The sequence below is a fragment of the Paracoccus sp. (in: a-proteobacteria) genome, assembly GCF_046289755.1.
Taxonomy (GTDB): domain Bacteria; phylum Pseudomonadota; class Alphaproteobacteria; order Rhodobacterales; family Rhodobacteraceae; genus Paracoccus.
On sequence record NZ_JBKBVD010000002.1, the window covers coordinates 1 to 57671 of the forward strand.

47 protein-coding genes and 1 pseudogene (1 of these 48 running past the window's edge) are annotated in these 57671 nt (G+C 65.2%); 18 read left to right on the forward strand and 30 right to left on the reverse strand.

All coding sequences use genetic code 11. The features are described 5' to 3' along the window. Nucleotides 1–73: 73 nt before the first annotated feature. A pseudogene (locus tag ACK41U_RS00835) lies at nucleotides 74–831 on the forward strand (IS5 family transposase). 13 nt (nucleotides 832–844) lie between these two features. Here ACK41U_RS00835 and ACK41U_RS00840 read toward each other — a convergent pair. From ACK41U_RS00840 to ACK41U_RS00865, 6 genes are all read right to left on the reverse strand, one after another. Then, nucleotides 845–1837, reverse strand: coding sequence for a TRAP transporter large permease subunit (locus ACK41U_RS00840; RefSeq protein WP_409674516.1), 993 nt, complete (start codon nucleotides 1835–1837; stop codon nucleotides 845–847). Next, nucleotides 1834–2307 (reverse strand): TRAP transporter small permease, encoded by a 474-nt coding sequence (locus ACK41U_RS00845; RefSeq protein ID WP_409674518.1) that lies wholly within the window; start codon nucleotides 2305–2307, stop codon nucleotides 1834–1836. Before ACK41U_RS00845 ends, ACK41U_RS00840 begins: the two co-directional genes overlap by 4 nt. 85 nt (nucleotides 2308–2392) lie before the next feature. Then, nucleotides 2393–3412, reverse strand: coding sequence for a 3-dehydro-L-gulonate 2-dehydrogenase (yiaK, locus tag ACK41U_RS00850; protein ID WP_409674520.1), 1020 nt, complete (start codon nucleotides 3410–3412; stop codon nucleotides 2393–2395). A gap of 167 nt (nucleotides 3413–3579) precedes the next feature. Then, nucleotides 3580–5355 (reverse strand): chloride channel protein, encoded by a 1776-nt coding sequence (locus ACK41U_RS00855; RefSeq protein ID WP_409674522.1) that lies wholly within the window; start codon nucleotides 5353–5355, stop codon nucleotides 3580–3582. Nucleotides 5356–5805: 450 nt separating this feature from the next. Further along, nucleotides 5806–6150 carry an L-rhamnose mutarotase gene (locus ACK41U_RS00860; RefSeq protein WP_409674524.1) on the reverse strand — a complete coding sequence of 115 codons (345 nt, stop codon included), beginning with the start codon at nucleotides 6148–6150 and terminating at the stop codon, nucleotides 5806–5808. A gap of 11 nt (nucleotides 6151–6161) precedes the next feature. Next, nucleotides 6162–7001 (reverse strand): amidohydrolase family protein, encoded by an 840-nt coding sequence (locus ACK41U_RS00865; RefSeq protein ID WP_409674526.1) that lies wholly within the window; start codon nucleotides 6999–7001, stop codon nucleotides 6162–6164. 110 nt (nucleotides 7002–7111) lie between these two features. On the opposite strand from ACK41U_RS00865, the gene ACK41U_RS00870 reads away from it, so the two are divergent. Beyond that, nucleotides 7112–8041 (forward strand): aldo/keto reductase, encoded by a 930-nt coding sequence (locus tag ACK41U_RS00870; RefSeq protein WP_409674528.1) that lies wholly within the window; start codon nucleotides 7112–7114, stop codon nucleotides 8039–8041. Here ACK41U_RS00870 and ACK41U_RS00875 read toward each other — a convergent pair. Continuing rightward, nucleotides 8038–8940, reverse strand: coding sequence for an FCD domain-containing protein (locus ACK41U_RS00875; protein WP_409674530.1), 903 nt, complete (start codon nucleotides 8938–8940; stop codon nucleotides 8038–8040). The two genes, ACK41U_RS00870 and ACK41U_RS00875, sit on opposite strands and share 4 nt — an antisense overlap. Before the next feature lie 108 nt (nucleotides 8941–9048). Here ACK41U_RS00875 and ACK41U_RS00880 point away from each other — a divergent pair, with 108 nt between their 5' ends. From ACK41U_RS00880 to ACK41U_RS00910, 7 genes are read left to right on the forward strand one after another with little or no spacing between them, the layout of a single operon-like run. Beyond that, nucleotides 9049–10074 carry an ABC transporter permease gene (locus tag ACK41U_RS00880; protein ID WP_409674532.1) on the forward strand — a complete coding sequence of 342 codons (1026 nt, stop codon included), beginning with the start codon at nucleotides 9049–9051 and terminating at the stop codon, nucleotides 10072–10074. 27 nt (nucleotides 10075–10101) lie between these two features. Next, complete coding sequence (locus ACK41U_RS00885; RefSeq protein ID WP_409674534.1) at nucleotides 10102–11034, forward strand: ABC transporter substrate-binding protein; 933 nt, start codon at nucleotides 10102–10104, stop codon at nucleotides 11032–11034. Between the two features lie 54 nt (nucleotides 11035–11088). After that, nucleotides 11089–11862: an ATP-binding cassette domain-containing protein gene (locus ACK41U_RS00890; protein WP_409674536.1), complete on the forward strand. Its 774-nt coding sequence runs from the start codon at nucleotides 11089–11091 to the stop codon at nucleotides 11860–11862. Beyond that, nucleotides 11859–12848, forward strand: a complete 990-nt coding sequence (locus ACK41U_RS00895) for a zinc-binding alcohol dehydrogenase family protein (protein WP_409674538.1) — start codon at nucleotides 11859–11861, stop codon at nucleotides 12846–12848. Before ACK41U_RS00890 ends, ACK41U_RS00895 begins: the two co-directional genes overlap by 4 nt. 41 nt (nucleotides 12849–12889) lie before the next feature. Continuing rightward, nucleotides 12890–14368, forward strand: a complete 1479-nt coding sequence (locus ACK41U_RS00900) for a UxaA family hydrolase (RefSeq protein WP_409674858.1) — start codon at nucleotides 12890–12892, stop codon at nucleotides 14366–14368. A gap of 15 nt (nucleotides 14369–14383) precedes the next feature. Continuing rightward, on the forward strand, nucleotides 14384–15112 hold the full coding sequence (locus ACK41U_RS00905; protein ID WP_409674540.1) for an SDR family oxidoreductase: 729 nt from the start codon (nucleotides 14384–14386) through the stop codon (nucleotides 15110–15112). A gap of 16 nt (nucleotides 15113–15128) precedes the next feature. Continuing rightward, nucleotides 15129–15971, forward strand: a complete 843-nt coding sequence (locus tag ACK41U_RS00910) for a fumarylacetoacetate hydrolase family protein (protein ID WP_409674542.1) — start codon at nucleotides 15129–15131, stop codon at nucleotides 15969–15971. Between the two features lie 75 nt (nucleotides 15972–16046). Here ACK41U_RS00910 and ACK41U_RS00915 read toward each other — a convergent pair whose 3' ends face one another. Then, nucleotides 16047–17228 carry a replication initiation protein gene (locus tag ACK41U_RS00915; RefSeq protein ID WP_409674544.1) on the reverse strand — a complete coding sequence of 394 codons (1182 nt, stop codon included), beginning with the start codon at nucleotides 17226–17228 and terminating at the stop codon, nucleotides 16047–16049. Between the two features lie 517 nt (nucleotides 17229–17745). On the opposite strand from ACK41U_RS00915, the gene ACK41U_RS00920 reads away from it, so the two are divergent. Next, nucleotides 17746–19140 (forward strand): AAA family ATPase, encoded by a 1395-nt coding sequence (locus ACK41U_RS00920; RefSeq protein ID WP_409674546.1) that lies wholly within the window; start codon nucleotides 17746–17748, stop codon nucleotides 19138–19140. After that, nucleotides 19133–20245, forward strand: a complete 1113-nt coding sequence (locus ACK41U_RS00925; RefSeq protein ID WP_409674548.1) for a ParB/RepB/Spo0J family partition protein — start codon at nucleotides 19133–19135, stop codon at nucleotides 20243–20245. Before ACK41U_RS00920 ends, ACK41U_RS00925 begins: the two co-directional genes overlap by 8 nt. A gap of 179 nt (nucleotides 20246–20424) precedes the next feature. Here the strand turns inward: ACK41U_RS00925 and ACK41U_RS00930 are convergent, their stop codons facing one another. Beyond that, nucleotides 20425–21309 carry a recombinase family protein gene (locus ACK41U_RS00930; RefSeq protein ID WP_409674550.1) on the reverse strand — a complete coding sequence of 295 codons (885 nt, stop codon included), beginning with the start codon at nucleotides 21307–21309 and terminating at the stop codon, nucleotides 20425–20427. A gap of 319 nt (nucleotides 21310–21628) precedes the next feature. After that, a complete protein-coding gene (locus ACK41U_RS00935; RefSeq protein ID WP_409674552.1) occupies nucleotides 21629–21796 on the reverse strand; it encodes a hypothetical protein in 168 nt (55 codons plus the stop codon). A gap of 226 nt (nucleotides 21797–22022) precedes the next feature. Between ACK41U_RS00935 and ACK41U_RS00940 the strand changes: the two genes are divergently transcribed. After that, nucleotides 22023–22271 (forward strand): hypothetical protein, encoded by a 249-nt coding sequence (locus ACK41U_RS00940; protein WP_409674554.1) that lies wholly within the window; start codon nucleotides 22023–22025, stop codon nucleotides 22269–22271. A gap of 140 nt (nucleotides 22272–22411) precedes the next feature. Beyond that, nucleotides 22412–22582, forward strand: coding sequence for a hypothetical protein (locus ACK41U_RS00945; protein WP_409674556.1), 171 nt, complete (start codon nucleotides 22412–22414; stop codon nucleotides 22580–22582). Nucleotides 22583–22681: 99 nt separating this feature from the next. Here the strand turns inward: ACK41U_RS00945 and ACK41U_RS00950 are convergent, their stop codons facing one another. The 7 genes from ACK41U_RS00950 to ACK41U_RS00980 all read right to left on the reverse strand — a co-directional run bounded on the left by ACK41U_RS00950 (nucleotide 22682) and on the right by ACK41U_RS00980 (nucleotide 30057). Continuing rightward, a complete protein-coding gene (locus ACK41U_RS00950; RefSeq protein ID WP_409674558.1) occupies nucleotides 22682–23770 on the reverse strand; it encodes an Acg family FMN-binding oxidoreductase in 1089 nt (362 codons plus the stop codon). 254 nt (nucleotides 23771–24024) lie between these two features. Next, nucleotides 24025–24828 carry an HAD-IIA family hydrolase gene (locus ACK41U_RS00955; protein WP_409674560.1) on the reverse strand — a complete coding sequence of 268 codons (804 nt, stop codon included), beginning with the start codon at nucleotides 24826–24828 and terminating at the stop codon, nucleotides 24025–24027. Continuing rightward, a complete protein-coding gene (locus ACK41U_RS00960) occupies nucleotides 24828–25682 on the reverse strand; it encodes a phosphodiesterase (RefSeq protein ID WP_409674562.1) in 855 nt (284 codons plus the stop codon). The genes ACK41U_RS00955 and ACK41U_RS00960 overlap by 1 nt, the downstream gene beginning before the upstream one ends. 78 nt (nucleotides 25683–25760) lie before the next feature. After that, entirely contained in the window at nucleotides 25761–27008 is a 1248-nt protein-coding gene (locus ACK41U_RS00965) for an ABC transporter substrate-binding protein (protein ID WP_409674564.1), read from the reverse strand. A 43-nt stretch (nucleotides 27009–27051) separates the two neighbouring features. After that, nucleotides 27052–27945, reverse strand: a complete 894-nt coding sequence (locus ACK41U_RS00970) for a carbohydrate ABC transporter permease (protein WP_409674567.1) — start codon at nucleotides 27943–27945, stop codon at nucleotides 27052–27054. Further along, the gene (locus ACK41U_RS00975; protein ID WP_409674861.1) at nucleotides 27942–28835 is read right to left on the reverse strand and encodes a carbohydrate ABC transporter permease; all 894 of its coding nucleotides are present in this window, start codon (nucleotides 28833–28835) and stop codon (nucleotides 27942–27944) included. The genes ACK41U_RS00970 and ACK41U_RS00975 overlap by 4 nt, the downstream gene beginning before the upstream one ends. Nucleotides 28836–28911: 76 nt before the next feature. After that, nucleotides 28912–30057, reverse strand: coding sequence for an ABC transporter ATP-binding protein (locus ACK41U_RS00980; protein ID WP_409674570.1), 1146 nt, complete (start codon nucleotides 30055–30057; stop codon nucleotides 28912–28914). Between the two features lie 89 nt (nucleotides 30058–30146). On the opposite strand from ACK41U_RS00980, the gene ACK41U_RS00985 reads away from it, so the two are divergent. After that, nucleotides 30147–31043 carry a LysR family transcriptional regulator gene (locus ACK41U_RS00985; RefSeq protein WP_409674573.1) on the forward strand — a complete coding sequence of 299 codons (897 nt, stop codon included), beginning with the start codon at nucleotides 30147–30149 and terminating at the stop codon, nucleotides 31041–31043. Between the two features lie 196 nt (nucleotides 31044–31239). Here the strand turns inward: ACK41U_RS00985 and ACK41U_RS00990 are convergent, their stop codons facing one another. Then, nucleotides 31240–31575, reverse strand: coding sequence for a DUF1992 domain-containing protein (locus tag ACK41U_RS00990; RefSeq protein WP_409674576.1), 336 nt, complete (start codon nucleotides 31573–31575; stop codon nucleotides 31240–31242). Nucleotides 31576–32222: 647 nt separating this feature from the next. On the opposite strand from ACK41U_RS00990, the gene ACK41U_RS00995 reads away from it, so the two are divergent. Further along, nucleotides 32223–40658, forward strand: a complete 8436-nt coding sequence (locus ACK41U_RS00995; protein WP_409674578.1) for a GH36-type glycosyl hydrolase domain-containing protein — start codon at nucleotides 32223–32225, stop codon at nucleotides 40656–40658. 54 nt (nucleotides 40659–40712) lie between these two features. Beyond that, nucleotides 40713–41747, forward strand: coding sequence for a zinc-dependent alcohol dehydrogenase (locus ACK41U_RS01000; protein WP_409674581.1), 1035 nt, complete (start codon nucleotides 40713–40715; stop codon nucleotides 41745–41747). Between the two features lie 148 nt (nucleotides 41748–41895). Here ACK41U_RS01000 and ACK41U_RS01005 read toward each other — a convergent pair whose 3' ends face one another. The 3 genes from ACK41U_RS01005 to ACK41U_RS01015 all read right to left on the reverse strand — a co-directional run bounded on the left by ACK41U_RS01005 (nucleotide 41896) and on the right by ACK41U_RS01015 (nucleotide 44145). After that, the gene (locus ACK41U_RS01005; protein WP_409674584.1) at nucleotides 41896–42645 is read right to left on the reverse strand and encodes a YoaK family protein; all 750 of its coding nucleotides are present in this window, start codon (nucleotides 42643–42645) and stop codon (nucleotides 41896–41898) included. A gap of 301 nt (nucleotides 42646–42946) precedes the next feature. Further along, nucleotides 42947–43348 (reverse strand): cupin domain-containing protein, encoded by a 402-nt coding sequence (locus ACK41U_RS01010; protein WP_409674587.1) that lies wholly within the window; start codon nucleotides 43346–43348, stop codon nucleotides 42947–42949. A 110-nt stretch (nucleotides 43349–43458) separates the two neighbouring features. Then, the gene (locus ACK41U_RS01015; protein ID WP_409674590.1) at nucleotides 43459–44145 is read right to left on the reverse strand and encodes a Crp/Fnr family transcriptional regulator; all 687 of its coding nucleotides are present in this window, start codon (nucleotides 44143–44145) and stop codon (nucleotides 43459–43461) included. A 242-nt stretch (nucleotides 44146–44387) separates the two neighbouring features. On the opposite strand from ACK41U_RS01015, the gene ACK41U_RS01020 reads away from it, so the two are divergent. Further along, a complete protein-coding gene (locus ACK41U_RS01020) occupies nucleotides 44388–44636 on the forward strand; it encodes a hypothetical protein (protein WP_409674593.1) in 249 nt (82 codons plus the stop codon). A gap of 267 nt (nucleotides 44637–44903) precedes the next feature. On the opposite strand, the gene ACK41U_RS01025 is transcribed toward ACK41U_RS01020, so the two are convergent. The 7 genes from ACK41U_RS01025 to ACK41U_RS01055 form a co-directional block, all read right to left on the reverse strand. Then, complete coding sequence (locus ACK41U_RS01025) at nucleotides 44904–45419, reverse strand: DUF2478 domain-containing protein (RefSeq protein WP_409674596.1); 516 nt, start codon at nucleotides 45417–45419, stop codon at nucleotides 44904–44906. A gap of 98 nt (nucleotides 45420–45517) precedes the next feature. Next, nucleotides 45518–46315, reverse strand: coding sequence for a peptidylprolyl isomerase (locus ACK41U_RS01030; RefSeq protein ID WP_409674599.1), 798 nt, complete (start codon nucleotides 46313–46315; stop codon nucleotides 45518–45520). A gap of 5 nt (nucleotides 46316–46320) precedes the next feature. After that, nucleotides 46321–47097, reverse strand: coding sequence for a respiratory nitrate reductase subunit gamma (gene narI, locus ACK41U_RS01035; protein ID WP_409674602.1), 777 nt, complete (start codon nucleotides 47095–47097; stop codon nucleotides 46321–46323). Continuing rightward, the gene (gene narJ / locus ACK41U_RS01040) at nucleotides 47097–47822 is read right to left on the reverse strand and encodes a nitrate reductase molybdenum cofactor assembly chaperone (RefSeq protein WP_409674605.1); all 726 of its coding nucleotides are present in this window, start codon (nucleotides 47820–47822) and stop codon (nucleotides 47097–47099) included. Before narJ ends, narI begins: the two co-directional genes overlap by 1 nt. Further along, entirely contained in the window at nucleotides 47822–49351 is a 1530-nt protein-coding gene (narH, locus tag ACK41U_RS01045) for a nitrate reductase subunit beta (RefSeq protein WP_409674608.1), read from the reverse strand. The genes narJ and narH overlap by 1 nt, the downstream gene beginning before the upstream one ends. Beyond that, nucleotides 49348–53094: a nitrate reductase subunit alpha gene (locus tag ACK41U_RS01050; RefSeq protein WP_409674611.1), complete on the reverse strand. Its 3747-nt coding sequence runs from the start codon at nucleotides 53092–53094 to the stop codon at nucleotides 49348–49350. Before ACK41U_RS01050 ends, narH begins: the two co-directional genes overlap by 4 nt. Before the next feature lie 18 nt (nucleotides 53095–53112). Further along, the gene (locus ACK41U_RS01055; RefSeq protein ID WP_409674614.1) at nucleotides 53113–55848 is read right to left on the reverse strand and encodes a nitrate/nitrite transporter; all 2736 of its coding nucleotides are present in this window, start codon (nucleotides 55846–55848) and stop codon (nucleotides 53113–53115) included. 223 nt (nucleotides 55849–56071) lie between these two features. Between ACK41U_RS01055 and ACK41U_RS01060 the strand changes: the two genes are divergently transcribed. Continuing rightward, nucleotides 56072–56797, forward strand: a complete 726-nt coding sequence (locus tag ACK41U_RS01060; protein ID WP_409674617.1) for a helix-turn-helix domain-containing protein — start codon at nucleotides 56072–56074, stop codon at nucleotides 56795–56797. A 42-nt stretch (nucleotides 56798–56839) separates the two neighbouring features. Here ACK41U_RS01060 and ACK41U_RS01065 read toward each other — a convergent pair whose 3' ends face one another. Beyond that, nucleotides 56840–57175 carry an NnrS family protein gene (locus ACK41U_RS01065; protein ID WP_409674620.1) on the reverse strand — a complete coding sequence of 112 codons (336 nt, stop codon included), beginning with the start codon at nucleotides 57173–57175 and terminating at the stop codon, nucleotides 56840–56842. Nucleotides 57176–57190: 15 nt separating this feature from the next. Continuing rightward, a protein-coding gene (gene hmpA / locus ACK41U_RS01070) for an NO-inducible flavohemoprotein (protein ID WP_409674623.1) crosses the window boundary here: on the reverse strand, nucleotides 57191–57671 show its final stretch. The gene runs 710 nt beyond the window's last position; the window shows 481 of its 1191 coding nt (coding positions 711–1191); the start codon falls outside the window, past its right edge; its stop codon occupies nucleotides 57191–57193.

Consider the following 57671-nt stretch of genomic DNA (forward strand, 5'->3'; position numbering starts at 1 on the left):
CTAGGGCTTGTTGAGTATCAGGATTCCCAAGTGTTCTGATTTCTGATTCAAACTTCCCAAATAGGAGGTTTGGATGCCGGTTGACCGCTACATCATCACGGATCGCCAGTGGGCGAAGATCGAGCCGCATTGTCTTGGCAAGAAGTCCGATCCTGGCCGGACGGGTGGGGACGCCCGGCTGTTTCTGGAGGGTGTTTTCTGGATTGCACGGACCGGGGCGCAGTGGCGCGACCTTCCGGCCGAGTTCGGCAAGTGGAACTCGGTCTACCGCCGCTTCCGGGACTGGGGCATCGCGGGTGTCTTCGAGCGCCTTTTCAATGCCTTGTCTGACGAGCCGGACATGGAGATGGCCATGATCGACGGCACCATCGTCAAAGTTCACCGCCACGGACAGGGCGCAAAAGGGGGACTCAAAGTCAGGCGATAGGCAAGTCGAAGGGCGGTTGGACGACCAAGATTCTTGCGCTGACGGATGCGCTTGGCAATCTCGTCCGCTTCACGCTGCTGCCCGGACATCGCTTCGACACGGTCGGCGTGGCCCCGCTGATCGAGGGCATCAGCTTTGATGCGATGCTGGCCGACAAGGCATTCGACAGCAACTGGATCATCGCCGACATGAACGCGCGCGGTGCGATCATCTGCATCTCGCAGCGGCCACAACGCCTCGTGCCCCTCCCCATCGACCCGGAAATCTACAAGTGCCGCCACCTGATCGAAAACTTCTTCATGAAACTCAAAGAGTTCAAGCGCATCCCCATGCGAGCAGACAAGACAGACACCTCGTTCAAGGCCATGATCTATGCCGTCGCCGCCCTCATCAACTCGCGCTGAATCTCAACAGACCCTAGAACAGCCATTCAAGCGGCGTGATGATCAGACCCGGAAAGACAACAAACAGCGCCAGCAAAGCCAGCATGGCGGCCAGATAGGGCAGCACCCCCACCGCGCAGCGGTCAAAGGGCAGCCGCGACACCCCGGCGATGACGTTCAGCACATTGCCCACCGGAGGCGTGATCAGCCCGATCGAGCAGTTGAGGATGAACATCACCCCGAAATAGACCGGGTTGATGTCGGCGGCGATCACCACCGGCATCAGCACCGGATCCAGGATCAGCACCGTCGGCGTCAGGTCCATGACCATGCCGACAGCCATCACCACCAGCATGATCATTGCCATCAGCAGGATCGGATTGCCGATCAGCGGCTCCAGCAGGCTCACGATCTGGGCGGGGAAATCGGTAATCGTGATCAGCCAGGCCGACACGGCGGCGGCCGCCACCAGCAGCATCACGATGGCTGTCGTTTCGGCGGCGTTATAGAACACGTCATACAGCTGCTTGAACGACAGCTCGCGATAGACCACCGTGCCGATAAAGATGGCGTAGGCGGCCGCGACCACCCCCGCCTCGGTCGGCGTGAAGATCCCCGAGCGGAAGCCGCCGATGATGATCACGGGCAGCATCAGCGCCCAGAGGCCCGAGCGGACCGAGACCAGAACCTCGCGCCGGGTGGCCTTGGGCATCGGCGTCAGGTCCAGCGTCTGGCACTGCCACCACCACACCATCGCCAGCGCCACGCCCATCATCACCCCCGGCGCGATCCCCGCCAGAAACAGCTGCGAGATCGACACGCCGGTCGTCGCGCCAAAGATGATGAACGGGATCGCCAGCAGCGTATAGCTGTCGGCCCCGTTCATCAGGTTCTGCGCCATGATCTGCGGATCGAACAGATCCAGATGCATCATCAGCCCGACGGCGGCGACCAGCAGGGTCAGCGCGATGGGAATGCCCATGACGATGGCCAGAAACAGCCCCGCCAGAAAGATTGCAATGCTCATGCGCCCTGCCCCTCATCCTTGCCGGTCAGGCGCCGCAGCATCTGGCGCAGCACCAGCCCCGCCACCGCGATGCCAAAGGGGATGCCTGCGGCATAGAGCCAGGCGACCGACATGCCGGTGCCCGGCAGGCGGTTGATCATGTTCAGCGAGGCCAGCTCATAGCAGCCGCGCACGATCAGATAGCAGCAGACCAGAATGATGATGTCGCCCGCCAGAAACACCGCCATCCGCGGGCGCCCGGGCAGCATGTTCACGAACAGGTCCATGCGGACATGGTGGTTGCGCGCGAAGGCCAGAATGCCGCCCAGAAAGGTCAGCCAGACAAAGGCATAGCGCGCAATCTCTTCGGTCGCGATCAGGCTGGAGTTGAAGCCATAGCGCAGCACGACATTGGTTAGGACCAGCACGCTCATGGTCAGGATGCACAGCACCATGAGAAGTTTCAGCGCCTGCTCTGCCAGACGCGCCATCAGGCCGGGGCCTGATCCGTCACGGGGTGCCTCCTCCCTTGGCGATCATGAACCTGCCCATGCCTTGCGGTCCGGGCAGGCAGGGTCAGGTCCGGGCCAGCGCCTGCACCTCTTGCCAGATGCCGTCATCGACGATGACGCCGTTTTCACGGTGATCGCGCCGCGTGCGCGCCGTGTTCTGGCCCGGATAGGTGACGCGGCCCCCGGCCTCGGCCGGGGTCGAGCCGTTCACATAACCGGCCATGCCATCGACAATCTCCTGCACATGCGCCGCCGAGCCCAGCCGGTCGGGATCGAAGGCGATGAAGATCTGCGAACAGCCGGTGCAGCTGCCCTGATCCAGCGCGTCGATCTGATGCGTGGCCCGGCCCTCGGACAGGGCGGCGGCCAGCACGTCCAGCAGGATCGTCAGCCCCGAGCCTTTCCAGAACCCGGTGGGCAGGATGCGCCGCGACGCCTCGATCGCGCCGGGGTCCGAGGTCAGGTTGCCCTCGCTGTCAAACCCGCCGGGATAGGGCAGTTGCGCCCCTTTCAGCCGCGTGGTCTGCAGCTTGCCATAGGAATATTGCGACATCGCCATGTCCAGCACCACATGCCCGTCAGCACGCGGCACCGCCATGACCAGCGGGTTGTTGCCCAGACGCGTGTCGCTGGCGCCCCAGGCGGGCATGCAGGATTCGGTGTTGGTCCAGGCGATCAGGATCTTGCCGCGATCCGCCGCGTGCCAGCCAAAGGCGCCGCCGCGCATCCAGTGCGTGGTGTTGCGCAGCGCCACGATGCCGACGCCATGCCCGGCGGCCAGCTCCATCGCCCGGTCGGTGGCCTGCAGCGCGTTCAGGATGCCCGGCCCGCGCTGGCCGTCCAGCACCTCGATCGGGCCAAGCTGGCGCACCATGACCGGCTCTGCATCCGCATCCACCAGCCCCTTGGTCAGATATTCGACGAATCGCGGCACGCGGTTCAGCCCGTGCGAATAGACGCCATCGGTGCTGGCCTCGGCGTGAAAGCGGGCGCTGATCCGGGCCTTCTGCGCGCTCATGCCTGCATTCACAAAGGCCTGCGCGATTGTGTCCTCAAGCTGCTGATAGGGAACCCTGCTGGTCATTTTTCCTCCGTCCGTCCGGGAACCGCCTCCACGCGGATTACCGTTCACTCAGCTTGGGTATACTACCATACTTGTCAACAGTAGCCTCTCGGGAAGAAGTCCACAGCCGGCTTCGGCTGTAAAGACCGGGCGCCAAAGACGCGGTCACGATCTTGTCTGGAGACACATCACTCGGCAGCCCCGGTCATGTCACGGCGCTGTTTGTCCAGTTCCTCGCTATAGCGCCGCAGGGTGTGGGCCTCGGTCAGAAGCCCCAGAACGCGACGCTCGACCCGGTCGCTGACGACGGCCAGCGCCTCGGTCTGGCTGCTCTCGAACAGGGCGGTGGCCTGACGGGCGTTCATGGCCGGCAGCAGGATATCGGTCTGCTGGCGAAAGAAATCGCTCAGCTCGCGGCGCGGCCCGGCTGCATCGGCATCGGCATGGATCTCGGCCACCAGAACCATCGCGGCATAGCTGTTGTCCTGATCCGCAACGATCACCCGCTGCGTGGAGCCAAGCGGAAACGCCTGACGAAACTCGTCCGGGGTCATGTCCGACCGCGCCGTCACCACGTCGCGCCGCATCAGCCGGTCGACGGTCAGGTTCCTGATCCAGCCCACATCATGCGCGCTGCGGATGGATTCGCCGCGCAGATGAAAGCGCCATGTGCTGAACGAATAGCCAAAGGTCTGGCGTACGACCAGCGACGAGGTGATCGACGCGGCCAGCACCAGCGCCGCGATGGGAAATTCACCCGTCACCTCCAGCGCCAGAAAGGTCATCGCCAGCGGGCCGCCGATCACGGCCACGCCAAAGGCGCTCATCCCGATCACAGCCAGCGCCGAGGACGACAGCATTCCCGGCAGCAGCCACTCCATGGGCACCGCAAAAGCCTTGCCGATCAGTGCCCCCAGCAGCAGCGAGGCAAAGAACAGCCCGCCCCGGAACCCCCAGCCGATGGTCAGCGCCGAACTGGCCGCCTTGAGGAAGAACAGCGCCAGAAGGGCCGTCCACGCCACGTCATGCTCCAGATTAAAGTGCATGGCCCCGTGCCCAGCCGACAGAACCTGCGGCGTGATCAGCGCGATGCACCCGACCAGCGCGCCGCCGACCGCCGGGCGCAGCCAGGCCGGGATGCGGCTGGCCGTCGCAAGACGCTCGATCCGCACGACGCAGATCATCACCAGAATGCCAAGGACCGCGCAGACCCCGCCCAAAAGCAGCGCAGGCATGAAATCGACGGCTGTGATCAGACCGATCTGGCCCACCTCGATCGTGAACGGGTCGCCCCAGAGGGCGCGCGACACCAGCATGGCGGTAATCGCCGCCGCGATCACCGGCGCCAGCGACACGGTGCTGTAGGTCCCGATGATCAGCTCGAACGCATAGAACGCGCCCGTCAGGGGCGCGCCGAACGCGGCGGCGATGGCGCCTGCGGCCGCGCAGCCGACCAGCACGCGCATATCCTCGCGCCGCAGTTTCAGCTGCAGACCCAGCTTGGATGCCAGCCCTGACGACAGCTGCGTATAGGCCGCCTCCAGCCCCGCCGAGAGGCCGAACCCGTTGGAGGCCAGGTTCTGCGCGCTGACCCACATGCTGTCGGTCAGCGACATCCGCCCGCCATATAGTGCGTTGGCCTCAATGGGATCGACGATGCTGCCCGTGCGGCGGCGCAGGCGCAGAAACAGCGTCGTCAGCAGCCCGCCCGCCACCGGGATCGCGACCAGATGCCAATGCGCCGCCAGCCGCGCGCCACTCAGCCCGGCCCCGTAGGACACACCAAACAGCAGGCTGTGCAGCAGATGTGCGGCGGCGCTGATCAGGCTGACCACGCCCCCCGCCATCCCGCCGACCAGAATGGCCAGCGCGAGAAAGCCGATCTGGCTGCCGCGGGCAAACATCCGGCGACGCAGCCATTTGGAACGCGCGACGACGGCAAAGCCGTGAGGTTTCCGGGGCACGGCACTTTCTCCGATGCAGAACTGAACGCGCCCACGCGCTGGGGCGTGGGCACGGATGCGGGACACCCGCGTGATGAGCGGCACGTGCGTCACCCGCCCGGACAGCGGATGAGACCCTGCCGGCAACCATCGGGCCAGAGGTGGGATTTGTAGTCGGTCGTAGGGGTCATGACGATCGGCTGCGCGATTGTCCAGATCACCTCGCCCTCGGCAGTCACAAGGGCGTACAATTCCAGCGGCGATCAGCCGATCCTGCGGGCGCGGCCCCTGGCGAAAGGACCGGGTTCAGGCCGGTCATCGGGTCCTGAAAGATCATCGCCACGCGGTTGCCGCGCAGACCCTCCATCAGCGATGTGCTGTGGCCTGCCTGATCCTGCCCGCTGGTGCACAACCTCTGTCAGGTTCCGGTCAGCCCGCGCACCGGCGCCCCCTGGCCATCCTGATGGCGGCTCAGGTCCCGTCGCTGGCGCCCAGATGGAAGACCTCGGCCATGGGCGCCCACCACTCGCCTTCGGCGCGGCTTGGCAGCGGCGCCTGCATCGGACCGCACAGCGCCCACCAGTCCCGTGTCACCGGATCTGCCGCGATGGCGGCGCTGTCGGCGGCAAAGTCGCGCCCGACATACTCCCAGTAACTGAACATCAGGTTCTCGGGCTGGCGCAGAAAGATGGAATAGTTGGTGATGTTCGACGCGCGCAGCCGGTCCAGCACCTCGGGCCAGACGGCGGCGTGCAGCCGGATATACGCGTCTGCGTGTTCGGGGCGCAGTCCGATCACATGGGCCATTCGCTGCATCGTCGTTCCTTTCACACCGGCCCGCTCTCCGAGGGGGTCAGGCCATAAAACTGCGTGGCCGTGCCGCCAAAGATCAGGGCGCGGTCCTCGGGCGACAGTGATGCCGTCAACGCGCGGGCGACCGCCAGCCAACCGGCATAATCGCCCGCAAGCCGCAGCACGGGCCAGTCGCTGCCCCACATCAGCCGCCCGGGCCCGAAAGCCGCCAGCACATGCCCGAACACCGGACGCAGGCCGTCGGCAGACCAGCCCGGACCGAACTCTGTCGCCAGACCGGACAGCTTGCAAAAGACCTGCGGCCGCGCGGCAAGCGCGGTCATTCCGGCCCGCCATCCGGCATCAAGCTGCCTGAACACCGGCTTGGCGCAATGGTCGATGACCAGCGGCAGGTCCGGCAGCCGGTCCGCCAGCGCGGTGATGGCCGGAAGGTGGCGCGGCGTGATCAGCGCATCCATGCGCAGCCCGGCATCCGCCACCCTGCGCAGCCCCGCAACCACGCGGTCATCCAGCACCCAGCCGCTGTCGGGAATGTCCTGCAGCATGGGCCGGATGCCGCGCAGCGCCGGATGCGCGATCCGCGCCAGCTGCGCGCCCACATCCCCGGTCAGGTCGATCCAGCCGACGACACCGCGCACCAGCGGCGTCCGGTCGGCCAGCTCCAGCAGAAACAGCGTCTCGGCCAGCGTCGGGGCGGCCTGCACCAGCACGGTGCCGCTGACCCCGCCCGCGCGCGCCAGCGACAGCAGATCCCGCGGCAGGAAATCGCGGCGGATCGCGGCGGTGCTGTCATCCATCCAGCCATAATCGCCGCGCGCGATGCGCCAGAAATGCTGATGGGCGTCAATGATCACGGATTCGTCCTTGCCGTCGTCAGTGTATGAAATAATAATAAACCGTAATAGCGAAGACGGGCATCTGTCAACAGCGCCCGCAGACAGGCCGCAACCGGCAAGGGGATGACATGAAAACCAACAGGATCGGCCGCACCGGCGTCACCGTGACCGCAGTTTCGTTCGGCTGCGCCAGCATCGGCAACCTCTATCGTCAGATCACCGACGAGACGGCACAGCAGGTGCTGGACACGGCATGGCGGGCGGGCATCCGCTATTTCGACACGGCGCCGCATTACGGGCGCGGGCTGTCGGAACAGCGGCTGGGGCGCTTTCTGGCCGGGCGGCAGGGTCATGTCCTGTCCACCAAGGTCGGGCGTGTCCTGTCCCCCGCCGCAGCACCCATCACCGAGGCAGACGGCTATATCAACCCGGCCCAGAACGACGTGCGCTATGACTATTCCGGCGACGGGATCGAGGAAAGTCTGGACCAGAGCCTGAGCCGCCTTGGCGTCGGGCATATCGACATCGTCTATGTCCACGATCTGGGACGCTACACCCATGGCGCGGCCAATGCGGCGCATCTGCAGGTCTTTCTGGGCTCGGGCTATGACCGGCTGGTGCGACTGAAGCAGGCGGGCCGCATCGGCGCCTTCGGGCTGGGCGTGAACGAATGCCAGATCTGTCTGGACGTGATGGATCACGGGCCGCTGGACGTGATCCTGCTGGCCGGGCGGCTGACCCTGCTGGACCGTTCGGCCGAAGCCGTGCTTGTGCCCCGATGCCATGCCGCAGGGACCAGCCTGATTCTGGGCGGTATCTTCAATTCGGGCATTCTGGCCACCGGACCCGTGCCCGGCGCGACCTATGATTACGGCCCTGCCCCGCAGGATGTGCTGGACCGCGTGGCGGCCCTGCAGGCCGAGGCGCTGGCACAGGGCGTGCCGCTGGCCACTGCCGCGCTGCGTTTTGCCCAGGAACATCCGGCAACCACCTCGGTGCTGCTGGGCACGGCCAACCCCGCCACGTTGCAGCGAAACCTGGCGGCGATGCGCCCCTAGCCCAGATCGTGGTGGCGCAGCGACGACAGCAGCGTCGATTTCGAGGTCCGCAGATGGCGCCGCGCCGCCGCCTCGGCGCGGGGGGTGTCGCGCGCCTCCAGCGCGTCGATAATGGCCAGATGCTCCTGAATGGCGGCGCTGTTGCGCTGCTTTTCCTCGGCCTTGTCCCACATGTAATGATAGTGGAAGATCAGCGAGATGACCTTTTGAAACTCGGCCACAAAGCGGTTCCGGACGACCGAGTTGATCGCCGCGTGAAACGCCTCGTCCAGCTTCGAGAATTCGTGGAAATGCGTGTCGATCTGCTGGGCCAGCGCCAGATGCGCGGCGCGCAGCCGGGCCAGTTCGGGCCAGACCGGATGATCGACCGGCGCCTCGGCGACCTTGGCGATGGCGTCCAGTTCCAGCACCAGCCGGAAATCGGACAGTTCGATCGCGAAATCCTTGGTAAAGCCGCGCAGCATCCAGCCCCCCCTGGGACGCCGCGCGACCAGACCAAAGCGGCTGAGACCGGCCAGAAACTCTTTCAGATCGTGCTGCGCCACACCGAAATTGCGCGACAGTTCCGCCACTGACAGCGGCGTGTCGGCAGGCACGTCAAAGCGCAGCACCCAGTCCAGAAAGCGCTGCTCCAGATGCTCGCGCCCGTCGGCCATGTCTTCATGCGCGATGCGGTCGCCCGGTCCGGGGGCGCGCAGCAGATGCTTGTCGCGCCCGGCCCACGCGATGACCCCCAAATCGGCCATGCGCGTCAGGCAGCGGCGCACGACGGTGCGGCTGACGCCCGCCACCTCGCTCAGGCCCGCCTCCGAGGGGACCTGCGCGCCCGCGGGCAGGGTCGCACAGTAATCCAGCAGCCGGTTATAGGCCTCGCGGTAACGATTGTCGTTGCGTGCCATACCGGCCCCTTCGCTCTGTATTTGTCCTAAATTATTAAAAACCGTTGACAGATGCAAGCCCGGCTGCACATGCTGGCCCTACATCATACGATCGGTCGGGGAGGAACGATGTCGGATGCAAGCAAGCCCTGGGAGGGGCAGGGCGAACGCCGCCTGATGATCGCCCGCGACCAGCTGCACCGGGTGTCAGCCCTGCTGACGCTGATCCTGCTGATCGCGGGCTTTGCGATGGCCAGCCCGTCGTTCCTGTCGGTCAATAACGGGCTGACCGTGCTGCTGCAGACCTCGGTCATCGGGCTGCTGGGCATCGGGCTGACGATGGTCATCATCACCGGCGGGATCGACCTGTCGGTCGGCTCGGTGCTGGCGCTGTCGGGCGTGGTCTCGGCGATGGCGGTCAAGGCGGGGGTGCCGGTGGTGCCCGCGATGTGCCTGGGCGTCATGGCGGGCGCGGCCTGCGGCGCGTTCAACGGCTTTGTCATCACCCGGATGCGCATCCCGCCCTTTGTCGCCACGCTGGGGATGATGCTGATCGCGCGCGGCGTGGCGCTGCAGCTGACCGGCGCCGCCCCCATCTCGCAACTGGGCGAGGGGTTCGGGCGGCTTGGCAACGGCGCGCTGTTCCGGGTGGTCGAAATGCAGCCCAACGGCTTTCCCCGCGTGGTCTTTCCCGGCATCCCCTATCCGGCGATCCTGCTGCTGATTGTGGCGATCGCCGCCACCTATCTGCTGCGCCGCCGCCGGATCGGGCGCCACATCTATGCCACCGGATCGAACGAAGAGGCCGCGCGCCTCTCCGGCGTCAAGGTCGACTGGACCAAGATGTACGCCTACACCATGTCCGGCGCGCTGGCCGGGCTGGCGGGAAACGTGCTGATGTCGCGCCTTGTCACCGCCCAACCCAGCGAGGGCGTGATGTATGAGCTGGACGCCATCGCGGCGGCGGTGATCGGCGGCGCGTCCCTGTCGGGCGGCGTGGGCACCATCGCGGGCACGATGATCGGCGCCTTCATCATCGGCATCCTGCGCAACGGGCTGAACATGTCGGGCGTGTCGGCCTTTATCCAGCAGATCGTCATCGGCCTTGTCGTCATCGGCGCCGTCTGGATCGACCAGGTCCGCAACCGGCGCTGACCCAGACTATCAACGGAGGAGGAAACCATGAACAAGATCACCACAGGACTGGCCGTCCTTGCGCTGAGTGCAGGCGCGGCGCAGGCGGGCGAGATCGCCGTCATCGTCAAGACGACCAACTCGAACTTCTGGCAGAACGTCAATCTGGGCGCACAGGCCGCGATCGGGGGGCAGTCCGAACACACGCTCAGCTTTGACGGCCCGGCCTCGGAAAGCGCGGTCGCCGATCAGGTCAATCTGGTCGAGAACGCCATCAACCGCGGCGTGGCCGGGCTGGTGCTGGCGCCGTCCGACCCCGAGGCGCTGATCCCGGTCGTGCGCCGCGCCTACGAATCCGGCATTCCGGTCGTCATCATCGACAGCACCCTGGGCGACGGCGCCGAGGGCAGCTTTCAGGCCTTCCTGTCCACCGACAACTGTGCGGCGGGCGAGCAGGTGGCGCGGCGCATGATCGACGAGGCCGGCACCACCGGCAAGGTCGGCATCATGTCCTATGTCGCGGGCGTGGGGTCGGAAATCGGCCGCGTGGGCTGTTTCACCGATTATCTGACCGCGAATTCCGAACTGGAGATCGTCGGCCCGCTGTATTCGCAAAGCCAGATGGCCAATGCGCTGAACCAGACGACCGACATGCTGGCCTCGAACCCCGATCTGGTGGGGATCTTCGGCGCCAATGAACCGACCGCCGTGGGCATGGGCCGGGCGATCATGCAGGCGGGCAAGGCCGGTGATCTGGTGGCGCTCGGGTTCGACGGCAACGAAGATCTGCAACAGTTCGTGCGCGAGGGCGTGCTGACCGCGACCGCCGTGCAGGGGTCGTTCGCGATGGGCGAGATGGGCGTGCAGACGGTCATGGCGGTGCTGGCGGGCGAGACGGTCGAGGACTTCATCAACACCGGCGTGGTGATGGTCGACCAGTCCAACATCGACTCGGACGAGGCGCAGAACGTCCTCTACTGATCCACGGGCGGGGGCCCGCGCGGCCCCCGCCCTCCACCGCGAAAGGAGGCCGGGATGGCACAGCCGCTGGTCGAAATGATCGACATCGAAAAGCACTTCGGGGGCGTGCGCGCCGTCGACCATGTTTCGGTCAGTCTGTATCCGGGCGAGGTCGTGGGGCTGCTGGGCCATAACGGCGCGGGCAAATCCTGCCTGATGCGCATCCTGTCGGGCGCCATGACCCCCAGCCAGGGCGAGATCCGCGTGAACGGTCAGGCGGTGACATTCGCCGAACCCAACGACGCCCGCGCTGTGGGGATCGAAACGATCTATCAGACGCTGGCCTTGGCCGACCATCTGGACGCGCCCGCCAACCTGTTTCTGGGCCGCGAACTGACGACCCGCTTCGGCAATCTGGACGACGCCGCCATGCTGCGCGCCGCGCGCGAGGTGCTGGCGCGGCTGAACCCCAATTTCAGGAACCTGCGCGACCCGGTCTCCAGCCTGTCGGGGGGCCAGCGGCAGGTCATCGCCATCGCGCGGGCGATCTATTTTGACACGCGCGTGCTGATCATGGACGAACCCACCGCAGCACTTGGCCCCTCGGAAACCGCGATGGTCGCCGATCTGATCCGCAAGCTGCAGGCGGACGGGATCGGCATCTTTCTGGTCAGCCACGACCTGCATGACGTGTTCGAGCTGTGCGACCGGGTGATCGTGATGAACAAGGGCCGCGTCGTGGGCGAACATCCCATCGCCGAGATCAGCAAGGACGACGTGCTCAGCCTGATCGTCAAGGGCGCCCTGCCCGACGACTGGCACGCCCGCAATACGGAGCCCGCGACATGATGAATTGCGGCATCTGCGTGACGCCGGGCCGGTTCGAGGTGCAACCCCGCCCCCGGCCCGAGGTCGCGCCCGAAGGCTGGGTGCTGGTCGACATCGCGGCCATCGGCATCTGCGGCACCGATTATCACATCTTTCAGGGCAAGCACCCCTATCTGGATTACCCCCGCGTCATCGGCCACGAGCTGTCGGGCCATATCGCCCACGGTCCCGACGCGGGCCAACTGGTCGTGGTCAATCCCTATCTCTCTTGCGGCACCTGCCGCGCCTGCCTGCGGGGCAAGCCCAATTGCTGTGCGCGGATCCAGGTGCTGGGCGTGCATCGCGACGGCGGCATGTGCGCCCGCATCGCCGTTCCTGCGGGCAATCTGTATCCTGCAGAGGGCCTGACGCCCCAGCAGGCCGCCATGGTCGAATTTCTGGCCATCGGTGCCCATGCGGTGGCCCGGTCAGGCATCGGCGCCGAAGACCGGGTGCTGGTCACCGGCGCGGGGCCGATCGGTCTGGGCACGGCGATCTTCGCGCGGCTGGCCGGCGCGCAGGTCCATCTGATGGATCTCAGCGACAAGCGGCTGGCGCTGGCGCAGCGGGTCTGCGGGTTTGACCGCCTGCACCGCCCCGGCGACGACATCCTGACCGGCGATCTGGCCGAGGGGTTTGACGCGGTGTTCGACGCCACCGGCAGCGCGCAGGCCATCGAGGCAGGCTTTCCCCTGCTGGCCCATGGCGGCACCACCGTTCTGGTCAGCGTGGTCAAGGGCGACATCCGCTTTTCCGACGCCGAGTTCCACAAGCGCGAGGCCCGCATCATCGGCAGCCGCAACGCCCTGCGCGCCGATTTCGACCGCGTGATCGCCGCGATCCGCGACGGCGCCATTCCGACCGGGGCGATGATCTCGGACGTGGTGGCGCTGGCCCAACTGCCCGCGCGCTTTCCCGCGCTGGTCCATGACCGCGACGACATCGTCAAGATACTGGTGACCGCGTGACCGCTCCGACCGCCCTTCGCCTGCACGACCGCGACAATATCATGGTGGCGCTGCAGGCCCTGCCCGCAGGCAGCCCCCTGACAGGCGGCGTGACCGGCGGCCTGACCACCGTGGAGCCGATCCCGGCGGGCCACAAGGTCGCCATCGCGCCCATCGCGCCGGGTCAGGCGGTGCTGAAATACGGCCAGATCATCGGCGTGGCGACCCAGGCCATCGCAGCGGGCGCCCATGTCCATGTCCAGAACCTCGGCATGGGCGCGCATCATCAGGACGAACGCTTTGGCACCGCCATCACCCCCCTGCCCCGCCCCGACGCGCCCGCCACGTTTCGCGGCTTTCACCGCCCCTCGGGGCGGGTCGGGACGCGCAACTATATCGGCATCCTGACCTCGGTGAACTGCGCCGGATCGGTCGCGCGCTTCATCGCGGACGAGGCTGCGCGGCAGGGCTGGCTGGCCGATTACCCCAATGTGGACGGCATCGTGCCCATCGTGCACGGCACCGGCTGCGGCATGTCCGGCAAGGGCGAGGGGTACGAGACGCTGTTCCGCACCATCGCCGGATATGGCCACAACCCCAATTTCGGTGCCATCCTGATGGTTGGTCTAGGCTGCGAGGTCATGCAGATCCCCGACCTGATCGACCGTCAGGCGCTGAAAGACAGCGCCCGGTTCCGCTATATGACCATCCAGCAGACCGGCGGCACCCGCGCCACCGTCGACAAGGGCGTGGCCGTGCTGCGCGAACTGGCCGCCGAGGCGAACCGCGCCACCCGGCAACCGGCGCCCGCGTCCAAACTGGTGCTTGGCATGCAATGCGGCGGCTCGGACGGCTATTCGGGGATCACCGCCAACCCGGCGCTGGGGCTCGCATCCGACCTGCTGGTGGCGCAGGGCGGCATCTCGATCCTGTCGGAAACATCCGAGATCTATGGCGCCGAGCATCTGCTGACCCGTCGCGCCGACCCCGCCACGGGCGCGAAACTGATGGACCTGATTGCCTGGTGGGAGGATTACACCGCCCGCAATTTCGGCGAGATGGACAACAACCCCTCGCCCGGCAACAAGCGCGGCGGGCTGACCACGATCCTTGAAAAAAGTCTGGGCGCGGTGGCCAAGGGCGGCGCGGCCCCCCTGTCGGCGGTCTATAAATACGCCGAACCCATCGACCAGCCCGGTTTCGTCTTCATGGACAGCCCCGGCTATGATCCCTGTTCGGTCACCGGGCAGGTGGCCTCGGGCGCGAACCTGATCGCGTTCACCACCGGGCGGGGCAGCGTCTCGGGCTACCGCCCCGTGCCCTGCATCAAGATCGCCTCGAACCCCGATCTGTGGCGGCGCATGGAACCGGACATGGATGTCGATTGCGGAGACATCCTGTCCGGCACCCCCCTGCCCGCCAAGGGCCGCGAAATCTTTGAACTGATGCTGCGCGTGGCCTCGGGCGAGGAAACCAAAAGCGAGGCGCAGGGCTTTGGCGCGGTCGAATTCGTGCCCTGGCAGATCGGCGCGGTGATGTAGATGAAAGGACCCTCGATGACCCCGACCCCCCTTGCAGGACAGACCGTCCTGATCACCGCCGCCGCCCAAGGCATCGGCCGGGCCAGCGCGCTGGCCTTTGCCCGCGCGGGCGCCACGGTGATCGCCACCGACATCAATCAGGACGGTCTGACCGGATTGGAGGGCTGCCGCACCGCGCGCCTCGACGTGCTGGACAGCGCGGCGGTGGCGGAATTCTGCGCCAGTCTGGGGCCGGTGGACGTGCTGTTCAACTGCGCGGGCGTGGTCCATGCGGGCTCGGTGCTGGACATGCCCGACGCCGATCTGGATTTCGCCTTTGACCTGAACGTGCGCGCGATGGTGCGCACCATCCGCGCGGTGCTGCCCGGCATGATCGAACGCGGGCACGGGTCGATCATCAACATGTCCTCGGTCGCCTCCTCGGTCAAAGGCGTGCCCAACCGCTTTGCCTATTCGACGACCAAGGCCGCGGTGCTGGGCCTGACCAAATCGGTCGCTGCCGACTATGTCGGTCAGAACATCCGCTGCAACGCGATCTGTCCGGGCACGGTGCAATCGCCCTCGCTGGACGAACGGCTGGCGGCCACCGGCGATTATGACGCGGCGCGGGCGGCCTTTGTCGCCCGCCAGCCTTTGGGGCGCATTGCAAGGCCCGAGGAAATCGCCGACCTTGCCGTCTATCTGGCCACCGCCACCTATACCACGGGACAGGCCGTCTGCATCGACGGCGGCTGGTCCCTCTGATCTGGAAGGAACCCCCATGAAACTGCTTCGCTTTGGCCCTCCCGGCGCCGAAAAACCCGGCCTGATGCACACCGACGGCACCATCCGCGACCTGTCCGCCCATCTCCCCGACCTGTCGGGCGCGAACCTGTATCCCGACGCGCTGGCCCGGCTGGCGGCGCTGGACGCCGAAAGCCTGCCGGTGGTGGACGGCAACCCCCGCCTCGGCCCCCCCGTCGCGGGCACCGGCAAATTCATCTGCATCGGCCTGAACTATGCCGATCACGCCGCCGAATCCGGCATGGATGTCCCGCCCGAGCCGGTGATCTTCATGAAGGCCACCAGCGCCATCTGCGGCCCACATGATCCCATCATCATCCCGCGCGGATCGCAAAAGACCGACTGGGAGGTCGAGCTGGCCGTCATCATCGGCAAACCCGCCAAATATGTGGCCGAGCCCGACGCCATGTCGCATGTCGCCGGTTTCGCGGTCACCAATGACGTGTCCGAACGCGCCTTTCAGACAGAGCGTTCGGGCCAGTGGACCAAGGGCAAATCCTGCGACAATTTCGGCCAGATCGGGCCGTGGCTGGTCACCCCGGATGAGGTCGCAGACCCGCAGGACCTGTCCATGTGGCTGACCGTCAACGGCGAAAAGATGCAGAACGGCTCGACCCGCACGATGGTCTATCAGGTGCCGTTCCTGATCCATTACCTCAGCCAGTTCATGACCCTGCATCCGGGCGACGTGATCTCGACCGGAACGCCGCCGGGTGTGGGTCTGGGCATGCGCCCGCAGCGGTTTCTCAAGGCGGGCGATGTGGTCGAACTGGGCATCGCGGGGCTGGGCCAGCAGCGCCAGGACGTCATCGCCGACTGACCCCCGGCCATGAGACCCTCCGCCGGCGCCTGCGTGCCGGCGGCACCACCCCGGCGCCGTCAGCGCCCCACCGGGCTAAGTGGCCAGATCGCCGAACAGGCCCGGAGACATCTCTTCCCAGAACCCCGCGATCCGCGCCGCATTCAGCGGCGACATCCAGCCGTGCCGCTCGAAATCCGCCCGCGCGGTGGGGTCCGTCAGCTGGCTCAGGAACAGCCGCTTGTCGGCGTCGCGCTGCGTCGGGGTGCGCGCCTTGATGACCTCAAGGATGCGGCGCAGACGTTCGGCACGCGGATTGGCCTCGACCGGCTCGGCCGTCCCCTCGGCGGCGCCGAAATTCCCGTCCAGCGCCGCGCTGAGATAGCCGACCTTGCTTTTGACATTCTTGCGCGTCTCGACATAGTCCAGCCGGGCCGCGACCTGTTCCTCGCCATGCGCCGACAGCCATTGCCGCGCCAGCCGGTCGCTGACGCCAAGCGCGCGCAGGCGGGTATAGACCGGGCCGTGCCGCATCCCCTCGCCGTCATCCATATCCAGAATCGCCAGCTGCGGGTTCTCGCGGATCAGGAACCGGATCTGCGTGACCGCCCTGCCCTGCTTCTTCGTCTCGGGCGTCAGGATGATATTGCTGGTCTTGTTCACCTCGGCCACGGCGGGCTTGATGATCTTGGCGTTCAGCTGCTTGAACACCTCGTAATAGGCCGAGCCCTCGACCCCCATCAGCCGCCGGAACAGGTCCAGCTGCCACCAGCCCGTCGATCCGGTCCGCACGAACCGATAGCAGTTCTCATACAGCGCCAGCGCATGCCCCGAGGTGAACCGCCGCTGAATGTTCAGATTGATCAGCGCAAAGACCTTTGGATCGTGCAGCTTTTCGGCCAAAGCGGGCGAATAGGCATATTCGCAGATGCCGCCCTTCAGCTTGGCATAGCTGAGCAGGCTGGAGACCCCCCATTCCTGCTGGCCCTTCTCATCCAGCATGTCCCATTCCGCCACCGTCTCGACCAGTCCGCGCAGCGATTGTTTCAGCGTGTCCATGTCATTGCTGTTATAGCCGATCATCAGGGACAGCGTGCGCGCGTCGATCTGGTGGCTCTGGCGGCTGGTCAGCGTATCATAGGCGTTCAGCAGCAGCACATTCGACAGCTTGCGCTGCAGCAATGTCAGCTTGCCCGACACGTGGATCGCGGCCACATGTTTCTTGACGGCGCCGCGTCTCAGCGCGCCCGACAACTGGTCGCGGGGGATGTCGTCCATGGCTCTGCTCATTCTTGCTTTGCGTCAGTTTGCCGCAAAAGGCACCTGTCGGCAACCGCCATTCAGGCACCATAAGCCCCTTTCCGGCCCCCCCGTATCCGGGCACCTGAGGCCCTTCGTCGCCTCGAAAGGAACCCGTTTCCGGGATCGCAGGGCACAAGGATCGGGCGTTCCGGGGCGTTTCCCGGTCTTATTTGGGCAATCCCGTGAATCAGCACCCCTGATCCTGCGAATCGGTGCCCCGCGCCCCGCAGACGGGCACCTGTCATCCTGCAAACGGGGACCATTCATCCTGTAGACAGGCACCGGATTGGCAATAAGGCACTCTGATTAAAAGATATTTCCATCGCAAAGATTCTAAAGATCTTAAAGACTCTACAAGCTTTATGATGCCTTTTTCAGGCATGAATCGGGGGTTTCGCGGCGAAACCGGCCCTGAGCGATTCACTTCCCCGCTTTGATGTGCGATAGTTCGGCCAAGGCACGCCCGAACATGATACATCGCAGCAGGAACGAGATGTCAGGCAAAGAACCGCTTCCCCCCTATTTCAGCATCGACCCGGCCCGCGCCGCCAAGCGCCTGTCCGAGCCGATCGGCACCGCCCGATTCGCCCGCGCCGCCGCCTTCGCGGCCCGTGGCCGTCAGGATCTGGCCGAACGTGGCTATGCCCCCGACGGCCGCAAGCGCCTGCGCCGCTTTTCCACATGGGAGATCTGCCGCTATCTGATCCCCGTCGCCGCCGCCCATTTCCGCCGCGTGCTGCGCAAATATCCCGACCTGCCGCAGGGCACCGGCGAGGGGAACTCCAAATGGTTCAGCCTCGACGAGGTGCTGCGTCTGCGCGACCACTTCGCGACCGAAGGCGCCTCCGACCGCGAATACCGGCCCTGGCGCCCCGAGGGCCTGCCCGCCAAGATCCTCGCGGTCGCGAATTTCAAGGGCGGCGTCGGCAAGACCTCGACCGCCGCGCATCTGGCCATGTCGGCAGCGCTGGACGGCTACAAGGTGCTGGTCATCGACCTGGACAGTCAGGGCAGCATGACCTCGATCATGGGCGGTCAGGTGGCCGATGAATGGTCCACCGCCTTCCCGCTGCTGGCCAAGGATTACGCGCTGGCGCTGCAGGACGAAAACCGCGTCCGCGACGCCGCAGGCCAGCCCCCCCTGCCCTTCGACGAGACCCTGACCGAGGCGCTGAAGATCACCGCCCGCGATGTGATTCAGCCGACGCATTGGCCCAATATCGACCTTCTGGGCGCGCAGCTGAACCTCTACTGGGCCGAGTTTCAGGTGCCGGTCTGGCGCATGGGTCTGCGCGGCTGGCCGCTGTGGGATGCGTTGTCGAACGCGCTGACCAACGACCGCATCGTTAACGAATACGACATCATTATCATAGATACCCCCCCTGCCCTCGGCTATCTGACGATCAATGCGCTGGCGGCGGCCGACATCCTGCTGGTTCCGCTTGGCGCGACCTTCCTCGAATTCGACTCGACCGGGCGGTTCTTTGATATGCTCTATTCGACCTTTGCCAGCGTCGAGGATGGCGAAAACGCCGCCCGCCGCCGCGACGGCTTGCCCGAGATGCGGTTCGAATGGGACGCTGTCCGCGCCATCATCACCCGGTTCGAGGCCGGGCAGCAGACCGATCTGGCCAATGTCATTCAGGCCTATTTCGGCGACTTCATGACCACCTACCGGCAGGAACTGACCGCCATGGTCGGACAGGCGGGCGAACAGGTGAACGGCATCTACGAGGCCGATTACCGCGAATTCAACCGTGACACCTATGTCCGCGGGCGCGAGACCTTTGACCGCACCTGGGCCGAGGTCAAGGAGCTGATCCTGGGCGCATGGTGGCGCGATCTTCAGATGGACAAGGCGGGACAGGAGGACCCCAAGGATGGTTAAGCGCAGGCGGCTGGAAGCCCCCAGCAACGAAGACCTCAGCCGCATCGAGGCTCAGTTTCGCAGCGAAACCCCTGACCGTGTGCTGCCGGTTAGGGGCATCGCACCCATTGCGCAGGTGGCCGCCGACAGCGCCTCGCACGCGCAGGCCGATGGCACCGATGCCCGCGCCGCCCGCGCGCGGGCCGAGGCGGACGCCGCGCGCTTTCACGCGGCTCAGGAACAGGGCCTGCTGCTGACCGAGATCCCGCTGGAGCAGATCGACGCCGATGCCATGATCCGCGACCGCATGACCATGGGCGAGGATGAGATGCTCGAGCTGCGCCAGTCGATCGCAGCCCACGGGTTGCGGCTGCCGGTCGAGGTGTTCGAGCTGGACCAGACGGGCAGGGACGGTCAGCGCTATGGCCTGCTGTCGGGCTATCGCCGCCTGCTGGCGACGCGCGGCCTGCTGGAACTGACCGAGGCCGACAAATACCGCACCATCCGCGCCATCATCCGCCCGCGATCCGACAGCGCCAACGCCTTTGTCTCGATGATCGAGGAAAACGAGGTCCGCGAGGAACTCAGCCATTTCGAACGGGGCCGCATCGCCGTGATTGCCGCCAATCACGGCGCCTTCGCCAATACCGAAGATGCGGTGGACAAGCTGTTTTCCTCGGGCTCAAAGGCCAAGCGGTCCAAGATCCGCTCTTTTGCGCTGATTTTTGAAGAGCTGGGCGATATGCTGCACTTCCCCGAAAAGCTGACCGAACGGCGCGGGTTGCAACTGGCCACCGCGCTGCGTCAGGGCGCCGAGGGCCGGTTGCGGCTGGCCCTGTCGCAGGCCGCGCCGGCGGATGCCGATGACGAGTGGCTGGCCATCGAACCCGTGATCCGCGTGCAGGAGCAAGCGGTCCGCGACCCGAGCCGGGGAGGGCGCCCCAAGCGCCAGCCGGCCACCGTTCACGGCTGGATCGACGACAAGACGCTGCGCACCTCCAGCGGCGTGACAATCAGGCGATCCGAGGACAGCAAGGGCTACCTTCTGCGTCTTGAGGGCGCCCCGCTCACCGGCGATCTGATGGATAGCCTGATGCTGGAAATCCGCGCGCTGCTGGAGCGATAGCGGTTTCGCAGCGAAACCTCCGGCGGGCATATGGACGGCTTTCGGGCCCTGAGGTGGTTGGTGGACTGCGCGGTTCTGAACAAGGCTGGTTTCGCTGCGAAACCAGCCGCGGCGCGGGGCAGGTGCCGAGGCGCATCCTGTCGCTAGGCCGCGCCATCGAGGCGCATGGGGGAATGCTCTCAGCTGAGCAGCCCCAGCCTCACAGCCCTCTCCAGCAGCATCCTGACGGACGAGGGCTGCCAGCTTGTCCGCCCGCGCGGGGTGCGTTCTCGCATGGCTTCCAGCCGGGTGCAGATCGCCTGCAGGGTGATGTCGGGATCGGCGCCCTTGATGGCGGCGACAAGGGCGGGCAGGCGGTCGTCGGTATTTCGGCGGGGGGCGCGGGCCAGCACGGTCCGGGGCAGAAATCCGTCGCGGATATAGGCGTTCACCGCGCGCAGCAGCCGCGCCTGTGTCCAGCGCCGGGCCTCGGGCAGGGGCGCATTGATGATGCGCAGTACGTCCTCCCACGCCATGTCCGGGCGCAGGCGGCGCACATGCGGCACCCATTCGGTCGCGGTCTCGGCCAGTCTCGTCATGTAGCCGTCGTGGCGGGCGAGGCGGACCTTGCGCAACGCCGCCGGGTCGCGGGCGCGCAGGCCGGGATTGCCGCCGATCCGGCCCTGGCTGCGGGCGCTGTCCAGCCCGGCCTTTGTCCGCTCGCGGATCAGGGCGCGTTCGAATTCGGCGGCGGCGCCCAGAACCTGCAGCGTGAACTTGCCCTGTGGGCTGGCGGTGTCGATCGGGTCCTGGATCGAGCGGAAGAACGCGCCTTTGGCCTCCAGCCGCTCGATCACCTCCAGCAGATGCGACAGCGATCGTGCCAGCCGGTCGATCCGCACCACGACCAGCGTGTCGCCCCGGCCGATGCGGTCCAGCAGGCGGGCCAGCACGGGGCGGGCCCGATTGCCGCCCGAGGCCTGTTCCTCGTGGATGTCAGAGCAGCCAGCAGAGGTCAGGGCCTGCACCTGGGGCAGGGGGGTCTGATCTTCGGTCGAGACGCGGGCATAGCCGATCAGGGGCATGGGGAAGGGCGCCTTTGCGATTTATGATGTTGCAAGTAAATGACCGTTTGAAAGCGGATGCAAGGGCCTGTGCAGTGGCCGCGCTGAGCCGGAACGCCCGTGTTTGCTGGGGCCGGGCAGGGTGAGAGCGGTGGCGCAGCAGATTCGCGGCGCGGCTGGACAAAGACCTTGAAGCGCAGCCTTTCAAAACGCATAGGTAATCTGCAAATTATAATAATTATGCGCGTTTGAATGTGGAATTCCCTTGGTGGAAGGATAATTTATCGGGATCGGGCCTTCCGGCAGAGCGTCGCCGGGGCAGGCTTCCGGGTGCCACTGTTCAGGTGAGCGGGGCGACGACGGGTGCCGAAGGGAAGGGACTGCCTGCGTCGGTCTGGCTGCGGCCAAGGCGATCGCCCAGATGGGCGAAGAACGGGACGCCGCGCTTTCGGCAGGTCTTCATCAGCCCGAGCATGACGTTGCAGACCTCGCGGTCATCGGTGCTCATGGTGCCCTGCGGCGTTCCACTGCGGGTTCGCCATCTCGCGAGGCTGCCGCTGCGTTCCCTGCCGACGGGATCGCCGAGGTGACCGCCGGGGCCATCTGGAACTCTGCGGAGGCGTTCGTCACAGTATCGGACCTAAATCCTGCTCGTTTGGCGCGCGCATGGATCCGGACCGGCTGGTGCGCGTTCCTTCCCTGCGCATTGATGCAGGCGAACCGGGGAATGGATGATGAGTAACGCGACCTTCACACTGGAAGACGGCCCGCAACTGGAGGGCGAGATCATTGAGACCGGGGGTGATTACATCAGACTTCGGATCAGCACGCACATGACTCAGGAACAGCTGGATCAGTACAGCGAAGGGCAGATCGAAATCGACGGCAAGAGCGAAAGGGTTCTGCTGGAAAGCGCGCTACCCGCCCCGGACGACGACGAGGTCTTTGAACTGACCATGCGGCGTTTCGAACCCTCGGCGTGAGGGGGTGCTCGTCCGCAACGAGGAAAACCCGGCGGGTGTCCCGGCATGATGACCGGGACGTGCATCCCGAAGCAACGAAAGATAATATTTTGCCCCCTGTTCATATATCAAGCCGTGTTCCGATGCCGCCGGTCCGTTGCGTGTCCACATTGCGAACCGTTCTGTCCGAGGACGACTGGCAGCTTATCGTGTCAGCAATCGGTGCCTACACCCACAATACCCGGTACCGGGACTTGCTGAACAAGCTGGAGCGTCTGGCGGCCACCAACGGCGCATCGGTTCCCGAGCAGGACCTGTCGACGTTCATCTGAACTGACTTGACTGATTGCGGCCGCCAGCCAGATGACCCGACCGGCCGCGCCGACGCGTCGGGTGCAACACACGACAGGGGCAGCGGCAGGGTCAGCCCCTCAGGCCATCACCTGATCGACCGGCCTGCGCGCCGACATGGCCATCGCGGGCGCGCGCCCGAAGCGCATCACGATGTCGGGCCTGCGCCCCGGCAGACCGGCCAGTGAGGCCAGATCGGCCCGCAGGCCGGGAACCTCGACCGGCTGGTTGATATAGGCGGTCTTCAGCCCCAGCGCGGTCGCCTGCAGGGAAAATCGCTGGCAGGCGCGCCCGGCCTGCACCCAATGTTCGGGGTTGTCCTGTGCCGCGACGAACACCGCGATCCCGGAGGAAGATGCGATCTGGCGGGCGTATTTCCTGTTCTCTGCCTCGGCGGTGAAGGCCATGTCAAACAGGCGCGGTCCCAGCCAGTCCGGCAGGGCGGGGTTGCCGCTGGCGACGCTGTACAGGCCGTCGCCGGTCGTCATCGCCGCGGTCGGGTTGAACCGCAGCCAGTGCATCAACTCGGCCATAAAGGCCGGGTCGGCCATCTGGGCGGTGTTGCCCGCGATCACAAGGTCACGCAATCGGTCGATCTGCGCCCGTTCCGTCATCAGGACCAGATCGACCCCGCGCACCGCGGCCGCCGTTGCAAGCCGGGACAGATCAGCCGCACTGACCTTGCTGCCATCATAGTCAGAGCGCGTGGACTGCCGATGTGGGATGGCGTCGAACAGGGTCGTGTCCCCTGCGGATGCAGGTCCAAGATCGACGCGCAGTTTGCCGCCGTCATTGGCGTCAAAGCGGATCTGGCCCGCTTGCCCCCGCGCGCCTGCGGCAAGCGCAAGGTTTTCCGCCGCACAGCCCAGGCTTGCGAACAGATGGTGATCGTCGGGGTCCACAACAGGGGTCCGGCGCGTCAGGTCGGGCAGGATGTCGATGCCCCGCGCGTCTGCGCGGAACAGCCAGGGCTGCGTATTGTGCCCGTTCGCGGCCAGCGTCGCATAGCGGATCAGATCGCGGGTGGACGCTGCTGCGGGCAACGGCTGACGCAGACCCGCGGCATGGGCGGACATGTCCGCCGCTGCGCGCGTCCGCAGCCAGCCCGCGCCACCAAGGGCCAGGCCGCCGAGGCCGCCTCCGATCAGAATGGTTCGTCTGCGCATCATGGCGCGGCTCCTGTGGTGCAGATTGCGACGCGCGCCGGTGTCGGGAACCTGCCCGAGGTCGTCGTTCCTCCGGGTCGGTTTCTCATATCGGCACCATGGCGCTTTATCGCATCTTGTTTGGCAGCGCCCATGAATGTCCGTGTCCGGACGATGGCTGCTGTCCTTGCAACTTAGGCCCGGTGATCGGCGCCGTCCTTGATGCATATCAGCGCCCGAGGTGGCCCATCGGGTGACAAGGCGGGTGACAAGCCGGGTCAGGGGCCTGTGCGCTGCGCGATCTGCAATTCCTGTGACCGCATCGCTTCCGACAGGGCGTGGCTTTCCCCTTTGGTGCCAGCGCCCAGCAGATGTCCAAGATCTGACCAGGTGCCATGGCGCGGGCCGACAAGCGCGCAGTCAAGGCCCAGCCGCCGGGCGCCTGCGGCATCCGTCTTTGGATTGTCGCCGATGGCAAGAACGCGGCGCAGGGTGTCGGGAAGACGGGCCAATGCCGCCAGATACAGCCCTGCTTCGGGCTTCCCGATGACGGTATAGGGCAGATCCGGCAGAATGCTGAGGATTGCTGCAAGCAAGCTGCCGGTTTCGGGAACAGGGGCGCCATCAGCGCCGGGGTGGCTTTCGTCGGGATTGGCGATGAACAGCCGGGCCCCGTTCACCAGCAGACCCAGCGTGTCCCGCAGATCATTGTAGTCATAGCCTTCGTCCCGCGTCAGCAGAACATGCGTCGGATCGTGATCTTCAAGCGAAAGGCCCAGCCTTTCGGCATAGCTCCGCAAGGCGTCGCTGCCATAGAGGCGCAGCCGCATGTCGGGCAGTTGCGCCAGATGATCCAGCGCGGCAGTGCCTGCCAGAACAATCCGCGCAGCCGGTGCCCGCAGGCCAAGCATATTCAGACGCGCGGACAGGGTATCAGGCGTATCGGTGGAGTTGTTGCTGAGAATGATCAGCCTGTCGCCCGCATAGTCGAGCAGCTCTTGCGCCCCCGGCAGAACCACCGAGCCGGAAATCAGGCAGCCGTCCAGATCGCACAGAAAGGCGTCGTAATCGTCAAGCCGCATCAATGCCGCTCCAGTTCCAGGGGGGTGGCAACCGCAGCAGCGTCCGGCGATTCAAGATCGTAGACCGGGCCATCATAGGCAAACAAACAGTCGTGGATCAGGATGTTGCCCGCCGTGACGGTGACATAGGCCAGATCCGGCGCCTCGATGGAGCCCATGATCCGCCCCGGCTGGTCGAATTCGTGATGCACCTGATGCATCAGCGCGCGCTGGATGTGGAAGGGGATGCCGTGCCACAGCCCCGAGATCGGGCGGTGCACATGGCCCATGAACAGGTAATCGGGCCTGCGGCCTGCGCGTTCGAAAACGGCCCGCTCGGCCTCGTCATCGCGCAGGCGGATCGCGTCCATCGGCGGGATCGACAGGTTCATCGGCGGGTGATGCTGGAACAGCAGAACCGGCCGGTCGGCAGGGGCCTGCCGCAGGGCTGTCTCCAGAAAGTCCAGCCGTCTGGCGCACAGACGTCCGAAATGACCGTCCGTTTCCTCGCAGAGGGTATCAAGCGTGATCAGACTGGCCTGCCGGAAGATGTGCAGGCCCTGCACAAAGCCGTCGCGGTCGCGGGGGGCGTCGGGGAAGGCGGCCTGAAACGGCGCGCGGGCGTCGTGATTGCCGACCATCAGGATCACCGGCACCGACAGGCCGGACAGCACGGCCCGCAGGCTGTCATAGGCGGCAGGCTCGGCGCGGTCGGTCAGATCGCCCGCGATCACCAGAAAATCGACCTGTGGCAGGGTGTCGAGGAAATCAAGCGCCCGGCGCAGGCAGTTGCGCGGATCAAAGCCATAGATCGTCTGGCCTTCGGGCACGAAATGCAGATCGGTGAGAATGGCAAAGCGGAGGGGGTCAGACATCTGAGGTCCTTTGCAAGGGAGGCGCGGCGACCATCATTCGCCGCGCCGGTCGGGAACAGGAACAAGAGCCGGGCAGGTTCAGCGCGGCAGAAGCGCGTTGACCTCGGCCACCATCTCATCGCGCAGGGCCTCCATGTCCCCGGCATCGCCGACGAAGATGGATTCCAGATGGTCCTCGATCACCTGCGTCACGGCCAGCCCGTTGTCACCGGGATAGGCGAACCATTCCGACAGCAGCGGCAGCTGGTTCACGGCGGTCAGCTTGTTGGGATTGGCCGCGTAGAAATCGTCCATCAGCAGCGCATTGGCCACCCGGTTCGGCGGCACATAGCCGGTGGTGAGGGCCACAGTGGCAGCGCCTTCGCCCGATGTGGCGAACTTGATGAACTCCCATGCCGCCTGCAGCACCTCCGGGTCACCCGATTGCGAGGTCAGCATCGCGGAATTCCCGCCTGCGGGCAGCGCCTGCGGGGCGCCGTCGATGCCGGGATAGGGTGCGGTCACGAATTCCCAGTCGCCGATCTTCGAGCGGTCAACAAAGCCGACATAGGCGGTGGAGCTGAAGAACATGCCCAGATCGCCCGCCGCCAGCGTCTTTGCCGCGTCGCCGCCGATGACGTTTTTCATGCCGCAGTCCTGAAAGATCGCCTTGGCCAGTTCCAGCGCCTTCAGTCCCTCGGGATTGTCCATGTTCAGCTTGCCGTCCTTGATCATCGGCACGCCCTGGCTCCACATCGCGGCCTGCAGCAGCCAGTTGCCCGAGATGTTCCATTCCCAGTACAGCGGCTCCTTGTCGGTGGTGGCCTTGATCTTGTGGCAGACCTCGATCACCTCGTCCCATGTTGCTGGCACGGTCTCGACGCCCGCCGCGCGCAGGATGTCCATGTTGAAAAAGCTGATCGGGGTCGAGACCGAGAACGGCAGGCCGTAGATCATGCCGTCAAAGGTCGACAGGTCCAGCATCGCCTTGTGATAGCCCTCGGTCTCGAAATCCGGCTCGTTGGCGATGAAGGGGTCGAGGGGTTTGACGATGCCGCGCTCGACCAGCAGCGCCTGACGGTTCAGGGCCTGAAACGAGACATCGGGCAGGGTTCCGGCCACGGCCTCGCGCAGGACGGTGTTGGTGGCGTCCTCATAGTTCTCATAGGTGGCGCGGAAGGTGACCGTGATGTCGGGATGCGCCCGGGCGAAATCCTGCATGATCCGTTCGATCGTCAGATCGAAAGTGGCGGAATAGCCGTAGGCCACTTCGATCTCGACCGCCTGTGCCTGTGTGGCGGCAACGGTCGTAAGCAGGGCTGCGGTCAGCGAAGACAGGTGTTTCATCTTGAATGTCCTTGAGCGGAGGGGAGGGGAGGGGGGAAAGGGGTCACTTCATGCCCGACAGCGTGATGCCGTCGATGAACCGGCGCTGTGCCAGCAGAAAGGCCGTGACAAGCGGGACCGCGATGATCGTCGCCGTCGCCATCATCGGCCCATAGAAATTGTCGCCCAGATCGCCCTTGAACTCGCGCAGGCCCAGGGGCGGGGTGAACAGGCTGCGGTCGCCGGTGATGACGATCCGGGGCCAGAAATAGTCGTTCCAATGCGCCACGACCGAAAAGATCGCAAAGGCCAGCAGCGCCGGGATCGCGGCGGGCAGCATCACCCGCCAGATGATCGAGAATTCGCCCATGCCATCCATCCGCGCCGCGTCGATCAGATCGTCGGGCACCGTCATGAAAAACTGGCGCATCAGGAAAATGCCGAAGGCCGAGATGATCCACGGCGCGATCAGGGCCGCATAGCTGTTGGTCAGCCCCAGCCTGGCCAGCGCAAGATACAGCGGCAGGGCAATGGCATGAACCGGGATCAGCAGGCAGAACAGCACAAGGCCAAAGGCGGCCTCGCGCCCCCAGAACTTCAGCTTGGCCAGCGCATAGGCGGCAGGCACGGCGATCAGCGTCTGCAGCGCAAAGATCGACAGGGTGACGATCACGCCGTTCAGCATATAGCGCCACAGCGGCGCCTTGGTGAAGGCCTGGGTGTAGTTGTCGATCACCGGGCGCACGAGGCAATCCGCCTCGGCCCCGCCCAGGTTCATGCAGCTTTGATCGGCAACGAGGGCCTGCGCGCCGAACATGCCGCCGGTGCTGGTCGCAATCTCGGCCGGTGATTTGAACGAGGTCGAGATCATCACATAGAACGGCAGCAGCACGATCACCGCGCCAAGGATCAGCAGCAGATGGGCCAGCGTCTGGCGGGTGGAAAAGCGATGAGTCATTTGTAATGCACCTTGCGTTCGACAAAGCGGCGTTGGGCCAGGCTGATCAGCATGACAAAGGCCAGGAAAAGAACCGTGATCGCGGCGCCAAGACCCACGAGGTTATGGGCGATGCCCTTTTCGTAGATCGCGTAGATCATCACATAGGTGGATTTGGCGGGGCCGCCGCGGGTCAGCGCCTCGACCGTGTCGAAGACCTGAAATGACCGGATGGTGCTGATGGTCACGACAAACACCGTTGTCGGACCCAGCATCGGCCATGTCACCAGCCGGAACCGCTCCCACCGGCTTTTGACGCCATCCATCGAGGCGGCGCCATACAGATCGTTCGGCACCGATGTCAGGCCCGCCAGATACAGCACCATGTTGAAGCCGAAGCTCTGCCAGATGCCGATGAAGGCCAGCGTATACAGCGCATAGTCGCGGTCCCCCAGCCACAGCGGAAAACCGTCGGCGCAGCCCCGCGCGAACCATGGCCACAGTTCCAGCGCCGAGCCGCAGCCCATCGCCAGCGTCTGGTTGACGATGCCAAGCGTCGGGTGCAGCGCGAACTCCCACACGATGGCCATCGCCAGCAGCGAGGCCATGACCGGCAGGAAATAGACGGTCTTGTAAAAGGACTGCCCGACCTTCAGCGAGCGGATCAGAAGCGCCGATCCCAGTCCCAGAAAGACCGATGCCGGCACCACGATCATGACATAGAGCACGGTCGTCACGATCATCCGGCGATAGGTAGATCCGGTGAAGACATCGGCATAGTTCTGCAAGCCCACCCAGTCAAAGCCCGGACGGCCCAGGGTATAGTCGGTCAGCGACAAAAGCGCCGCCGCCGCCACCGGCACGATCAGGATCACGACCAGCAGGATCAGGGCCGGGGCAAAAAGCACCATGCCGGTGCGGGACTGGCGGCGTTCGGGGCGGGCGATGTCGGCCTGTCTCGGCGCAGGGCGGGACGCGGACAGGACCTCAGACATGGCTGTGGACCTTTGCGGCCGAAACAAGCGGCGCCGCCTTGCCCGCGACGTCAAAGCCGCAGACCCGTCCGGGATCGGCCCGCAGCTGCATCAGATCGCCGATCCTGACCCTGCCCCGGTCAGAGGGCGGCAGGCGCAGGGTCACCGGCAGCGGCACGCCCGGCGCCACAAGCTGCACGAACAGATCCGACCCGAGGTTCTCGATCAGCCGCACCTTGCCCGACACAAGCCCGCCGGAATCACAGGGAAACAGCGCCTCGGGACGGATGCCGATATGCTCGACCGCGCCCGCGGCGGCGCAGAGCCCGGTCATCGCGCCGTGATGGTGGATGGCGCCGCCCGCATCGGTGTCCACCGGCAGAATGTTGATCGCAGGCGAACCGATGAACTGCGCGACGCGGATGTCACCCGGATGGTCATACAGCGCATCCGGGGTGCCGACCTGCAACAGCTCGCCGTCCATCATCACAGCGATCCGGTCCGACATGGTCATCGCTTCGGCCTGATCGTGGGTGACATAGACGAATGTGGCGCCCAGGCTGCGGTTCAGCTGGGCGATTTCGGACCGCATGTGCACGCGCATCCTGGCGTCCAGATTGGACAGCGGCTCATCCAGCAGAAAGGCGGCAGGGTCGCGGACAATGGCGCGCCCCACGGCAACCCGCTGGCGCTGCCCGCCCGACAGCTGCCCCGGCTTGCGGTCCAGCAGATGCGTGATGTCCAGCATCCCGGCCGCATCGCGCACGGTCGCGGCGATCTCTGCGCGCAGCGCGCGGCTGCCGGGCAGCGCGCGGCCGATCAGCGGCAGGCGCTGCGCCGTGGACAGCCGTCGCATGGCCAGAGGCACGGCAATGTTTTCGGCCACCGTCAGATGCGGGTAAAGCGCATAGCTTTGAAACACCATCGCCAGATCGCGGTCGGCGGCGTGCAGCCCGTCCACCGGCTGGCCCCCGATCCGCACCGATCCGCTGGTCTGGCTTTCAAGCCCGGCCAGAATGCGCAGCAGCGTCGATTTCCCGCATCCCGACGGCCCGACAAGCGACAGGAACTCGCCATCGGCAATGTCGAGACCGACCCCCTTCAGCACCTCGGTCTCACCGAATGACTTGCGGATGTCCTGGAATTGGATGGTTGCCATGCGCGGCCCTCTCGCTCTGTTCGAGGGACCTCATAGGAACGCACTGCGACAGTCATGTTACGGTTACAGGCTATTCCTATAGCGGGGGAATGAAGACCTTGTTGCCCAAAGAGGCCCTTGCGGCCCTGACACTTGCCCGCCTGCGTGCGCTGAATGCCGTGATGGAAACCGGCAGCTTTTCCGCCGCTGCACGTCGCATCGGGGTGTCGCAGGCGACGATCAGCCAGCAGGTGCGCGATCTGGAACAGGCGCTGGACACCAGCCTGTTCAAGCGCGTGGCCAACGATATGGTCCCCACGGCGCTGTGTCAGGACATCTACAAGACCTCGCGCGCAATCGAGGAGGCCGGGCTGCGCATTGCCCAGATCCTGTCGCAGCACAGCACGCTGGAACAGGGAGAGCTGCGCGTGGGCCTTGGCAATCCGCTGCCGGGCATGGCGCTGATCGGCGCGTTTCAGGGCCATTTCCCGAATGTGAACGTGACGATCGAGATGGGCAGCTGGAGCAAGATCTTTCAGGCCGTGACCGAGGGCCGGGTCGATGTCGCGGTGCTTCCCGAGGTTCCCGACGATCCCCGGTTCAGACGCCGCAAGATCCAGAGCCAGTCGGTCGTGGCGATCGTCCATCCGGGCCACCGGCTTGCCGGGCGCGACGAGGTCACATGCCTTGACCTGCTGCAGGAGCGGCTGATCTTTCGCACCGCGGGGTCATCGACCCAGCGGCTGGTGGACGAAGCGTTCAGGGGTGCCGGGCTGGTGCCGCGCGCCTCGATCGTGCTGGACACCCGCGACGGTGTTCTGGACGCCGTGACCCACCGGCTGGGGGTTGGCTTCATGTGGAGCAAGGGGGCCAGCCGGATGAACGGCTTTGTCCAGATCCCCTGCCGCGAAATGCGCACTGAACGGTCGGATTATGTCTTTGCCCTGAACGCGACAAAGGGCACTTTGCCCGAGGTGTTCTTTGCGTTCGACACGAATGGGCTTTGAACGGCATGGCGCCGGTCCGCCTGTGTCAGCCCCTGCAAGGCGACATCGCGGACCTGCCGGGCAGGTGAATCACGCCCGGCCTGCGCAACAGAGATGTGCGATACCGCTGGCTGAGCGCAGAGCAGAGGCGGCGCGTTCAGCGCTTTTTTCCCAAGGTCCGGGGACGCGCCTGATCCGGTCTGTATCGGGACAGATCCTAAGACCCCATGAACCGCCGCCTTGCCTCGACGGCAATATTGTACCGCTGCTGGAGGTCAGCAATCAGAGCCATCGCGACGCGCCTGGCATCGTCGCCCTCTGCCTCCACGTAGCTCTGCTTCGCGGCTTCCAGCACCTTCTTGATCTTGAACTCCTCGGGCAATGCGCCTGCTTCAGCCATCATGCGGACCGCCACAGCTGTGGCCATGTCGGTGAAAGCCTCGCCCGAACGGTCGGGCAGCGGCTTTCCCTCGCCTTTCAGGCCCCGCAGTTTGCCCTCGGCGAGGGCCTTCTGAATCTGCCGCTCCACAAGGCGCCCGAAAGATTGGGTCATATTTCATTCCTGCCTTTTTGCCGATGCCCTGCCCGGTCAGGCAACCGAAGATGCGGCAAGCATAGCATTTGCAGACAGGACGGGCACTCCAAAGCCTGTGCCAGACCTGCGCATCTCGTGCATCGGCGACACGGCCCTGCTTGTCGCGGGCATTGATGCCGGGCACGGCTCATCGGGTTGCCGCGGCGCGACGGCCAGACCGAAGGCCGGATCAACCGGCTGACCCCGCTGAAGCGGGTAATGTCCGAGATCGGCCGACGCTGAGCTGATCAGAGCCCGCATGCTGCCGCGACACCACCCAGATCGAGGAAGAGCCGTTTCCGTGACGCGGGAAAATTCCGGCGCGGGGCTGCTCTGGATCAGTCCGTGCCCACCGTGAACCTGACAGTCTGTGCGAATGCGGACGGCGCCGGTCTTTGCCGGGCGCAGGCGTCTGGCACGCAGGCCGGGCCATATACGCGAAAAGCTGCGTCACAGACGCCTCGATACAAGGGATGATCCATGGGTAAGGAACGCAAGCACGGCAATCGCGAGGTCAAACAGACCAGACAGCTCAAACTCGGGACCGGCGATGCCCCCGCCCTGATGTCTGACGAGGGTCTGCGCCCCATGGCGCAACCGCCCGGAAAGGAAAAATAGTCCGTTCCATGGCCGATCCCGTCAGCATCGCGCGCTTTTTCGACAGAACTGTCCGGACCCTCTCTCCGCGATCGCGCAGTTTTCCTTTGCCATGGTCCGATACGGCGCCCGTCCGGTCCGAGCTGTTCAGCATTGAACGGCTGGAACAGCATGCCCTGACGCTGGCGGCCGATCAGACCGTGACGACCCGCCCGCCGAAGGTCTTTTCCCTGCATGTCCGGCTGGAAGACAACGCACGGGCCCTGCGCCGCGTTTGTCGTGATCATGCGAGAGAGGCTGCCGCTGGCCAGCCGATGGTGCCTGCGGCCGACTGGTTGCTGGACAATTTTCATCTGATCGAGGCTCAGATCCGCGAAATCCGCGTCGATCTGCCAGCCGGCTATTACAGGCTGCTGCCCAGGCTGAAGGCCGGGCCGTTCGCGGGCTATCCGCGCGTCTTCGGGCTGGCCTGGGCCTTTGTGGCCCATACCGACAGCCATTTCGACGCTCAGGCTCTGCGCCGGTTCCTGATCTCCTATCAGACAATCGAGCCGCTGACGACCGGAGAGCTGTGGGCCGTGTCGATCACCCTGCGCATCGTCCTGATCGAGAACCTGCGCCGACTTGCCGACCAGCTGACCTGCGGCCGGGCGGCGCGCGACGCGGCTGATCTGCTGGCCGACCGCATCCTGATGCCCGGCGAGGCCTATCAGGCGTTGCTGTCGCAGGTCTCGACTGATCCGTTGCCGGAGCTGTTCGCGGCTCAACTGGCCGAGCGTCTGCGCAATATCGACCCCCTGACCAACCCCGCCATCGGCTGGCTGCAGGAACGGCTGGCGGGGCAGGGCGCCAGCATCGACAGCGTGGTCCGTCACGCGCAGGACCGGTTGGGCGCCTCGAACGTCTCGCTGCGCAATGTGATCACCGCCTTTCGCGGGCTGTCCGCGACCGACTGGAATGACCTGTTCGAGGATGTCAGTCTGGTTGAGGCGCGTCTGCGCCGTCACCCCGGCCATGCAGCGATGGATTTCGCCAGCCGCAATCTCTATCGCAGCGCCATCGAGGAACTGTCGCGCGGCAGCGGTCAGCCCGAGATCGCGCTGGCCTGCCGCGCCATCGCGCTTGCGCAGGCGGCCGACCCGGATGACCGGGCCTCTGACCCGGGCTGGCATCTGATCGACGAGGGGCGCGGCGCGTTCGAACGGGCGATCGGATTTCGCGCCCCCGCGCGGCTGTGGCTGCGCAGGCTGGGCCCGGCCTCTGGCCTTGCGGGCTATCTGGGGCTGATCGGGGTGGGGACATTGTGTCTGGTGCTGCTGGCGGCATGGCTGATGCGGGATGCGGGCGGGATGGTCTGGCCGTGGCTGCTGGCGATGGTGATGCCGCTTGGCGCGCTGGCCGTCGCGCTGACCGACATGATGGTGCTGCGCTGCGTCGGCGCCACCCTGCTGCCGGGGCTGGATCTGCGGGCGGGCGTGCCGTCGCATCTGCGCACGATGGTTGTCGTGCCGGTGATCATGACGGATGCCGCTGATCTTGCCCGCCATCTCGAAAGCCTTGAAATCCACCATCTGTCCGGCACCGGGGGCGATCTGACCTTTGCCCTGCTGACCGATGGCGCGGATGCGCCTGCGCAGGTGATGCCCGGCGATGCGGCCCTGCTGGCGCAGGCCAGTGATGCGATTGCCTGCCTGAACGCCCGCCATCGGCCCGGTCCCGCCGGTCCGCGCTTTCTGCACCTGCACCGCCAGCGCCGCCTCAATCCCGCCGAAGGGGTCTGGATGGGCTGGGAACGCAAGCGCGGCAAGCTGGAGGAGCTGAACCGCCTGCTGCGCGGCGCCACCGGGACCAGCTTTGCCCCGATGAGCCTGCCTGTCCCCGATGCCGTGCGCTATGTCATCACGCTGGATGCCGATACCCGGATGCCACGCGACGTGGCCGCGCGCCTGATCGGCAAGATGGCCCATCCGCTGAACCGCCCGGTTCTGAAGGTCGGTCTGGTCGTGGCCGGTCATGCGATCCTGCAACCCCGCGTCACGCCGGCCATCGGCCCCGTCTCGACCCCCTATCTGCGCAGCACCGCGGGACCGGGCGGCATGGACCCCTATGCCTCGGCGGCCTCGGACGTGTTTCAGGATCTGTTCGGGCAGGGGTCTTTTGCAGGCAAGGGCATCTATGATGTGGATGCGGTTCAGGCGGCGATGCAGGGGCGGATCGCGCCGGATACCGTCCTCAGCCATGATCTGCTGGAAGGGATCTTTGCCCGCGCGGGCCTCGCCTCGGATGTCGAACTGGTCGAGGCTTTCCCCGAGCGTCACGATCTGGCCGCCGCGCGCCAGCATCGCTGGACGCGGGGCGACTGGCAGCTTGCGGGCCGGGTGTCGGACCCGGCCACCCCGCTGCTGGGGCGGATCAAGATCGCCGACACGCTGCGCCGTTCGCTGCTGGCGCCCGCGATGATGGCGGCGCTTGGCCTTGGCTGGCTGTTGCCGCCTGCGCTGGCCGTGGTGGCCACGGCGTTGCTGCTGGCGGCGCTGGCGGTGCCGGTCCTGCTGCCTGCGATGCTGGGGATGGTGCCCGCCGGTCCGGCCCCCGACGCGCGCAGCCATCTGCGACAGACCGGCCGGGACAGCGTCTCCGCGATCCGGCATGTCGGGCTGGACCTGGCCTTCCTGCCTGACACGGCCTGGCGGATGGGGGATGCGATCGGGCGCGCGCTGTGGCGGATGCACGTCTCGCACCGGCATCTTCTGGAATGGACAACGGCGGCGAAAGACCAGCTGGGGCCCGTGCCCTCGGTGGCGGGGCTGACGCGCCGCATGGCGGGGGGGCTGGGGCTGGCGGTGGTGATATGCTCGGCCGCAGTGGTGGCCGCCCCGGCATCGGCCCTGCTGATCCTGCCTTTTGCGGCGCTGTGGCTGGCCGCGCCCCTGATCGCGGCCCTGTCGGGACGCGACGGCGACCGCGCGACCGCGCCGCTGCCTGCGCAGGCCGCCGATGACCTGCGCCTGATCGCACGCCGCACATGGCGCTATTTCGAGACATTCGTGACAGCAGAGCATTCCCATCTGCCACCGGACAACCATCAGGGAACGCCGGTGCCTTTCACGGCGGCACGCACGTCACCGACCAATATCGGGCTGTATCTGCTGTCCTGCGTGGCGGCGCGCGATTTCGGCTGGATCAGCGTGCAAGAGGCGGTCGGGCGGCTGGAGCGCACGCTTGCCACGGTCGCGTCGCTGGAAAAACTGAACGGACATCTGTTCAACTGGTATGACACGCAGAACGGCGGGGTGCTGCAGCCGCGCTATGTCTCGACCGTGGACAGCGGCAATCTGGCCGGTCATCTGATCGCGCTGGCGCAGACCTGCGACGAATGGGCCGTGACCGGGTCGGTGGCGGATGACAGGCGCGGCCTGCTGGACAGTCTGGATCTGGCCCGGCCTGCCCTGGCAGGGTCGGCGCCGCAGATCGCGCTTGCCGATCAGATCGCCGCGGCGGTCACCGCCCCCGGCGACGGCCCCGACTGGCCCGCCATCCTGCGCCTGTCGCGCAAGGCGGGGGCCGGGCTGACCGCCGGACCTGATCAGGACGAGGCGCGCTTTTGGGTGGGCACGCTGCAGCATCGGGCCGAGGCCGCGCTGGGCCCCCCACCCGAAGGGCTGGCCCCCCCGCATGAAGCGCTGACCTTGCGCCTCCACGCCCTTGCCACGCAGGCCCGCGCCATGGCGATGGCCATGGATTTCCGGTTTCTGCTGGATCCTGAACGCAAGCTGCTGTCCATCGGCCATTCCGCCGAGGACAACACGCGCGATCAGGCCTGCTACGACCTGCTGGCATCCGAGGCGCGGCTGGCCAGCCTGTTCGCCATCGCCAAGGGCGACGTTCCCGCGACGCACTGGTTCCGGCTTGGCCGCACGGCGGTGCTGCTGCCGGGTGGCCCGGCGCTTGGATCCTGGTCCGGGTCGATGTTCGAATATCTGATGCCGATCCTTGTCATGGATGAGCCGCAGGGCAGCCTGCTGGCGCAGTCCAACCTGCAATCGGTGCGTGCGCAGCAACGCTATGCCCACAGCCGGAACCTGCCATGGGGGGTGTCCGAATCCGGCTTCAACGCCCGTGATCTGGCCATGAACTATCAGTATTCCAGCTTTGGCATTCCCGATCTGGGGCTGAAACGCGGGCTGGCTGCGGACCGGGTCATCGCGCCCTATGCCACGGCACTGGCCGCGATGGTCGATCCCCGCGGCGCGTGGGAAAACCTGCGCAGACTGGCCTCACTTGGTGCAACCGGACCCTATGGCTTTTACGAGGCTGTGGATTTTACGCCGCAGCGCCGGCCTGTCGGACAGGACTTTGTCGTGATCGACAGCCATATGGCGCATCATCAGGGCATGACCATCGTCTCTGTCGCCAATGTCCTGCAGAATGGACGGATGCGCCGCCGCTTTCACGCCGAACCGATGATCCGGGCCGCCGAGCTGCTGTTGCAGGAACGTCTGCCCCGCAATGTGCAGACCAGCGCGCCGCGCCCCGATCTGGACAGGCTGCGCGCCACGCCCCTGTCCGGCGACATGCAGCGGCTGGCCCTGATCGAAGGGGCGCCGCCGGGACCACCGCAGATGCATCTTCTGTCCAACGGGCGGTATTCGGTCATGCTGACGGCGCAGGGCGGCGGGTTCAGCCGGTGGGGGCCGCTGGCCATCACCCGCTGGCAGGCCGATCCCGCGCGCGACACAGGGGGCATCCGCCTGTGGATGCGTGACCTGCAGACCGGCCGGCTGACCGGGATCGGGGGCAGCGGTCCCGCCGACAGCCGCCGGATCGAACTCCTCGAGGATCGCGTGCTGTTCTCGCGCCACGACGACAGGATTGCCACCACGGTCGAGGTTCTGGTCTCGGGCGAGGATGATGCCGAGGTGCGGATGCTGACCCTGACCTCGGCTGCGCGCGAGACGGTCGGGCTGGAACTGACCTCTTATACCGAGCTGGTCCTGACCACACCCGCCACCGATGCCGCCCATCCGGCCTTTGCGCGGATGTTCGTGCAGACCGAATATCTGGCCGAATACGGCGCGCTGATCGCCACCCGCCGCCCACGATCCCCCGATGAGGCCCGTATCTGGACTGCGCAGTTCATTGTGACCGAGGCCCGGCTGCTGGCCCCCCTGCAATACGAGACCGACCGTGCGGCCTTTCTTGGTCGCGACAACGATCTGTCCCATGCGGATGCGCTGGCGGGGGGACCGCTTGGCGGTGGGTTGGGCACCGTTCTGGACCCGGTCTTTGCCCTGCGCCACTGCATTTCCATCGCGCCGGGGGAAACCGCGCGGCTGGCGCTGTGGACGGTTGTTGCAGACACGCGCGAGGCGCTGATCGACCTGATCGACCGCCACCACGACCGCAATGCCGTGGACCGCGCCCGGACGCTGGCCTGGACACAGGCGCAGGTGCAGCTGCGTCATCTGGGCATCACGACGGCTCAGGCAGGGGCGTTTCAGGCGCTGACCGCGCCGGTCCTGATCCCGGATGCGCGGTTTCGCATGTCGGCGGCGACCATGGCCGGGGGTGCGGGGGCTGGTGAGGCGGGGGCTGGTGGTGCGGGCAAGCAGTCGGTGCTGTGGTCACAGGGCGTCTCGGGCGATCTGCCCATCGTGCTGATGCGGATCGACGATGAGGCCGACATGTCAGCCGTGGACCAGATCCTGCTGGCGCAGGAATACTGGCGCATGAAAGGGCTGGCCGTCGATGTGGTGATCCTGAACGAGCATCCCGCATCCTATGTTCAGGGCCTGCAATCGGCCATCGAGGCGGCGTTGCGCGGCAGCCGCCCGCGCGCCGCAGGGACCGCCGATCCGGGCGGGCAGACCCACGCCCTGCGCCGCGATCTGTTGCCGCCCGAGGTCACGGCCTTGCTGCTGGCCACGGCGCGTGTTGTCCTGTCTGCGCGGGGCGGCACGCTGGCCGATCAGGTGGCGGCGATGCGCGCCGGGCCGGTTGCGGTGGCCGGGACACGCCCCGCTGGCCGCGCCACCGGCAGTGCTGCGCCGGTGACGGATGCCGCGACGGGCCTTGCCGGCTCGCTGGAGTTCTGGAACGGCACCGGCGGTTTTGCCCGCGACGGCCGGGAATATGTGATCATTCTGGAACAGGGTCAGGCCACCCCTGCGCCGTGGATCAATGTGATTGCGAATGACGGCTTCGGGTTTCACGTCTCGGCCACAGGCGCGGGCTGCACCTGGGCCGGGAACAGCCGCGAGAACCGCCTGACACCTTGGTCGAACGACCCCGTGACCGATCCCGCGACCGAAGCCTTCCTGATCCGCGACGATGACAGCGGAGAGGTCTTTTCCCCCACCGCGCGCCCCCTGGCGGCCCCCGGACGCCATGTCGCCCGCCACGGTTTCGGCTATAGCCGGTTTCAGCATCATGCAGGCGGTCTGGAACTGGATCTGCTGCAGTTCGTGCCGCTGGAGGATCCCGTCCGCATCTCGCGGCTTGGCCTGCGGAACGGGGGCCGGACGACGCGGCACCTGACAGTCATCGTCTATACCGAGCCGGTCATGGGCGTGACCCGCGACGCCTCGGCCCCTCATGTGGTGACCGGCATTGATCCGCAGACCGGCGCGCTGCTGGCCCGCAATCCATGGAACGTGGCCTTTCCTGACCGGGTGATGTTCGCCGACCTGCTGGGCCGCCAGACCGCGATGACAGGCGACCGTGCAGAGTTTCTGGGACCGGCAGGCGATCTGCGCTGCCCGGTGGCGACGCTGCGGGGGCACCAGTTGTCGGGCCGTGTGGGCGCAGGGCTGGACGCCTGCATGGCGCTGGAGTGCCGGATCACGCTGGCGCCCGGCGAGACGACCGATGTGACGCATCTGTTGGGCCAGACCACCTCGCCCGAGGCGGCGCAGGCGCTGATCGGGCAGCTGCGCGCCGCGGATTGCGACGATCTGCTGGCCCGGGTCGAGGCACATTGGCACGCCATCACCGACACCGTGCAGGTCAGCACGCCGGATCGTGCCATGGACATCATGGTAAACGGCTGGCTGCCCTATCAGACGCTGGCCTGCCGCATTCAGGCGCGGGCGGCCTTTTATCAGGCCAGCGGCGCCTATGGCTTTCGCGATCAGCTGCAGGACGGCATGGCGATGACGCTGGCCCAGCCTTCGCGCGTGCGCCGTCATCTTCTGCGCGCGGCAGGACGCCAGTTCCCGCAGGGCGATGTGCAGCACTGGTGGCTGCCGCATTCGGGGCAAGGGGTCCGCACGCTGATCTCGGACGATTGCGTCTGGCTGGCCCATGCGGTGGCCGATTACGTCGCGACGACCGGCGACAGGGCCGTGCTGGACGAGGATCTGCCCTTTCTGGAGGGGCCCGCGCTGACACCGGGTCAGCACGATGCGTTTTTCCAGCCCGACACGTCGCCGCTGCGGGTGACGCTGTGGGATCATGCCGCGCTAGGGCTGGACCGGGCCATTGCGCGGACAGGCGCGCTTGGCCTGCCGCTGATCGGCACGGGCGACTGGAACGACGGCATGAACCGTGTGGGCGAACAGGGCCGCGGCGAAAGCGTCTGGCTGGGCTGGTTGCTGCTGGATGCGCTGACCCGGTTTGCCGACCTTGCCCGGCCCCGCGACCCGGCTGCGGGTCTGCGCTGGCGGGCCCACGCACAGAGCCTGCGGGCCGCGTTGGAGCGCGAGGGCTGGGACGGCGCATGGTATCGGCGCGCGACCTTTGACGATGGCAGCTGGCTGGGTGCCGCGACCTCGCCCGCCTGCCGCATCGACAGTATCGCCCAAAGCTGGGCGGTGCTGTCGGGGCAGGCCGATCCGGCGCGGGCGGCACAGGCGATGGCGTCGCTGGAACAGCAGCTTGTGCGCCCCGATCCCGGTCTGGTGCTGCTGTTCACGCCGCCCTTTGACGGGGCCGGGGACGGGGTCGGGCAGGACCCCGGATATATCGCAGGCTATCCGCCGGGTCTGCGCGAAAACGGCGGGCAATACAGCCATGCCGCGATGTGGGCCATTCTGGCCCATGCCCGGATGGGCAACGGCACGGCTGCCGCGCGGCTGATGGCGATGGTCAACCCGGTCAACCATGCCCTGACACCTGCCGCAGCCGACCGCTACCGGGTCGAGCCCTATGTCGTTGCCGCCGACGTCTATTCCGTTGCCCCGCATAGCGGCCGGGGCGGCTGGAGCTGGTATACCGGCTCGGCTGCGTGGATGTCGCGCGCGGCGGTCGAGGGCATTCTGGGCCTGCGCCGCCGGGGCGGGCATCTGGTCGTCACCCCGCGCCTGCCCGGCGGCTGGCCCGGTTTCTCGGCCCGGCTGAAGATCGACGGCACCGAGATCTGCATTACCGTGCGCCGCGACGCAGGCCCCGGCCCCGCCACCCATTGCGCCTGCGCCTTCGTGCCGCTGGACGGGGCCGTGCATCAGGTGCTGGTCCTGCCGCCCTGAACGCGGGCGGCCTGAGCCCCTGACATCCGCTTTTCTCACATGAAAGATCCCGACATGACCCAAATGATGCACGCCGCCTTCGTCACCGGTTTCGGCCAGCCGCTGGAACTGCGCGAGACCGCCATCCCCACCCCCGGTCCCGGCCAGATCGTGGTTAAGACCGAGGCCTGCGGCGTCTGCCACACCGACCTGCATGCCGCCCGCGGCGACTGGCCGGTCAAGCCTGTCCCGCCCTTCATCCCCGGCCATGAAGGCATTGGCCGCGTCGTGGCCCTTGGCGCCGGTGTGACCATCGTCAAGGAAGGCGACCGTGTCGGTGTGCCATGGCTCTATTCCGCCTGCGGCCATTGCGAACATTGCCTGTCGGCATGGGAAACCGTCTGCGCAAAGGCCGAATTCGGCGGCTATACCCGGAATGGCGGCTTTGCCGAGTACATCCTCGCCGATCCGGACTATGTGGCCCATATCCCCGGAGGGCTGTCGCCCCAGCAGGCCGCGCCGCTGATCTGCGCCGGCGTCACGACCTATAAGGGGCTGAAGGTGACGGACACCCGGCCGGGCGACTGGGTGGTCATTTCAGGCGCGGGCGGTCTGGGACATCTGGCGATTCAATACGCCAAGGCGATGGGGCTGCAGGTCTGCGCCGTCGATATCGACGAGGGCAAGCTGGCGCTGGCCCGGACTCTCGGCGCCGATCTGGCGGTGAATGCCCGGGCCGAGGGCGCGGTCGATGCCGTCCGCAAAGGCACCGATGGCGGCGCGCATGGTGTGCTGATCACGGCCCCCTCGCTGACCGCCTTCCATCAGGGCATCGCAATGACCCGCAAGCGCGGCACCTGCGCACTGGTCGGCCTGCCTGCAGGCGAATTTCCGGTGCCGCTGTTCGATGTCGTCGCCAACTGCATCACCATCCGCGGGTCTTTCGTGGGCACGCGGCAGGACATGGCCGAGGCTTTGGCCTTTGCCGCCGATGGCAAGGTCAAGGCGCAGGTCGAGCTGCAGCCGCTGAGCGCGATCAACGATGTGCTGGACCGTCTGGAGCATGGCAAGGTCGCGGCGCGGATCGTTCTGGATATCAACGCCAGCTGATCTGGAGGTGCCGCTGAACACCAGATGCGGGCAGGAGGAACTGGCCACCCCTGCCCGTCATTTCCGTGACGCGGACCTTGCGCGGTGGTCGCCTCGGCCCTCGGCCCGGACACGAGGGCGGTCCGGATGAGGCATCGCCCCGTGACAGTCAGAACCGGACACGAGGCCGCGCCAGAACAGCGGGCAGGCCCAGTGACAGCAGGATCACCGACAGGGGAATGGAGAACAGGAACCCCATCAGGTGATACCCCGTCGCGCCAAGGATGCCACCCAGCAGGAATGCACCCACCAATTGCGTCAGGATCCGTAGCTTGGATCTGTCGCCCGTCACGCCGGACAGCGGGCGCAGAAGGCCATAGGCCGCACGCCCAAGCTCGATCCCGATATCAGTCACCATGCCCGTCGCATGGGTGGTGCGGATGCGCGCGCCCGAGATCTTGGTGATCGTCGCGTTCTGCAGCCCCATGATGAAGCACAGGCAGGTCAGGGAAAAGACGCGCCCGATCTCGCCGGTCAAGAGGCCGCCGAAGGAAAAGCAGGCAAGGAACGCGCCCTGAACCACCAGCGGCCACGCATATTGGCGATGGCCCGCATGGCTGCGCGCCCAGTTGATCAGCATCGCACAAAACCCCGCGCCCGAGACGAAGGCGCAGATGGCTGTCGCACTGATCAGGGCGACCCGCAGGTTCGCGATTGCCACATTGTCGGCCAGCGCGGACAGATAACCCGTCATATGCGAGGTATAGTGGCCAAGCGCAAAGAACCCGCCTGCATTCGCCGCACCCGCGACAGCCGCAAGGATGGTGCCCAGCACCAGATCGCTGCCCGCCGAACGGCGATGCGCGACAAGGGCGCGGGCCGATCTGAGGGGATGTCGAAGGCGCCTGCGGGTCTTCATGACCGTCTCCGATCCGGGTCAGGCCGCGATGTGCGGTCCCGGTCCGGGATACCGGACTGTGCGCGCAGACCCAATGGCGATTTTCCGGGCCGGTCGGCAACCGGGGCACCGCGTCCCTGGCATGACACCGGGCCCTCGTGCGATACCCGGATGGCGCGAATTGCCGGCAGCCGGATCGTGGCGTTGATTGCGATGGGCAGGCTCGGGGTCTGGAACAGAACCGCCCAGCCTTCCGGCGCGTGGCGGATCGGACCGGGGCCGGTGGATCATGCAGGGCTGACCGCGCCGCGCCGGTTGGATGTCATTGCGACATTGCCGCCTGAGGGGTGTCATGCGCGGCATCCGCGTCGGCCTCGGCCTTGGTTGCCTGGACAAGGTGGCCGACATGCTGCGCGGGCCCATAGATCGTGGACATGCGCAGCGGCTCAGCGCCGTCATTGATGACATCAAGAGCCGCGCCTGCGGGCACGATGATGCAATGACCCGCCCCGGCCTTTGACCTCACGCCGTCGATGACGATCGTTCCGCTGCCCGCCTCGATGCGAAAGAACTTGTCGTGGTCCGGATTCGTCTCGGTCCCGATATCCTGACCGGGCGACAGCGACATCAGCACCAGCTGAAGGCGGTTTGTCGTATAAATCACGTGGCGAAAGTCCTGATTGGCCACGGTCATCTGCGCGATATTGGCGATATAGCTGTTCATGTCACTTTCCAACTGGGGTTCGGACCGGCATCGCGCCGACCGCGTGCCATCCAGTTTTAAACGGATCGGGACGGCTGGTCCTGATGCACATCAGGACCTGAACTGGTTAGTCACTTCAAAAGAGGGCCGTCATGATCCAGATAATGCAGATCGAAATCCGCCAGGGTCACAAGACCGTCGAAATCGTGGAAGGTGACCTGCCCGTGCTGAAAGGTGACCAGCCCGGCTTCGCGCAGTTCCCGCAGGACGCGGTTGACGTGGACCGCGCTGAGGCCAAGCGCGTCGGCCAGCATGTATTGCGACAAGGGGCAGGCATATCCGGCGGTCGTGGCCATGCCCACCAGCTTCAGCCGCGCGGCCAGCTCCAGCAGGAAATGCGCCGTGCGTTCACGCGCATCGCGGCGCCCGATGCCGACCAGGTGCTCGACCACCATCGCCTCGTCCCGCGAGGCGGCCCACAGCACGGCGGCAGCCAGACGGGGGGTGGCGTTGAAGGCCTCCAGCAGTTCCGGGCCCAGAACCTCCGAGGCCTCGATGCGGGTGACAGGCTCGATGCTGTGATCGGCAGTCCGGAACAGGACTGAGCGGAGCCCCAGGAAATCGCCCGGAATCTGAAAGTCGACGATCTGGCGCGTGCCGCCCGGCAGCAGCTTGTAGGAGCAGACCCATCCCGAGGCGAGGATATAGGCCGCCTGATCTGCCTGCCCTTCATGCACGATGTCGCAGCCTGCCGGGAAAACTCTCCGCCTGCTGTGCAGCCGGTTCAGAACGGAAAACTCTTCGGGCGATAGTGCCACAAATGCGCCCAGCTTGCGCGCGAACGGTGTCTGCACGGGTGACAATGAACATATTCCCTTCGGATGTCCTGTCACAACGGGCGGGGCGTGGGTATGTTCCGCGCCGGATCCCGGTTTCACAATGCGTGGCATCGCCTGATCTGCATCAGTCCGGCGTCGCAGGGATCAGTCATGGTGATCATGGCTTTCACGTGTCTTGGCATTTTGCCAGGGGGCCGGATTTGCTGATGGAAGGTCTGCGAATGCCCAACATACCCGACGTGGCCGGACACGCATCGCTTGCGATCTGCGAATCGTTGCTTCTGGCGCTGAACGACCACAAGATTCTTCCGGAACATGAGATCGTCGGCATTCTGCAGGATGCAGCGGCTGCTCATGCGAATGATCCCGGAACCGATGGAGACGCCGCCCTGCACAAGGCTGTAGCCGACCTGATTGGCGGCATCCTCAAGGGCGGAAACTCGGTCCGGCGACCACCCGGCATCGCCTGAGGCGTCAGACGGCCGGCGTCCCCTGAGTTCCGATTGTCTTGCAACCTTCCTGGCGCAGATCGGATGATGCCGCGCGGCATCGCCGTGTCCCCGATGAGAGGTGTGATTTCGGCAATCCCATCATCTCCCCGTGGCGGGCAGGCCACCCTTGTAGCGGACAGGGCAGCTTGTGGCGCGCGGTGTTTCGACCAGCGTCACGCCGGACCCTGCCATCAACATCTGAAAACAGTCGTTGACGCCGGAAACCGACATTCTTGGCGTGAATGATCATTCCGAAACGTCGGCGGCTGTCGCACAGACCCATGCCGCCAGGCTGTTGCAATCTGCCGGAAGCTGAACGGCCATCCCGCCATTGAACGCTTCGAATTCAGACAGATTTAATGCGTTCAGCCCGACAATCACAGGAATGCCCCGCTCCAGCGCGTCGGCAATCAAGGGGCGAAATCCGCGACCCTCGGCCTCGTGCTTGCCGAACTTGTTGATGATGAGAACATCGGCGCCTTGCGAAAGACGGGTCGATACCAGCCCGACCGCCTGTTCAAGCACCCCATGATCCAGACGACATCCGCGCGATGAGGGGCCCAGATCCTGACTTATCCTCATGACCGGCCCGTCGGGCAAAACCCGGACGTCCATGTCGCACGGTCCGTTGTCCTCCCGTTCGGTATTGATCTGGACCGTGCCGCAGCATTCCAGACCTTGAAGCGCCAGATGGTGCGCAAGCTGAGCCAGAATAAGATCGGCATCACCACGACCGGGGGCCATCATGTAAGCAAGGTTCATGCAAGCGTTCCTTCGTCCGGCACCGAGGGTGGTGCGGGGGTCTGAAAGGGTTGGAACTCGACGGAGACAGAGCCGACAGCAGCGGCACCGTCAGGTGTTCAGATCGGGATCAGGTTCGTGCCTGCGATCGCGCTTCGTGCGCCCAACTGCGCCACAAACTCTTTCGAAGCCTTGGCCCATGCCGCCTTTTCAAGCGCCTGAGCGATCTTCGGGGCGACGTTGTCAAAGGGTAGCACGGTCGATGGGGCAACGGCATTCAGCCGGATGAGATGCCAGCCATGGCGGGATTGAACCGGGGCCTCGGTGGTCGTGCCCTCATCCAGATACCGCAGGACGCTTTCGAATTCGGGAACCGTGTCGCCGGGGCCAAGCTGGCCAAGGGCACCGCCTGCGGATTTGGACCCGCAATCGCTTTCGCGCGCGGCAAGGGCCGCGAAGCTTTTGGCATTGGTGCCGATCCGGCCCAGCAAGGCCTGCGCCCGCATCTGCGCCGCGTGACTGGTCTGGGCGTCACGCGGATCGCTGGCGCACAGGATGTGCGACACATCCCACAGCGGAGAGGTGCGGAACCGGCCCGGATCACGGGCCCATTCGGCCTTGATGTCCGCATCGGACACCGGCTGCACGTCCAAGGCGTCTTCAAGAAGGATCCTGATGACGGATTCGTCCTCGGCCTCGAACCGGCCCGGTGCCAGCTCCTGGACATCAGGGGTCAGCCCGCGCCGCGCCGCCTCTTGCAGCAGCAGGGCGCGGATGGTCAGCGCCTGTGCCGCCTTGCGCCAGGCAAGGCCGGGCTTGCCCTTGGGCGCCGCGTGGTTCTGGGCCTCGGCGGCGATGGCCGCCGAGGGAATGGTTTCGCCGTTCACGACGACATCGGGGAAAAGCGAGGTTGCCATGGCGTTCACTCTGCCGGTGTGGTGATCGAGGGGCCGGTCTTGGCCTGCACCGCGTCATAGGCCAGTCTGCGTTCCTCCAGCGGGCGCATGCGGCGCGTCCGCACGACCTGATAGCCGCGACGCAGGGTGACATAGCGGATCGGCACCGACAGCATGTGGACCAGCCGGGTGAACGGGAACAGCGCCAGAATGACCATCCCCAGAACGATATGGGCCTTGTAGAGCCAATGGACGTTGATGACCTCCAACCATGCGTTCAGCTCCAGACTGATCACACTTTGCGACCAGGTCATGAACAGCACCATCATGCCGCCGTCCATATGGTCCAGCGTCAGCACGATCGTCCCCAGACCGATGACGATCTGCAGCCACAGGATCGCCAGGATGCCGATATCGGCAAAGCTGGAATTGACCCGGATGCGGGTGTCGAACAGGCGCCGGTGCAGCAGCATGCTCGCCCCCACAAAGGCCGCGAGCCCCGCCACGCCGCCCAGGATGACGGCCACCCATTGTTTTAGGCTGTGCGCGATGCCAAGGCTGTCAAGCACCCAGACCGGGGTGAACAGCCCGATCAGGTGGCCGAAGAACAGAATGATGATGCCGACATGGAACAGGATGGATCCCCACATCAGCTGCTTGCGACGCAGCAACTGGCTGGAGGATGTCTTCCATGTGAACGGGTCGCGTTCATAGCGCGCGATGGTGCCGATCAGGGCGACGGCCAGCACCGCATAGGGCAGGATGCCGAAGATCAGATAGTTCAGGTCATAATTGCCGGACATCAGCGTTGCTCCACGTCAGCAGCATGAGGCCTGCGGGCATCCGCGGGCGCTTTGGGGTCCATCTGCGCCAGCATGTCGCGCACCTGCGGACAGCCTGCGTTCGGGTCGGGGCCAAAGGTGATCTCGGCCTCTTCCCAGACCGCGTCGAGGGCGGTCAGATCGGTCGGGTCGTCGTCGGGCCGGGACAGCAGTTCGGCCACGGCGGCACTGTCGGCCTCGGCATGGGCCAGCTGGATCAGCGCGGGGAACAGGGACGCATAGGGGCTTTCGCGGCGCACCAGACGTTCGGCGATGGCCGCGAAGATATGCGCGGCGTCCTGCAGGATCTCGGTCACCTCGGCCTCGGGGCGCGTGGACAGGTATTCCAGCAGGACGGGCAGGTGGTCGGGCAGTTCGGTCGTGTCGGGTTCGAACCCCGCCGCACGATAGGTTTCCAGCAGGCTGACCATCGCCCCGCCGCGTTCCCGGCTTTCGCCGTGAACATGTTCGAACAGGTTGAGGCTGAGGGTGCGCGACCGGTCGAACAGCATCACATACTGTTCCTGCACCTCATAGAGGTCGCCCCTTGCCAACAGGTCGATCACCGAGCCGAGATCACCGCGCAATGCGGCGCTGAGCCGGGGATCGGACATGATGACCGCCCCGATCTCGCGCATGCCGTCCTGCAACTCGGCGGTCGGATAGCTGAGCAGCAGGGAAATGGCCTTGATCGTGCGGTCCATCATCAGAACGCCTCCACGGGAAGGGCAAAGTTTTTCTTCTTCCTGCCGCCAAAGATCGAATACTTGTTGTCCGATCCGGTCGAGCAGCCGTTGCCATCCGTAAAGCCGCAGCCGCCGCGGACATCCTCGCCGTCTTCGACCTGCTCGCGATGCGCGCTTGGAATGACGAACCGGTCCTCGTAATCCGCGATGGCCATGATCTTGTACATGTCCTCGATCATCCGGCCCGACATGCCGACGCGGGCGGCGATACCTTCATCGCGGACGCCGTCCACGCTGAGCGCGCGCATGTAAAGGCGCATGGCCGACATTCGCTCCAGCGCGGTGACGATGGGCTCCTCGTCCCCCGCCGTCAGCATGTTGGCCAGATATTGCACGGGGATGCGCAGGCTGCGCACGTCCGGCATCTGGTCGCTCATCGCGATCTGACCGGCCTGCGCCGCGTTCTGGATCGGGGACAAGGGCGGGATGTACCAGACCATCGGCAAGGTCCGGTATTCGGGATGCAGCGGGAAGGCGACCTTCCATTCCATCGCCATCTTCCAGATCGGGCTGATCTTGGCGGCCTCGATCCAGTCGGCGGGGACACCGTCGCGCAGGGCGGCAGCGATCACCTCGGGGTCGTTCGGGTCCAGGAACACGTCCATCTGCGCCCCGTAGAGGTCGGTGACCTTTTCCGAGTTCGCAGCCTCGGCGATCTTGTCGGCGTCATACAGGATCACGCCCAGATAGCGTATCCGCCCGACGCAGGTTTCCGAACAGACGGTCGGCTGGCCGCTTTCGATGCGGGGATAGCAGAAGGTGCATTTCTCGGATTTGCCGCTTTCCCAGTTGTAATAGATCTTCTTGTAGGGACAGCCCGAGATGCACATCCGCCAGCCCCGGCATTTCTCCTGGTCGATCAGGACGATGCCGTCCTCTTCGCGCTTGTAGATGGCGCCCGAGGGGCAGGCCGCCGAACAGGTGGGGTTCAGGCAATGTTCGCACAGGCGCGGCAGATACATCATGAAGGTATTTTCATACTCTCCATAGATTTCCTTCTGCACGTTCTCGAAGTTGTAATCCTTGCTGCGCTTGGAGAACTCGCCGCCCAGGATTTCTTCCCAGTTCGGGCCCTTTACGATCTTTTCCATCCGCTCGCCGGTGATCCTGGAGCGGGGCCGGGCGGTGGGAAAGTGATCCATGTCGGGCGCGGATTTCAGGTGGTCATAGTCGAAATCGAACGGCTCGTAGTAATCGTCGATCTCGGGCAGGTCGGGATTGGCGAAGAGGTTGGCCAGGATGCGCCATTTGCTGCCCTGCTTGGGCTGCAGCCTGCCCTTGGCATTGCGGACCCAACCGCCGTTCCAGCGCTTCTGGTTTTCCCAATCGGTCGGATAGCCCGTTCCGGGCTTGGTCTCGACATTGTTGAACCACGCGTATTCCACGCCCTCGCGCGAGGTCCAGACGTTCTTGCAGGTCACCGAGCAGGTGTGGCACCCGATGCATTTGTCAAGGTTCAGAACCTTGCCGATCTGCGCACGAACTTTCATTCCGCTGCCTCCAGTTTTTGGGTTGCGGGGGTATCCAGCCAGTCAATCTTCTTCATCTTGCGGACGATCACGAATTCATCGCGGTTGCTGCCCACGGTCCCGTAGTAGTTGAAGCCATAGGACAGCTGGGCATAGCCGCCGATCATATGCGTGGGCTTCAGCGTCGTGCGGGTGACCGAATTGTGGATGCCGCCCCTGTGGCCGGTCTTTTCCGACCCCGGCGTGTTCACGATCTTTTCCTGGGCGTGATACATGAACAGCGTGCCCTGCTTGATCCGCTGGCTGACGACCACGCGGGCGGTCAGGGCGCCGTTGATGTTGTAGGCCTCGACCCAATCGTTATCGACAAGGCCGGCGGTGGCCGCATCGATCTCGGACATCCAGACCACGGGACCGCCGCGGTTCAGGGTCAGCATCAGCAGGTTGTCGGTATAGGTGCTGTGGATGCCCCACTTCTGATGCGGCGTGATGAAGTTCAGCACGACATGGGGATTACCTTCGGCGGCGTCATTGTTGACCGCCTTGGTGATCGTCTTCAGGTCCACCGGAGGGCGATAGCCCACGAAACCCTCGCCAAAGGCCCGCATCCACAGGTGATCCTGATACAGCTGCTGACGCCCCGACAGGGTGCGCCACGGGATCATCTCGTGGACGTTGGTATAGCCCGCGTTATAGCTGACCGTCTCGCTTTCGATCCCCGACCAGGTGGGGGACGAGATGATCTTGCGCGGTTGGGCCGCGATGTCGCGGAAGCGGATCTTGGTGTGGTGCGATCCCTCGGCCAGATGGGCGTGCTGGCGGCCGGTGGGCTTTTCCAGCTCGTGCCACGCCTTGATCGCGACATGGCCGTTCGTCTCGGGGGCCAGCATCAGGATCATCTCGCAGGCGTCGATGGCCGTCTCCAGTTTCGGCTGGCCCTTGGACACGCCCTCGTCCAGCACCGTGCCGTTCAGGTCGCGCAGCTGCTGGACCTCCAGCCCTGTGTCCCACGTGATCCCCTTGCCGCCATTTCCCGCCTTTTCCAGCAGCGGGCCGACCGAGGTGAACTTTTTGTAGATCTGCGCATAGTCCCGTTCGACCACGATGTAATTCGGCGCGGTCTTGCCGGGGATCAGGTCGCATTCGCCCTTTTTCCAGTCCCGGACATGAGCCTGGGCCAGTTCGCCCGGCGTGTCATGCAGCACCGGCACCTGAACGATGTCGGTTTCCACCCCCAGAACCTCGGGCGCCACGTCCGAGAATTTGCGCGCGATGGTCTTGAAAATGTCCCAGTCCGAGCGGCTCTCATAGGCCGGGTCGACCGCCGCCTGCAGCGGGTGAATGAACGGGTGCATGTCGCTGGTGTTCATGTCGTCCTTTTCATACCAGCTGGCCGTGGGCAGGACGATGTCGGAATAGACGCAGGTCGTGGACATCCGGAAATCAATCGTCACCAGCAGGTCCAGCTTTCCGCGCGGGGCCTGATCGTGCCAGACGGCCTCTTTCGGCATCACGCCGCCTTCCTCGCCCAGATCCTTGCCCATGACGCCGTGATCGGTGCCCAGCAGATGCTTGAGGAAATATTCATGCCCCTTGCCGCTGGAACCCAGCAGGTTCGACCGCCAGATGAACAGGTTGCGGGGCCAGTTCTCGGGCGCGTCCGGGTCTTCGCAGGACATCTGCAGATCGCCGGATTTCAACCCTTCGACGACATAATCCCTGACATCCTTGCCCGCGGCCTTCGCGGCCTTGGACACTTCCAGCGGATTGGTCTTCAGCTGCGGAGACGACGGCAGCCATCCCATGCGTTCCGCGCGGATGTTGTAGTCGATCAGCGAGGCATCCCAGTCGCCCTCGGGGGCGGTGGGCGACAGGATCTCGGCCGGGCTCAGCGTCTCATATCGCCACTGATCGGTATGGGCGTAAAAGGCGCTGGTCGAGTTCATCTGTCTGGGCGGCCTGTGCCAGTCCAGCGCAAAGGCCAAAGGCAGCCATCCGGTCTGGGGACGCAGTTTTTCCTGGCCTACGTAATGCGACCAGCCGCCGCCCTCCTGACCGACGCAACCGCACATCACCAGCATGTTGATGATGCCGCGATAGGCCATGTCCATATGATACCAGTGGTTGATCCCGGCCCCCAGAATGACCATCGACTTGCCGCGCGTCTGTTCGGCGTTTCCGGCAAACTGACGGGCGACGGCGATGATCTTTTCCGCCGCGACCCCGGTGATCTTTTCGGCCCATGCGGGGGTATAGGGGACGTCATCGGCGTAATCGGCGGACACCCATTGCCCGCCAAGGCCCCGGTCCAGCCCGTAATTGGCACAGAACAGGTCGAAGACGGTCGCGACCAGCGCGGTGGACCCGTCCGCCAGTGTCACGCGTGTTGCGGGAATGTTGCGGGTCAGCACGTCGGGATGGTCGGTCTTGACGAAGGCGCCCGTGGCCGCGCCGCCGAAATAGGGGAAATCGACGCCGACGATCTCATCATGGTCGCCGTCCGCGATCATGCTCAGACGCAGGCGCGTCTCGGCCCCCTTGGCGCGGTCTTCGAGGTTCCACCTGCCCTCTTCGCCCCACCGGAACCCGATCGAGCCATTGGGCGCGACGATGCTCTGGCTGCCCTCGTCGAAGGCGACGGTCTTCCAGTCGGGGTTGTTGGTCTCGCCCAGGGCACCGTCGAAATCCTCGGCGCGCAGCAGGCGTCCGGGCACCAGCGTGCCGTGCCGGTCCTCCAGCCGCACCAGCATCGGCATGTCGGTGTATTTGCGGGTGTAATCCTCGAAATAGGGAACCTGACGATCCAGATGAAACTCGCGCAGGATGACATGGCCCATGGCCATGGCCAGCGCGGCATCGGTGCCCGCCTGCGGGTTCAGCCAGATGTCGCCGAATTTGGCGGCCTCGGAATAATCGGGGCTGATGACGGCCGATTTGGTGCCGCGATACCGCACCTCGGTATAGAAATGCGCGTCGGGCGTGCGCGTCTGCGGCACGTTCGATCCCCACAGCAGCAGGAACCCGGCATTGTACCAGTCCGCGCTTTCGGGAACGTCGGTCTGCTCGCCCCAGGTCTGCGGGCTGGCGGGGGGCAGGTCGCAATACCAGTCATAAAAGGACAGGCACGTCCCCCCAAGCAGGCTGAGGTACCGCGACCCCGCCGCATAGGACACCATCGACATGGCCGGGATCGGCGAAAAGCCGAACACCCGGTCGGGTCCATATGTCTTGGCGGTATAGGCATTGGCCGCCGCCACGATCTCGGTCGCCTCGTCCCAGCTGGCGCGGACAAAGCCGCCCTTGCCACGGGTCGTGACATAGGATGCGCGCAGGATCGGATCGTCCTGAATGGCCTTCCATGCGGCGACCGGGGTCAGCGTTTCGCGCATCTTGCGCCATGCCCGCATCAGGCTGCCGCGGATCAGCGGGTTTTTCACCCGGTTGGCCGAATACAGATACCAGCTGTAGGACGCGCCCCGCGCACAGCCGCGCGGCTCGTGGTTGGGCATCCCGGCCCGCGTGCGCGGATAGTCGGTCTGCTGCGTTTCCCAGGTGACGATGCCGGATTTGACATAGATCTTCCACGAACAGGACCCGGTGCAGTTCACCCCATGCGTGGATCGCACGATCTTGTCGTGCCGCCAGCGGTTGCGATACACATCCTCCCATTCGCGGCTTTCGTTGGTGGTCTGGCCCCAGCCATCCGAAAACGACTCCAGCTCGCGGCTTTTGAAAAAGTTCAGTCTGTCGAGAAGATGGCTCATGTGGCGATCCTTTATGGATTATGCGACGACGGCTGCGGCGGCTGTCGCGCGGGCCATGTGGCTGTCATTCAGAAGTCCGCCGGACCGGGTGTAGAAGGCCCAGGTCAGGACGACGCAGAGTGCGTAGAAGATAAGAAAGGCCCAGAGCGCGCCCACGGCAGAGCCGGTCATCGCGATCGAGGTGCCATAGGCCTTGGGGATGAAGAACGCCCCATAGGCCGCCACCGCCGAGGTGAAGGCGGTGATCGCGCCGGATTCCATGGCGATCTGGCGCTGCTGCTCAGCGGCGTTCAGGCCCGGCATCAGGCGCGGGATCTCGCGCCCCATGATCATCGGGATCATCTGGAAGGTCGAGGCATTGCCGACCCCGGTCAGGAAGAACAGGGCCATGAAGCAGGCAAAGAAGCCGACGAATGACAGGGCGTTGAGGAAAAAGATGACCCCGAACGACGCGACCATCATGGCCGCAAAGGTCCACAAGGTGACGCGCGCGCCGCCCCATCTGTCGCTGATCCATCCGGTGCCCGCGCGGGACAGGGCCCCGACCAGCGGGCCAAGGAACACATAATTCAGGGCGTTGATGTCGGGAAAGGCCAGCCGCGTCAGCAGCGGAAAGCCTGCCGAATAGCCGATGAAGCTCCCGAAGGTGCCCGTATACAGGATGCACATCAGCCAGTTGTGCTTGCGGGTAAAGATCACCGCCTGATCGGCAAAGCTGGCGCGCGCATCGGCGATGTCGTTCATGCCCAGCCACGCCACCACGGTTGCGATGACGATGAACGGCACCCAGATGAAGCCCGCATTCTGCATCCATAGCTGACCGCCATCGGACATGATCTGCGGCTGTCCGACCAGCGCGCCGAAGACCCCGGTCGTGATGACCAGAGGCACCAGGAACTGCATGACCGAGACACCCAGATTGCCCAGCCCGGCATTCATTGCCAGCGCATTGCCCTTTTCGGATTTCGGAAAGAAATAGCCGATATTGGCCATCGACGAGGCAAAGTTGCCGCCGCCCAGACCGCAGAGCAGCGCCAGCACGAGGAAGATCAGATAGGGCGTGTCGGGGTTCTGCACCGCGTAACCGATGCCGATCGCGGGCAGCAGCAGCGATGCGGTCGACAGGGTGGTCCACAGCCGTCCGCCAAAGATCGGCACCATGAAGCTGTAAAAGATCCGCAATGTCGCGCCGGACAGGCCGGGCAGGGCGGCCAGCCAGAACAGCTGCGACGAGGTGAAGGCAAACCCGATCGCGGGCAGCCGGGCGACGACCACCGACCAGACCATCCAGACCGAGAATGCCAGCAGCAGCGCCGGGATCGAGATCCACAGGTTGCGGCGCGCGATCCGGCGACCCGTGCTGGCCCAGAACTGCTCATCCTCGGGGTGCCAGTCCTGCAGGACATGCGGCACGGCAACCTGGCCGGAGGCGTGGATCGACTGCATCTCGGGCAGTTGCGGCAGCGCGTCCAGGACCGGACCCATGGCCGCACGCTCCATGGCGCGGACCGACAGATGCATCCATATCAGGGCACCCGCGACCAGCAGCAAAAGCAGCGCAAAGCACGAGGTATAGATGCCGGTCAGGTCCAGCAAAGCGCCAAAGCTGATCGGCAGGACAAAGCCGCCAAGGCCGCCGATCATGCCGACCAGACCGCCGACGGCGCCGACATGGGCGGGATAATAGACGGGGATATGCTTGAAGACCGCCGCCTTGCCCAGGCTCATGAAAAAGCCAAGGGCGAACAGGACGGCCACGAAGGGCCAGAACCCCATGGCGGTGGAAAAGGCGATCGGGCCCCTGTTGCTGGCGATGACGTAATCGGTCGGCGGATAGGACAGCATGAACAGGAACAGCATCGAGAACCCGAAGGTCCAGTACATGACCCTGCGCGCGCCGAACCTGTCGCTGAGATGCCCGCCATAGGCCCGGAACAGCGAGGCCGACAGGCTGAACGAGGCCGCGGCCATGCCCGCCGTGCGGATGTCCACGCCGTAGACATCCACCAGATAATGCGGCAGCCACAGCGCCAGCGCGACGAAGGCCCCGAAGACAAAGAAGTAATACAGCGAAAAGCGCCAGACCTGCAGGTTCCTGAGCGGCGCGAACTGCTCGGCGAACGAGGGTGCGCTGGCGCCGGTGCGCCGCCGCTCGACCAGGGCGGGATCGTCCTTGGCCAGCAGAAAGAACAGCACGCCGATGATCGCGAGTGCGGCCGCCCAGATATACGCGACCCCGTGCCAGCCATAGGCGACCATGACGAAGGGGGCCACGAATTTGGTGACGGCCGCGCCGACATTGCCTGCGCCGAAGATGCCAAGCGCGGTGCCCTGATGCCCGGCATCATACCAGCGGCTGACATAGGCGACGCCGATGATGAACGAACCCCCGGCAAGACCGACGCCCAGTGCCGCCACAAGATACATCAGGTATGTGTCGGCCAGCGTCAGCGCAAAGGTGGCCAGCGCGGTCAGGATCATCTGGGCCGGAAAGACGATCCGACCGCCATATCGTTCGGTCCAGACCCCAAGGAACAGGCGGGTGACCGAGCCGGTCAGGACGGGCGTCGCGACAAGCAGGCCGAACTGGGTGTCGGTCAGGCCCAGCTCTGCCTTGATGGCGACGCCGATGATCGAAAAGATCGTCCAGACGGCAAAGCAGGCGGTGAAGGCGACCGTGCTCAGCCCCAGGGCGCGTTGCTGATCGGCGGATGAGGAAATCGTCGTAGTCTGCATCGCGGTGTCTCCAGCCATCACGGCAAGCCTGACCCAGATCAGGGCTGAGACGGTGATCGCCTGCGCTGCATGTGGCGAAGTTGATCCAGATCAATAAGGCCGCTTTTTGGAGCAAAACAATTTTCCGGATCTTAATTCGAGGTCGGTTGTTTGATAAATCACGACCGATGCCGGTTGATAATCAACCTTGTGCATGACAAATATCAACCATACCATTGGTGCGTTCCGGCAAGGATGCGAGATGCAGAGACGGCTTCCCGACTCGGTCTATCAAGAGATTCGCCAGCTGCAGATATTTGCCGCGATGGAAGAGGCTCATCTGGACCGGCTGATGCGCGGCGCGTATCTGCAGAATTTTCCACCGCAAACCGAAATGATCACCGAGGGGGAAAGAAGCGATTTTCTGCATATCGTGCTGTCAGGATCCGTCGATCTCTTCTCCATCTGGAACGGGCGGGAAACCAGTCTTGAGACGGTTCGACCCATATCGACCTTCATTCTTGCGGCGACCATCACCGATGGGCCCTATCTGATGTCTGCCCGGACGCTGGAAAAAAGCCGGATTGCCCTGATCCCAAGCGGGGACGTGCGCACGACCTTTGTGGAAAGCAGCGATTTTGCCCGTGCCATCGTGGTTGAGCTTTCGTGCCGCTATCGCTCGGTCATCAGAGCCCAGAAGGACCTCAAGCTCAGAACGTCGCTGGAACGTCTGGCAAATTACCTGCTGCGTCAGCAAAAACGCTGCGGCGGTGGCCCCGGGTTCAATATGGAATTCGAGAAGCGAAGGCTGGCGTCGATTCTTGGAATGGCGCCCGAGAACCTGAGCCGTGGTTTCAAATCGCTTCAACCTTACGGCGTTCTTGTGGAGGGAATGCGTGTTACGATCTCTGATCAGGCTGCGCTGGAGAATTTTGCAAAACCGAATCCATATATTGATCTTGCCTCTGGCCTGTTGGAAGATAAGTGAAACGCGATTTCACGTTCACGCATCGAATTTTCATTGGTCATTCTATACTCTTTTAATTGACTGGCAAAGCAGGCGGCCATAACCCAAGGCAAAACTGCCGAAGGCCGCAATCCATAATGCGCCTGATGCAATATACCATAAATCAGGATTGGTGCCCCACGATCCGGCAGCGACACGGGCCATGACGGCCATGATCAATGCGGAGTACATCGCGGCCGTCATGGGCGAGGCCGTCTGGTTCAGTTCGGAACAGCCGTCAGCAGAAAGCCCGCGATGACGGCACCCAGATAGCCGAACAGATGAGACATCCCGATCCCTCGGCGCAGCGATCCGGGCTGGCTTGATGACGGGATCACCCTTGTGAAAGATCAGTTTCATTCCGGTATCCTGCCGTCATGCTGCAAGCTGTTCATCGGCAGGCCCGAAGAATTCATAGTGGATCCGGGCGGCAGATACGCCGGCTTCGACCAGACCGCTGACGAAATGGCGCAGGAACGGGCGCGGGCCGCAAAGATAGATATCGGCCTCGGCCACCGGGGTGTTCGCCAGCAACCATTCCATCGTGATCCGTCCGTGCCCGGACGAGCCTTCGGAACCCGTTTCATAGAACGTGGTGACGACCGCATTCCCGTGCCGCGTCGCAGCATCCAGAACCTCTCTGTCCAGAGCATGATGCGCCCGGTCGGTCTCGCCATGGACGTAGTAGACCTGAACGTCACGATGACGCGTCGAAATCACCTCCATCATACTGACGAACGGGGTCAACCCGACGCCGCCGGACAGAAGGATAAGCGGCCGCTTCTGATCCTTGGGCAACTGAAAATCGCCTGCTGGCGGCGCAATCTCCAGCACGGTTCCGACGGTGCCTTTGTCA

Bases quoted from the DNA above. Each gene is read 5' to 3' on its own strand.
- ACK41U_RS00840 (WP_409674516.1), bottom strand. From the start codon at position 1,837: ATGAGCATTGCAATCTTTCTGGCGGGGCTGTTTCTGGCCATCGTCATG.
- ACK41U_RS00845 (WP_409674518.1), bottom strand. From the start codon at position 2,307: ATGGCGCGTCTGGCAGAGCAGGCGCTGAAACTTCTCATGGTGCTGTGC.
- yiaK (WP_409674520.1), bottom strand. From the start codon at position 3,412: ATGACCAGCAGGGTTCCCTATCAGCAGCTTGAGGACACAATCGCGCAG.
- ACK41U_RS00860 (WP_409674524.1), bottom strand. From the start codon at position 6,150: ATGCAGCGAATGGCCCATGTGATCGGACTGCGCCCCGAACACGCAGAC.
- ACK41U_RS00870 (WP_409674528.1), top strand. From the start codon at position 7,112: ATGAAAACCAACAGGATCGGCCGCACCGGCGTCACCGTGACCGCAGTT.
- ACK41U_RS00875 (WP_409674530.1), bottom strand. From the start codon at position 8,940: ATGGCACGCAACGACAATCGTTACCGCGAGGCCTATAACCGGCTGCTG.
- ACK41U_RS00880 (WP_409674532.1), top strand. From the start codon at position 9,049: ATGTCGGATGCAAGCAAGCCCTGGGAGGGGCAGGGCGAACGCCGCCTG.
- ACK41U_RS00885 (WP_409674534.1), top strand. From the start codon at position 10,102: ATGAACAAGATCACCACAGGACTGGCCGTCCTTGCGCTGAGTGCAGGC.
- ACK41U_RS00890 (WP_409674536.1), top strand. From the start codon at position 11,089: ATGGCACAGCCGCTGGTCGAAATGATCGACATCGAAAAGCACTTCGGG.
- ACK41U_RS00895 (WP_409674538.1), top strand. From the start codon at position 11,859: ATGATGAATTGCGGCATCTGCGTGACGCCGGGCCGGTTCGAGGTGCAA.
- ACK41U_RS00900 (WP_409674858.1), top strand. From the start codon at position 12,890: ATGGTGGCGCTGCAGGCCCTGCCCGCAGGCAGCCCCCTGACAGGCGGC.
- ACK41U_RS00905 (WP_409674540.1), top strand. From the start codon at position 14,384: ATGACCCCGACCCCCCTTGCAGGACAGACCGTCCTGATCACCGCCGCC.
- ACK41U_RS00910 (WP_409674542.1), top strand. From the start codon at position 15,129: ATGAAACTGCTTCGCTTTGGCCCTCCCGGCGCCGAAAAACCCGGCCTG.
- ACK41U_RS00915 (WP_409674544.1), bottom strand. From the start codon at position 17,228: ATGGACGACATCCCCCGCGACCAGTTGTCGGGCGCGCTGAGACGCGGC.
- ACK41U_RS00920 (WP_409674546.1), top strand. From the start codon at position 17,746: ATGTCAGGCAAAGAACCGCTTCCCCCCTATTTCAGCATCGACCCGGCC.
- ACK41U_RS00925 (WP_409674548.1), top strand. From the start codon at position 19,133: ATGGTTAAGCGCAGGCGGCTGGAAGCCCCCAGCAACGAAGACCTCAGC.
- ACK41U_RS00930 (WP_409674550.1), bottom strand. From the start codon at position 21,309: ATGCCCCTGATCGGCTATGCCCGCGTCTCGACCGAAGATCAGACCCCC.
- ACK41U_RS00935 (WP_409674552.1), bottom strand. From the start codon at position 21,796: ATGAGCACCGATGACCGCGAGGTCTGCAACGTCATGCTCGGGCTGATG.
- ACK41U_RS00940 (WP_409674554.1), top strand. From the start codon at position 22,023: ATGAGTAACGCGACCTTCACACTGGAAGACGGCCCGCAACTGGAGGGC.
- ACK41U_RS00950 (WP_409674558.1), bottom strand. From the start codon at position 23,770: ATGATGCGCAGACGAACCATTCTGATCGGAGGCGGCCTCGGCGGCCTG.
- ACK41U_RS00955 (WP_409674560.1), bottom strand. From the start codon at position 24,828: ATGCGGCTTGACGATTACGACGCCTTTCTGTGCGATCTGGACGGCTGC.
- ACK41U_RS00960 (WP_409674562.1), bottom strand. From the start codon at position 25,682: ATGTCTGACCCCCTCCGCTTTGCCATTCTCACCGATCTGCATTTCGTG.
- ACK41U_RS00965 (WP_409674564.1), bottom strand. From the start codon at position 27,008: ATGAAACACCTGTCTTCGCTGACCGCAGCCCTGCTTACGACCGTTGCC.
- ACK41U_RS00970 (WP_409674567.1), bottom strand. From the start codon at position 27,945: ATGACTCATCGCTTTTCCACCCGCCAGACGCTGGCCCATCTGCTGCTG.
- ACK41U_RS00975 (WP_409674861.1), bottom strand. From the start codon at position 28,835: ATGGTGCTTTTTGCCCCGGCCCTGATCCTGCTGGTCGTGATCCTGATC.
- ACK41U_RS00980 (WP_409674570.1), bottom strand. From the start codon at position 30,057: ATGGCAACCATCCAATTCCAGGACATCCGCAAGTCATTCGGTGAGACC.
- ACK41U_RS00985 (WP_409674573.1), top strand. From the start codon at position 30,147: ATGAAGACCTTGTTGCCCAAAGAGGCCCTTGCGGCCCTGACACTTGCC.
- ACK41U_RS00990 (WP_409674576.1), bottom strand. From the start codon at position 31,575: ATGACCCAATCTTTCGGGCGCCTTGTGGAGCGGCAGATTCAGAAGGCC.
- ACK41U_RS00995 (WP_409674578.1), top strand. From the start codon at position 32,223: ATGGCCGATCCCGTCAGCATCGCGCGCTTTTTCGACAGAACTGTCCGG.
- ACK41U_RS01000 (WP_409674581.1), top strand. From the start codon at position 40,713: ATGACCCAAATGATGCACGCCGCCTTCGTCACCGGTTTCGGCCAGCCG.
- ACK41U_RS01005 (WP_409674584.1), bottom strand. From the start codon at position 42,645: ATGAAGACCCGCAGGCGCCTTCGACATCCCCTCAGATCGGCCCGCGCC.
- ACK41U_RS01010 (WP_409674587.1), bottom strand. From the start codon at position 43,348: ATGAACAGCTATATCGCCAATATCGCGCAGATGACCGTGGCCAATCAG.
- ACK41U_RS01020 (WP_409674593.1), top strand. From the start codon at position 44,388: ATGCCCAACATACCCGACGTGGCCGGACACGCATCGCTTGCGATCTGC.
- ACK41U_RS01025 (WP_409674596.1), bottom strand. From the start codon at position 45,419: ATGAACCTTGCTTACATGATGGCCCCCGGTCGTGGTGATGCCGATCTT.
- ACK41U_RS01030 (WP_409674599.1), bottom strand. From the start codon at position 46,315: ATGGCAACCTCGCTTTTCCCCGATGTCGTCGTGAACGGCGAAACCATT.
- narI (WP_409674602.1), bottom strand. From the start codon at position 47,097: ATGTCCGGCAATTATGACCTGAACTATCTGATCTTCGGCATCCTGCCC.
- narJ (WP_409674605.1), bottom strand. From the start codon at position 47,822: ATGATGGACCGCACGATCAAGGCCATTTCCCTGCTGCTCAGCTATCCG.
- narH (WP_409674608.1), bottom strand. From the start codon at position 49,351: ATGAAAGTTCGTGCGCAGATCGGCAAGGTTCTGAACCTTGACAAATGC.
- ACK41U_RS01050 (WP_409674611.1), bottom strand. From the start codon at position 53,094: ATGAGCCATCTTCTCGACAGACTGAACTTTTTCAAAAGCCGCGAGCTG.
- ACK41U_RS01055 (WP_409674614.1), bottom strand. From the start codon at position 55,848: ATGGCTGGAGACACCGCGATGCAGACTACGACGATTTCCTCATCCGCC.
- ACK41U_RS01060 (WP_409674617.1), top strand. From the start codon at position 56,072: ATGCAGAGACGGCTTCCCGACTCGGTCTATCAAGAGATTCGCCAGCTG.
- ACK41U_RS01065 (WP_409674620.1), bottom strand. From the start codon at position 57,175: ATGAAACTGATCTTTCACAAGGGTGATCCCGTCATCAAGCCAGCCCGG.